Below are 57671 nucleotides of genomic sequence, written 5' to 3' on the forward strand. Positions count from 1 at the left end.
CGCATCATTGGCGGCAGTTGTTCAAACCAATGGGCTTCAGCTTGGATTTTTATACTTTTGTGGCTCGACTTTTCAATCCAACGCGGCGTGATGGTAAGCTCATTAAAGGCGCGCTGCGTGGTGTATTTTGCTTTAGAGCGGTAGTAGGTATTGACATGGCCAAAGTCAAGCCAGTTGTCGATACGAACCGTCGTCAGGCCTACGTGAGCATGGTATAAATTCATACCGCCGTTGAAGTCCCAATGAGCTTGAATAAGGGCTTTAATTAACACTTTTGGCTGACTGCACTTAAAGTAGCCACTGACTACATTGGCGCTATCTAGTTCGCTACGAATTTGGTTGGTTTTGAGTAATTCAGTTTCATCGTGGGTGACCACTGCCCAGTTGTAACTATTTTCCACTTCACTGATGGCAACAATATCTTCACCTGATGGCAGCTCTGGGATCAGGGTGTCACCAAACAGAATCGATAACGGTTCATCTAAGTTGTGGCCGACCAAGTTAAGGGCTGATATTAAAGAGGCGCCCAAAGAAATATCATCGGGGATAGCTAAAATTGTGACGTTGCGTTGGCGTAACCAGTTGCGGTCAAAGTCACTAATGGCATAGCTTTCTGGTACGGTGAGAAAAACCCGCTTACCCGTTGGCGCGCTGTTAACTTGATGCTGAAACAGGCGCTTATTACCTAGCGGTAAAAATGCAGGCGGAATAGTACCAAACTCAGATTCAAGCTCTTGGCTGATATAAGCCGCCGACATAATTAGGAACATGCTTTTTCCTTGGCTAATAGTGCTTCGATTTCAGCAAAGCTCATAGACGCGAATTCAGACGGACGTACCGAACGGTCGTCAATGTAAAAGCCTTCATGACCACACCAAGGCTTGCCTACGACCACTTCATCATAAGGCACCTCATGTTTGTCTAACCACGCGGTGATGATAGGCAAGGTATGAATATTGATTAAGCCAACATTGCCTTGATGGGTGCGCATATTACGTGCAGTGTGAATACAAATGCTAAATCCTTGTTCTTTATAGCTGCGTAATTGTTTGATCACGTCTAAGTTAGGTGAAACATTGGGGTAGTCATTGGTGTCACCTAAGGTGATGGTGCCATCTAAATCTACAACGAGTTTTTTCATTATTTATCCTTTAATACCAAGACAGCGGCCAAGGTTTTATCCGATGAGGCCTTTGGAAATAGTTAGCCTAACAAACGCTGGAAAAAATCGATATGGCGCTGCACTGTTTGTTTGGCATTGAATTCATTATCTAATTTTGTTTTTGCGGCTTGGCTGAATGCGGCAATTTGGGCTCTGTCATTGGCTAGCTTATTCATCGCTTGACCAAAAGCTATGGCGTTTTTGGTAGGGACGACATAACCGGTTTTAGCATCATCCACTAACTCTGGTGAGCCGCCTGTGGTAGTTACCACAGACGTGGTGCCATTTGCCATCGCTTCAATAATGGTGCGCGGTAGGCCCTCACCACTAATGGAAGGCTGTACTTGAAAATCGGCCATGGCCATAATGGAAGGGACATCCTGACGATGACCCACTAAGTGGATCCGCTCGGCCATTGGGCTGGCTGCAATTTCATCTAAATGTGGCTCAAAGCCGCTGCCAACTAATAGCAAATGAAAATCGGGATTGTTCACTTGTTGGCAGGCTTGGATCAGCACCGAAATACCTTTGCTCGGTCGTACATGAGCTGCGCACACCGCAATAACGTGTTGATCGGTCAAACCAAACTCACTGCGCGGGGTTGGTTCAACCTGATACCATGCTAATTGGTGGCCTTTATATATGGTGACCACATTATCTTTTATTCCCCAAACACGTTGGCGCACATCTTGGCGCACTGCGTCAGACACACAAACAATACCATCAACTCTCGGATTTAAATGAGTAAGGTAGGCGCTAGGATCATGGCGATATAGCCCTCCCGTTGTACCGCGATAGGTTACAACCTTTACCATAAGTCCGATACTGGCCAAAATCGCGTTGGGAATAGTCTTAGAATTAAAGGCATAAAAAATATCGTAATCACCCGCTAGTAGCTCTTTACGCATCGCTTTAATGGTTTTAATACATATTTTTTTATTGGGATAGCAATCCAGTGTTTTAACGCCACAATCGTTAAAGCGCTGGTTATAGTCCGCACTGCCTTGCGTCAATACCGTAACGGTATGGCCTTGTTTGACCATTTCAATAAACATTTCAGCTTCAGGGCGAACACTATTCCAAGCGTGTAAATATGAGCTAGCGACGAGGATTTTCATGGTTGTCCTGTTAATTGAGAGTTATTTTGTTTTAACTGAATGCTGAGGCCCAGTAAAGTGGCTGTGATAAAGGAGTAAAAAACCATACCCGAGTTATGGCCAAGAAAAACTTGAGTCAAACCATAACCTATAAACATAATACTTGCAGCAATACCCGCTTGATTGACGGCAGTGAGCTCGGGGTTAGATGTGCCTTTATTTTTCATAAAGATTAAAATGGGGGCCACTAACATGGCAATGAGAACTATAAGGCCGAACAGTCCGCGCAGCGATAGTGCTTCAAGGTATTCATTGTGCGCGTGAAAGACTATGGCCTCAGGATTAAGTTGTAATGTTCCGGCTTCGATTTGTTGTTTACGCTCTTCTATCCGTTGCGCTTTACTCAGCCCCAATATTGGATATTGTTTAATAGTAATAGCTGCACTTTTCCACAGCTCAAATCGAATGCCAATTGAAGTATTTTTATCGCCATTGGTGTATTGCGAAATATTATTTATCGCCTCATTTAGCCTTAAATGTTCCCGGACAGCGTCATTAGATGCTGCGCTGCCAATCAATAAAATGAGTAAAACACCGGCGCTTACCAAGGTTTTAAGTGAGAACTTAGTGTTGGCCAAAACTAAATAAATGACGGCCACAGGCAGTAAAATCCAACCGCCACGGGAGCCAGATAAAAAACTAGCCAACATGCCTAAAAGGGTTCCAAGTACGCCCAATAATAGCCATGCTGTCTGCTTGGTTTTATAAAAGTACAAAGTGAAGCAAAGGGAAATAATGCCGAATGTCATCGCCATATTACCGCTCTGTATCGGCATGTAGCCTTTGTGCCACCAAGTAACCCCCTCGGGACCCCAGCGTTCAAATGCCCTTGGCATCAATTGTATTTGAGTTTGATATAGTGCGATAACCCCGGCAATAATTGAGCCAATCATAAAGCTGATAATTAGCCATTTTAGCTTTGGTGGGTAACAAATTAGCAGTAATAACACGGGCAGAGCCATGATAATGCGGCTCGTTTGGTCAATATAACTCGCCGATTCACCGTGTATAAGCATGGCCAGCACAAACACCAAAAAATAACTACTAAACACCAAGCTGATGAGTCTGACTTGAGGGGTGCTCAAGGTGATTATTGTTTCTTTTAGCAACAATATAGCACACAGGAACAATGGGGCCGCTGCATAGTTATAGCCTTTACCAAAGCTTAAGCAAATGATGGGAAACAGACAGGTTAATATGGTGACTAGCAAGTGAGTTTTTGACTTCATTAATTTCATCTTATTGATTATATGGATTTTCGCCATCATTTGGCCGAGTTTTTAACAGACGCAAAATCCACATATATTGCTCGGGATGTTCATTAACATAGTTTTCAATGCAAGCGTTCATCATGCGAGCATCTTGCTCTTCACTGTCGTTAGGAAAGGGGGTTAAGGCGGGTAAAATATCAAGCTCATACTGACCCGCATTTAAATTGTACATTGCAAATACCGGGATGATTTTCGCTTTAGTTAGCTTAGATAGCTTGCCTAAGCCTTTAATGGTGGCTTTTTGCGTGGCAAAAAAGTCCACAAATACACTGTTTTCTGCTCCGAGATCTTCATCGGGGAGATATAGGCCTAGGTAACCTTTTTTGATGGATTGTAAAAAAGGTTTTATACCAGCGCTGCGCTCATAAATTCGACCTCCATATTGAATGCGCTGACGGTGAATTAGCCAGTCAGAAACTTCATTTTTTTGCTTTTTAGCAATCGTGGTCGCGGGGGTGCCACGTGATGCCAGCAACATGCCTGGTACATCGAGCGCCCAAGTATGGGGGACCAGTAGAATCACATTTTCTTTTTTATCAGTATGGCGCGTTAAATTGTCTAGGCCTTTAATGACTGTGCTTTGCTCTAACCATTTTTTACTGCGTAAACTAATCGCCGGATAGCCCAATAAATAGCACCCTCCCGTGATAAAGCTCTTTAGTAAAATCGCTTCACGCTCAGTGTGGCTTTTATCAGGAAAGCACATCTTTAAGTTTACGCGCGCACGTTTATTGGCTTTGCTGTTTAGCTTCATCGCCAGCTTGGCGATGGGCGTGACGATAGCCTTGCGCGCGAAGTGAGGTAAAAAGCTAATTAAACTAATCAGTAAAACATAAGCCCAAGTTCCCCAGTACTTTGGCTTTAAAAAGCCGATATGAAACTGCGGGTTGTACGCTTTTGGATCGAATTCGGTCTGCATCTTATTTATTTATTAATTATCGAGAGGTATTCGGCTACGCCTTCGGCAACGGTTTTAAATGTTAAATCAAAGCCAGTCGCGCGAAGCTTAGTGAGGTCTGCTTGGGTGAAGTTCTGATAACGGCCAACAAGATGGTCTGGAAAATCAATATATTCAATTTCGCCTTTACCATGATGTCTTATCACGGCTTCCGCTACTGCTTTAAAGGGTTCGGCTTTTCCTGTCCCTAAGTTGAAGATGCCAGAGTGTTGTGGGTTATTCATAAACCAGAGGTTAGCCGCTGCGACATCGCCAACATAAAGGAAGTCACGAGTTTGACCTCCGTCAGCATAACCTTGGGTGCCTTTAAACAGTTTTGGGTTTTCACCGGCTTTGACTTGGTTATTTAAGTGGAATGCCACGCTGGCCATGCTGCCTTTGTGTTGCTCGCGTGGGCCGTAAACATTGAAGTAACGAAAACCAACTATCTGCGAGTTGGCCTCTGGCAAAATTTGGCGGACATATTGATCAAATTGAAATTTTGAATAACCGTATACATTCAATGGCGCTTCGTATTGACGCTCTTCGATAAAGGTTTCGCCATTGCCATAGGTGGCAGCTGATGAAGCATATAAAAAAGGTATTTTTCGATCTAAACAATAATGCAGTAAGTCTTTCGAATAAGCGTAATTATTGTCCATCATCATTTTGCCATCCCACTCAGTCGTGGATGAACATGCACCTTGATGAAATATGGCTTCAATAGGCCCTAACTGTTCGCCGGAGACAATTAAAGAGATAAATTCATCTTTGTCCATATAATCAGCGATTTCTAAATCAACTAAATTCACAAACTTAGTGCCATCGGTGAGATCGTCCACTGCTAAGATGTCATGATATCCAGCTAAATTCAGTGCTTTAATTATGTTACTGCCGATAAAGCCAGCGCCGCCTGTGACAATAATCATCAGTACCTACCTATCTATATGAAACGAAAGATGTGTTTAAAGGTAAATTCTATCACTGTTAAGGGCAAATCCGAACTGTGTTTTATGTCTGGCACGAACGGCTGTTTTCGTTAGTGATGTAAGTTTGTCTGTAGGCGTAAGGGAATTTTGAGATAAGCCACTGGCCTCGCACCATTAATAATATTAACCGCGCTGTTAATGGCTGTGGTTATCATCACCTCGGGTTGTTGCACTAAGGTCGCATCATAGATGTTTTGCTCGATACTACTGAGGCCTACCTGAGTGCCATCAAAGCCGATAATGGCAATGCTTCTAGGTGTTGGTAGCGCAGCCGCGGCGCCTAGTGCCATTTCATCGTTATGAGCAAATATGCCACTGATATGGCGATGTTGCGCTAACATTTCAGAGGTGAGTATTTGTGCTTGTAATTGGCTAAAACCAGCGTTGGCTTTGATACTAGTGGGGAGCTGGTAAGCTTGTAGTACATCGGCAAAGCCTTGGCTACGATCTTGGGTGACGGATATATCGCTGGGACCAGTTAGCTCTAATAGGCTGCCTTGCTGTTTGGTCATAGCAAGTAAAAACTCCGCCGCCATTTTGCCACCCATATAGTTATCAGAACTAATATGCTGAGTCACTTTACCGCCATTAACATTGCGATCTAAGCTGATCACCGGCCAATTGGCTTGATTGGCATATTGGATTGTTTTTACCGAGCCACTGGCTTTGCTGGGGACAATAATTAGTACTTGGGCACCTTGCTGCTGTGCCGCAACGGCTTGTTCAAACTCACTATTACTGTTGCCGTCATTGTAGATTAATACCAGTTGGTAACCTCGCGATTGGCAATATTCTTTGGCACTGTTAGCCATAGTTTGAAAATAGGGGTTATTTAAATCAGGTAAAGATAAAGCGAGTTTGATTGGACTAGGCGAGCACGCAGTAAGACATAGCATACCGAGTATTAGTGAAACAAATTTCTGCCACATACCAGCCCCATTGATAGTTTTATTGATTAAAAATCCCAAGTTCTGCAAATATATCATCTGCATACAGGGCTGTATTTAACTTTGTACACTAATTATGGCAGTAGGTTTTGACGCTGATTAAAAATTTATCTCTGGTTATTTATTTGGCTCAAGTGCTTTGTTAATGAAATGTAAAGCGACTTATGCTGCTTTGGCTAGATTAACTGACTAAAATTGAGTGTTTTATTGACGCAAAATATCGATTTTAAAGATCTGATCCGCAACAAATTTTACGCAGTTGGATTTGTTCATCTAATATTCAAGGTGTTAAAAAGGTTAGGTTGAAGCGAATTGGTTACACTCAAGAGGCGTAACCAGTTTGTTACCAAATAATAATGAATTAAGAATTGATGGAGAAGGGTTGAATGAATAAGTGGACTAAAACCGCAGCAGGCGTCGCCGTTTCATTAGCATTACTGGGTTCTTCAGCCCTAGCCAATGCTGCTGACACAATTAAAATTGCCATGGCTGGCCCAGTAACCGGCCCTGTGGCGCAATACGGTGATATGCAGTTTACCGGTGGTAACGCCGCGATTGAAATGATTAACCAAGCGGGTGGCATTAACGGTAAGCAATTAGAAGCGGTAATTTATGATGATGCTTGTGATCCAAAGCAAGCGGTAGCGGTAGCCAACAAAATTGTCAATGATGGCGCCAAGTATGTCTTAGGACACCTTTGTTCTAGTGCGACACAGCCAGCATCGGATATTTATGAAGATGAAGGCATTTTGATCATTACCGCCGCTTCAACCAGTCCTGAAATCACTGGTCGAGGTTATGAACTGGTTTTCCGCACTATCGGCTTAGACAGTGACCAAGGGCCAACAGCCGCAAAATACATTGCTGAACAAGTGAAACCGAAAAAAGTAGCGGTGATCCATGATAAACAGCAATACGGTGAAGGGATCGCTTCGTCGGTAAAAATAGGACTTGAAGCGGCGAATATCCCGGTCGTGGCCTTTGAAGGTATTACTGCCGGCGACAAAGACTTCTCAGCCATCATCGCGAAACTGAAAAAACTGGACGTTGATTTTGTTTACTACGGTGGCTATCACCCTGAGCTAGGTTTGCTACTGCGTCAATCGAAAGAAAAAGGCTTAGACGCCATGTTCATGGGCCCTGAGGGGGTCGGTAATAAAGATATCTCATCTATTGCGGGTGAAGCATCTGAAGGTTTGTTAGTTACGCTACCGAAAAAGTACGACCTTGATCCGGCTAACAAAGCTGTCGTTGATCATATCGTTGCCAAAGGCGAGGATGCAACAGGCCCGTTTGTGTGGACTGGTTATGCTGCCATTCAAGCGATGGCGCAAGGCATGAAGGCAGGTAAAGAAGACCCATTTGAGTTAGCTGAATACCTACGTAACAACACTGCCAGCACCGTTATGGGCGATTTGCAGTGGGATAGTAAGGGTGACTTAAAAGGTTTTGAATTTGGTGTGTTCTCTTGGCATAAAGATGGCACATCAACGCAAAAGCAATAAGTTAAACTCCCAGCCGAGCCCCGCTCGGCTTTATCACTAAGCCAGTTAATTCTGGCTTAGTTTGTTAAGTTGAGGACATTATGTCTGAGCAGTTTTATTACTTTCTTCAACAGATTCTTAATGGTGTCACCATTGGCAGTACTTATGCACTGATCGCTATTGGCTATACGATGGTGTATGGCATTATCGGTATGATTAACTTTGCCCACGGCGAAGTGTATATGATAGGCAGCTACGCTGCTTTTTTTGTGCTTGCAGGCCTAGCTATGTTAGGTATCGATAGCTTAGCTTTATTGCTGATCGCTGCTTTTGCGTTGAGTATCATGATCACCAGTGCTTATGGTTGGAGCATTGAACGGGTTGCTTATCGGCCCTTACGCGGCGGAAACCGTTTGATCCCGCTTATCTCTGCTATTGGTATGTCAATATTTTTACAAAACTTTGTGCGTTTAGCGCAAGGTTCACGTGACATTGCTATGCCGAGTTTAATCACCGGTGGCTGGACTATCGGTCCAGCCGATGCCTTTAATGTCACCTTATCTTATATGCAGGTGGTAATCTTTGTCGTGACCTTCATTTCAATGACGGTGCTGACGGCTTTTATCTCGAAATCAAAAATGGGCCGTGCTTGTCGCGCGTGTGCTGAAGACATAGGTATGGCCAATCTATTGGGTATCAATACCAATAAAGTCATTTCCATTACGTTTGTTATCGGCGCTGCGCTTGCTGCGGTGGCGGGTGTATTACTAAGTATGTATTACGGTGTCATTAATCCTTATCTTGGCTTTATGGCGGGGCTAAAAGCGTTTACTGCTGCGGTATTGGGTGGTATCGGCAGCATCCCTGGAGCTGTTTTAGGTGGCCTCATTCTAGGGATCACCGAAGCGATTACGGCGGGCTACTTTAGCTCTGAATACAAAGATGTGGTGTCTTTTGGTCTGCTGTGTTTTGTATTGTTGTTTATGCCAACCGGCATTCTAGGTAAGCCGGAGGTTGAAAAAGTATGAGCAAATCCAGTTTTATTGATGCGCTTATCGCTTCGGTGGTAATGCTGATTTTAACCAGTTGGCTGTTAGGGTTACAACTTGATAACCAACCTGATGGCCTACGTATTATTTTAAACGATGCGGCGCATACTACTTGGGTGATTGTTGGCGTTGTGCTGGTGTTCTTTACCCAGCTGTTTAAAGCGCCAATTAGCCGTGTATTTAGCGGTATTAAAAGTAAAGGGCAGGACTCAGGGTTTAAATTACCTGCGCCTGAAGAGAAGCCAACGCTTTATCGCTTTTTAACCATCGCGGCATTGGCAGGCTTGTTGATTTGGCCTTTTGTTGCGTCGCGCGGTGCGGTTGATTTAGCCACCTTAACGCTGATTTACGTGATGCTGGGTTTAGGTTTAAACGTTGTGGTGGGCTTGGCGGGCTTACTTGATTTAGGTTACGTCGGCTTTTATGCCGTTGGCGCTTATACCTACGGTATATTAAATACTTATTTTGGCGTTGGCTTTTGGACGGCATTGCCTATTGCCGGATGCTTAGCGGCCTTATTTGGTTTCTTGCTCGGTTTCCCGGTGCTGCGGCTCAGGGGGGATTATCTTGCTATTGTCACCTTGGGCTTTGGTGAGATTATTCGCATCATGTTGAATAATATGACCGAAGTCACCGGCGGCCCGAATGGCATTAGCCAGATAGATAAACCAACCTTGTTTGGCTTGGAGTTTAACCGCCGAGCATCCAGTGATGAGGCAACCTTGTTTCATGATTTTTTTGGCCTAGACTACAGCTCAAATTATAAAGTGATCTTTGTTTATCTGGCAGCGGTGTTGCTGGTGGTATTAACGGTGTTTGTGATTAACCGTTTATTACGCATGCCCATTGGTCGTGCTTGGGAAGCCTTACGCGAAGATGAAATAGCCTGTCGTTCACTGGGCTTAAACCCAACCATTATTAAGCTATCAGCCTTTACTATTGGTGCGGCTTTCGCTGGCTTTGCGGGAAGTTTTTTTGCTGCTCGACAAGGTTTCATTAGCCCGGAATCTTTCACCTTTATTGAATCGGCCATCATTTTAGCCATTGTGGTGTTAGGTGGCATGGGCTCGCAAGTCGGGGTGATTTTAGCGGCGATCATCATGACTATCTTGCCGGAAATGGCGCGAGAATTTAATGAATACCGCATGCTGATGTTTGGTTTAATGATGGTGTTTATGATGATTTGGCGTCCACAAGGTTTATTACCCATGACTCGTCCAAAAATGGAGATGCGCAATGGATAATAAATTATTAGAGGTTTCAGGCCTAACCATGCGCTTTGGCGGCTTATTGGCGGTTAATAACGTTGCTTTAGAGGTTAATGACCAAGAAATTATTTCGGTTATTGGCCCCAATGGCGCCGGTAAAACCACGGTATTTAACTGTTTAACCGGGTTTTACCAGCCCACGGCAGGACAGGTAATTTATCGCGGTGAGCCGGTGCAGCAATTGCCGGGCCATGTTATTTCTCGCAAAGGCATGGTGCGCACTTTCCAGCATGTGCGCTTGTTTAAAGAAATGACCGTGGTAGAAAACCTATTGGTAGCGCAGCATCGTCATTTAAACACAAGTTTTTTAGCGGGTTTGTTTAAAACCAAAAGCTTTAAAAAAGCGGAAGCAGAGGGGATTGAGCGCGCCGCTAATTGGTTGGATCGCATTGGTTTAGCCGAATTTGCTAATCGCCAAGCAGGTAACCTCGCTTATGGTCAGCAGCGCCGCTTAGAAATTGCCCGCTGCATGATGACGCAGCCTAGCCTTCTGATGTTAGATGAGCCAGCAGCTGGGTTAAACCCAGCTGAAACAGACGAGTTAGATGAGCTGATTGTAGAATTGCGCGATCAACATAAGATCTCGATATTATTAATTGAGCATGACATGAAGTTAGTGATGGGAATTTCTGACCGTATTTATGTGGTGAACCAAGGTTGTCCACTTGCCAATGGGACGCCGAAAGAAATTCAATCCAACCCTGATGTGATCAAAGCTTATCTAGGGGAGTTTTAATGTTAGAGCTTAAAAATGTATCGGCCCATTATGGTCAGATCCAAGCCCTGCATGATGTGAATATCAGTGTAGGAGCGGGTGAAATTGTTAGTTTAATCGGTGCTAATGGAGCAGGTAAAACCACGCTATTGATGACGATCTGCGGCGATCCGAAAGCCAGCAATGGTGAGATCCTATTTGAAGGCGAGCCTATTCATCAGCAATCGACGTCGCAAATCATGCGCAAAGATATTGCTATTGTGCCGGAAGGGCGGCGTATTTTTGCTCGCTTAACAGTAGAAGAAAATCTGCATATGGGCGGCTTTTTTCTTGATGATAAAGCGGAATTTGCGCGTTTGGAGCAAGAGGTATACGAGCTGTTTCCACGTTTGTTAGAGCGTAAGCATCAACGTGCTGGCACTATGTCGGGCGGTGAGCAACAAATGCTGGCGATGGGGCGGGCGTTAATGAGTAAGCCTAGGCTGTTGTTTTTAGACGAGCCCTCGTTGGGCTTAGCCCCCATTATTATTCAGCAAATTTTCGATATTATTGAAAAATTGCGCGATAAAGGCATTACGGTATTTTTGGTTGAGCAAAATGCTAACCAAGCATTGCGTTTGTCTGATCGCGGCTATGTAATTGAAAACGGTCGCATTGTACTAGAAGATACTGGCGCCAACCTACTCACCAACGAGGAAGTGCGCAAAGCATACCTTGGTGGTTAATTTATATCCACTAAGAACAATCAATAGCCGTAGTAAACGATTTTCTACGGCTATTAACTCCATACCTTCAGCCCATGGAAACAGTGTGTTTTTTCGCAAAATCGCCGCAAGTACATCCGTGTAGGCTTGGCTTTTTCGTCCCTGAAAAAGACATTTTGCTAGCAAACACACCATTTCAGCATGGTCGCAATTCAGTAAACCGACTCGACTAATTACCAGCGGTATATACCCAATTAACCTGGAGATGCTTGATTTCAGCAAGAGTTTACAGGCGTTTAGGCAAGGCATTGATTGCAGGTAATGGCTTTCCCCTTATCAAAATCAATCACGCGGCATAAACGCCTGTAAAACTTGCCCCTTGGGAGCGCCACCGTGTATCCACTACGTTGTTACGCTAATTTAAAAGGTGCCTACATTCCTGCATTAGCGCGCCTAGTATTGGAAACACGGTGGCGCTCTGAAACATGCATCTTCAAGTTGATTGGGTATAAAGGCCGTGCAAGTATTCCAATCGGCCAACGCTATCTGCTAAACCGCCTGCGCGATTGGTTGCCAGCCATAAGGCTTTATATTGGGGTAATAACGGCGCTAAGTCCGCTGCTAATAACTGTTTACTGGCCGAATCAAATTCTTCAATGGCACGGGTGTTTTGCTGCAACATTTGCTTACCGAGCAATACGCCATGATGCAGTAATTTAGCGGTGAAAATAAGCTGCTCACGAATAGCCGTGGTCGCGCCCTGAGATAGCTCCTCTAAGCAAGGCGTTATCTGATCTTGAGCTCGGTCGAAACCTGCATCGGTTAAATTTTCTGAGCGGCGCAGGTGACGGCGAAATTTTTGATCAAACAATAGCGGGCCAAGAAAGCACGCATTAGGTGTATCAATGCCCAAATCTAAATAGATATCTTGCAAGCGCAGCGCCCAGAATGCGGCTTGTTCGTCACCTTGGCAAACAAAATGATTGAGCCAGAATGTTATATCGGCTTGCTCATTTTGCTCTATATTCCAAGCCAAACCCGCGCCGTATATGTAGCCAGCATAGGGGAAAATATCTTGCTGGGCATGGCCCATATCGCCCCATTCTGATATTTGATAACCCGTTGCGCCAAATCGTAAGCCAGATTTTGCCGCGCGTAGCATATGAGTTTTGGCATTTTGCCAGCGGCCGGAAACAGAGGCAAAGCAACAAGTTGAAACCACAACGTGGAAAGGTAATCCGGTTTTAGCGAGCTGTTGATGCTCCTCATCATAAGGATGATCAGCCTCATAGCCCCAGTTAAGTAAGGTCAAGTTGCTCGGTAATTGCGCCAAAATATCGGGATATTGAAACAGCATGTCACTGAAGATTTGCGTGTGTAGCCCTTTGGCTCTGGTCAACTTGAGGATCTTATTAAGATAGTCAACGTACACTTGCCCTTTACTGGTCGCCTCACAGGCGGCTTTACTGGCACTGACGCCTAAGTCCATGGTTTCATCAAAGTTAATATTGATGGTTTGACTGGTAAAGTTCGGCACCAGTTCATCAATTAGGCCGCTAACAAAGTTAACCGACTCATCACTAACGGGATTAAGGCCAAAAGAAAAAGGACGAAAATCACCGCGTTGATCATAAAAGCCAGTGGTTTGCTCGGCTAAATGTTTATATTCAGGGTGGGCGAGCCAGCGCTCCATATGACCAAAGGTGGCGACATTAATGATTAACTCTATGCCTTTGCTTTGACAGTACTGGTCTACTTGCTGGATTTCATCCGCTGTCATGGGGGATTTGTCTGCCCACACGGTTTGATGTTGCGACCAAGCGAAAGTGTGTTCGGTATACAGTTGCAGCTGATTGATGCGTAATTCAGACCAGAGATCAATCAGTGAAAATAAATGCGTTAACGACGGGATTTTATCGCGGCTAATATCTAACAAAATACCGCGCTCAGGGTAGTCTGGCGCATCAATAATCTGACCGCAAGGTAAGTCGCTATCATGTTGGCAAAGCTGCTTTAAGACATAGAGCGCATAGAGCCGCCCTTGAGTACAGCCATAACGCACTTTTACTTGGGTAGGTGAAATAGAAATTTCAAACTGTTGTGGCGATAGGGCGACATTTAATGTTTCCTCTACCCAACTCGGGAATAAACTGCTGCAGTTGAGCGCTTGCTCAGGCCATTGGCTAGGTAGCGCAAATACCCCTGCCTGAGGTTGCCAATATTTAGGTTGTGGAAAAACAGCTAACGACATGCCTACCTCTATTCTTTTAGGATTTATCTGGTGTTGAGCATACCTAATTATGTTTTAAACTATCAAGTTAATGTTATTAAGTTTGATAGTTTAAAACATTAATGCTGTCGGATTAGTTGACAGGTACCAAACAAGGTTAATAAAAGGTTGTTTTTTGACCACTGTATTAACCTAAATATGCATTGAAAGCAGCTGGAGTATTTATCTTTGCTTCGTTAGCCCTTAATAAATCAGGTGATTATACTGGGTGATAGTGTTAATTGATATTTGTGTTTTCTTTGTTAAGTATTTGTAAAATAAGTGACTTCTTTTACTTTTTGATAAGATGGTGCTAGTCTGGATTTGTTCTACCTGAACAAATAATGAGCACAACATGATACGGCACTCGTCAGTATGTTCCCGTTAGAGGCACAACTGAATCAATATTGATAATACGCAATACAACTGGGTTAGCTTAGGTTTACAACATTTGTTGACAACGATTGTTCATAACGATTGTTCATAACAATTGTTTACGATCTAATTATTTTGGTTGTTAGTCGTGCCATGTATCAACAAGCAAAGGGAAATAATGATGGCTAAAAGTTATTTTAGAAGCTCGGGCGCCTCGGCATCCGTCGGTGGATATAGCGCGCCTAGTTTATCGGGCACAGGAAAGCCACAAGACATTGCAGCATTAAACACGCCGCCAAGCGGTTCATTTATGAAAACGAAAGTCGGGCTAACTCATTCTATTGTTGGCATTAATAATGGCAGTGTCGTTAAGCGTCACAAGCCACAATTTGATATTGAACCCGCCCCCGCAGGTAGCTTTTTAAAGCCTTACAAAAAGTATTGTAAAGAGCCTGAGTCTATTTAGCTTGCTTGAAGTAATAGCAAGCCTGAATCAACGACCATGTAAGCAGCAAATAAGGTCAGTACTAAAGCCGTGCTGACCGTTATTAGCTTTTGCTGTTGCTCTAAATACCGCACAACCTTTGGTTGGCCAATAACACAAGCAATCAGCAAATACCAAAGAAAGTCGACGCCGGCGACAGTAGCAAAAATAATAATCTGACTAGTCAGGCCGTTCTCGGCACTGACAAATTGGCTAAATAAGGCAATAAAAAATAGCGCTATTTTAGGGCTTAACAAAGCCATCATAAAGCCGTCTGACCAAGGTGACGGGCTTGGTTGTTGTACTATTCCCGCTTCAATCTTAGTGGTCTGTTTCACGCTGCACCATGTTTTCCAGCCTAGATAAAGCAAAAATAAGCCACCGGCTAGTTTGACTAAGTTAAATAAATTAGGGGTGTTGATCATCAGCAAGGCGACTCCTGAGATGCTCAGCAGTGCCCAAATACCCACCCCTAGCGCATGGCTAAAGGCGGTTTTAATACCAGTATTGCGGCCAAAAGAAAGGGTGTTACGCATTACCAAGGCGAGGCTTGGACCGGGGCTTGCGGCACCTAAGCAGCAAATAAGAAACAAAGTAAACCAAAGCTCTAAAGGCATAGTGAAACCTCATATAAAAACGCCAGTATCGTTAATATTGATACTGGCGGCAAGTATGAAACTACATGGCGGGCCGTCAAGTGGTTTGGTAAAGCAGTTTTAATCGCGACATTTTAGTTTTTGTTTGCTCAACCAAGCGGTTATAGTCGGTAACCAGTTGTCTAAAATCACCCTTAAAGCTGTGTTGTTCGATGCTAAGCACGCCACCGTTCTCGGCTTGTTTACGCAATGCAGTATGAAAGCGGTTAAGTGGGCGGTGAAATAAGTGATGTTGGCTAATAAAGTGCGCAAAGGCCATTAACACTGAAATAGCGATTAGGATATACAGGGTATATTGCGTATTCACAAAAGCGTTCGATTTTACACCAAATAAGCTATGCTCAATGGATTTTACATTCAGTGCAACTTGGTTAGTGCGCGTGAGTAGCTCATCTTTTAACACTTGCGTTTGCGCCAGTTGTTGTTGGGTGTAATCAATCTCTTTTGGATAGCGCTTAATTAAATTATTAAGGTTATCGGTGATGGTAACAATTTGATCCTGAGCGATGTCATTTTCGTCAGTGCCAAAAAAATCATCGCTGTTATTAACGGTATCCATAAGGCCTAATGGGCTTAACCCTTGTGTTTGCTTTACCTGTGTTTTAAGTTGCGATAACTGAAAAGCAATGCTGCTTTGAGTCTTCTCATTACGGCCATCAAGGTATTGGCTGCGTAATAAGCTTAATACATGGGCCGATTGCGCCATTTCTGCCGCTAGCATTTGATATTGCATTGCTACGCCGGGATTGATATCCATGGCATTTTCGCCGTATTCAGCGAGCAGCTTGACGTTGTCAGCCAATTCACGCTCGGCATTTTCAAGCACCGCTTGGGCGTTATTACCTAACTTGCCGGCTGCGCGATATTTTTGGCTGAGATCGAGTCGCAGCAACGCCACTTGATAGATAATACTGGCGGTTTTATCATTATTGATTTGGCGTAAGGAGTTTTCTAACACTTCAAGTTGCGCTTCAGCTTTTGCTAAAATAGTGGCGTCGCCAGTGTTAAGGTAATCAATCACGGTTTGCTTAATATCAATGGCAATTTTGGCTTTGATCTCTTGATAGCGCTGAACATCACTTTGCTGCGCTTCTAAGTTATTGGCTCCTTTGATAAAAGTTAATACCAACAACCCAGCAATCAAGCATTGGCCTACTAAAGAGCCTAATAATAATTTTGGTAGCTTCATGTGGTTACTTCCTTGTGGTTTAAGTTACTGCGCGCATGGTAAGCATCAAGTATGACAACTTTGTGATCTAAAACATTATTTCCTCATGCCATAGTATGAGTTGAGTGCTTATTGCAAGCGATTTCTAGCATGTGTAGTTTTCGCTTCAAATAAGCAATTATGCTACTCTCTGCGAAAATTTTCGTGATCTAGTTGGAGTGCGCCGTGAGCGAAGTTGAACAGTTATTAGAGCCGATCCATCAGTTTTTACACAGCACCACTCCGGATGCTTGGGTAGAAGAAGCGGTAAAAGCTGAAAACCTAAAAGTACTATTAGTCGACCACTTAATGTGTGAACTAAAAGCAGGGCAGTCGGCGATGTTCTTGATTCGTAAATATGCGGTGACACCTGAAAGTGCTCAGACTTTATTAGACTGGTTTAGCCCTTATGAAGATTTTGCGTATCGTAAAAAAGGGGACTTAGCCAGCTTGAAGGGCAAGAGCAACATATCTAAAAGTATTATGGCGAAAAGTGACTCCCCTTATAGCCAAGATTTGATCGATAAAATGGTGCTACTGATAAAAGAAGAGTTACATCACTTTTACCAAGTGCTAGAAATCATGGATGCGCGCGGCATTCCTTACGAAAATATTCGCGCTGGTCGTTACGCTAAAGGCTTACTTAAACAAGTACGCACTTACGAGCCACAGGCCTTGGTGGATAAGCTGATTATTGGCGCTTACATTGAAGCTCGCTCTTGTGAGCGCTTTGCTAAGCTTGCGCCACACCTTGATGACGATATGAATAAATTTTATATCTCACTCCTGCGCTCTGAAGCGCGCCACTATCAAGATTACTTAACCTTGGCGCAGCAAATTTCACCAGATGACATTAGCGAGCGGGTTGCCTTAATAGGTCAAGCGGAAGCGGAGCTGATTACTAGCCCAGATACCGATTTTAAATTTCACAGCGGCGTGCCTAGTGTTGCTTAATAAATGTAGGAGCAGCATTTATGCTGCGATATTTAAGAGCATTCGCGGTATAAATACCGCTCCTACTAACAGAGTTCTATAACGGTGCATCTCACTGTAGTGTGCCCGATGCTGTTTAATACTCGTAGGAGCAGAGCTTGCTCTGCGAATATCACATATTCCCTGAGCAAGCTCTGCTCCTACAAAAAAAACACGAATCAACAAGTTCAACATACAAGGAGCAGCATTTATGCTGCGATATTTAAGAGCATTCGCGGTATAAATACCGCTCCTACGGGGGGACGATTATGCAAATGAATCCACGCCAAGATGAGGCGGTTAAATATATCTCTGGCCCTTGTTTAGTATTAGCCGGTGCGGGCAGTGGCAAAACACGGGTGATCACCAATAAAATTGCTTATCTCGTACAGCAGTGTAACTACAATCCAAAGACCATTGCAGCCGTCACCTTTACTAATAAAGCTGCGCGTGAAATGAAAGAGCGAGTGGCGCAAACCTTAGGCAAAAAAGCCGCTAAAGGTGTGATGGTGTCGACCTTTCATACCCTCGGCTTAGATATTATTCGTAAAGAACACAAGGTGATTGGTATTAAGCCGGGTTTTTCGTTGTTTGACGATCAAGACTCACTTGCGCTACTTAAAGAGCTGACCGAGAAAGAGCTGAAAGAAGACAAAGACTTGCTGTCGCAATTGGTTACGCAAATATCTAACTGGAAAAACGATCTGATCTTACCGCCGCAAGCGATCAAATTAGCCCGCGGCGCTGAGCAAATTATTTTCGCCCAAGCTTATGAAAAATATCAGCGTCATTTAACGGCCTATAACGCGTTGGATTTTGATGACTTGATCTTAATGCCAACCATGTTGCTTAAGTTTAAAGAAGAAGTGCGGTTACGCTGGCAGCAAAAAATTCAATACCTGCTGGTGGATGAGTATCAAGATACCAATACCAGCCAATATGAATTGGTTAAATTACTGGTAGGTGAGCGCGCGCGCTTTACCGTGGTGGGTGACGATGACCAATCAATTTATTCATGGCGCGGGGCAAGGCCGCAAAACTTGGTGCTGCTGAAAACCGATTACCCCAATTTGCGTTTGATTAAATTAGAGCAGAATTACCGCTCGACCCAGCGAATTCTCAAATCAGCCAATATCTTGATCGCCAATAATCCTCACGAATATGAAAAGGCACTGTTTAGTGAGTTGCATTACGGTGAGCCACTACGAGTGCTGTATGCCAAAGATGAAGAGCATGAGTCAGAGCGTGTGGTGGCGGAGTTAATGGGCCACAAATTTATGAACAACACCAACTTTAAAGACTATGCGGTGTTGTATCGGGGTAATCATCAAAGCCGCGTTTTAGAAAAAGCCATGATGACCAACCGCATCCCTTACAAAATAAGTGGTGGTACTTCGTTCTTCTCACGGGTAGAAATTAAAGACATGTTGGCTTACCTGCGCTTGTTAGCGAACCATGATGATGACAATGCCTTTTTGCGCATCGTAAATGTACCACGCCGAGAAATCGGCCCTGCCACGTTAGAGAAGCTAGGTAACTATGCCAACCTACGTAACATCAGCTTGTTTGCTGCTACCTTTGAATTAGGGCTAGAGCAGACCTTAACCGGGCGCGGCCTGCAGTCGGTGCGCAACTTTAGCCGCTGGTTAGTGGAGCTTAAAGATCAAGCCGAGCGTGGCAGTGCGGTGGATGCGGTACGTGATATGGTACGTACAATTCATTATGAAGATTGGCTTTACGAAACCAGCCCTAGCCCCAAAGCGGCGGAAATGCGCATGAAAAACGTATCCGAGCTATTTCGCTGGGTCACTGGTTGGTTAGAAGGCGATGACTTAGAAGAGCCGTTCACCTTGCCGCAAGTGGTTAACCGTTTGATGCTGCGCGACATGATGGAGCGCAACGAAGGCGAAGATGAAGCTGATCAAGTGCAACTGATGACGTTACATGCTTCAAAAGGCTTAGAATTCCCGTTTGTGTTTATGATAGGCATGGAAGAAGGCTTCTTGCCCCATCAAACCAGCATTGATGAAGATAATATCGAAGAAGAGCGCCGCCTCGCTTATGTTGGTATTACCCGCGCCCAGCAAGAGCTCACCTTTACCCTATGCCGTGAGCGCCGCCAATACGGTGAATCATTGCGCCCAGAGCCCAGTCGTTTCCTGCATGAGCTACCACAAGATGATGTGGTATGGGAAAAAACCGGCCAACAAACGCAAACCAAAGAGCAAAAACAAGAGAAAGGGCAAAAAGGAATCGCGAATTTAAGAGCGTTATTCAACAAATCGTAGGCGAGGAATTTATTCCGCGATGGAATGTGCGTTTTGTCGCGGAATGCTGTCATGCTTTAGTCGTTATTCAAACCTGCTTTATAGCGCCATGCTAGTAAAAACACTGGAATATATGCAACTAAGGTAATGAATAGCCCCCATGTAGGGTTGTCCATCGCAAGCCAAGCCAGCGGTAAAAACCAAACTAAATTTATACCCGCTAAACATAATGTCACTCTCAAATGACTGTGCCAGCGGCGTGAGAGTATTTGGTATAAGTGACTGCGATGTGGTGCTGTCCATTGTTGCTTATCAAGTATGCGACGAACTAGGGTATAGCTAGCATCGCTGACAAAATAGCCCATAAGAATAAGCCATACCCAAAGGTTTAGCGTCGACGTTACGCTAGTTAATACGGCCATCATGCTGATGAGTAGACCTAACCCTCCGCTGCAGGCATCGCCCATAAAAATACGGGCTGGAGGCCAATTCCAAGCGAGAAATCCCAAAATGCAAGGGATCAGCAATCCTAACCAAACTATATTAGCAACATCATGATTTAGAAAAAGTAATAAGCAGGCACTGCTCAATACAGTTACTCCTTGAAGGCTGGCAAAACCGTCAATTCCGTCCATAAAGTTATACAAGTTGATAAACCAAACGAGCGCAATGGCAAGTAACGGAGCTAATAGCCAACTAGGTAGTATGATATTCGCTATGTTTAAGACAGGTAAGTTAGGAAGCAAAATCAAGAACGTGCAAGTAGAGCCTAAATGCACTACCAAACGCCATTTTGCTGCTACGTGGCCAAGATCATCTAGAAAGCCGATAGCTGCGACGGCTAAAAGGGGTAAAGACAATGCAAAAAAATACACCACTGGTAATTGTTGAGTAAAACATAGCCAGATAAGAGAGCCGATAATACTTGCTACTACTGCAATCCCCCCCCCGCGAGGAGTTGGTGTTTGATGGGAGCTACGATGATTAGGGTCATCAATAATATTTTTATGCAGAGCATACTGACGCATTAGGCCAGTTAGAACCAAGCTGATAATAAAAACTAAGGTAATAGTTAGCACGATAGATCCTGTTTCATCTTTAAGAACGCAGCGTCGACAGTATAAGGAGGCTGCCAATCCAGTGTGTGCTGTGTATGTTGTATATCGATCGTTAGACTGCTAGTTAATCTTTCAATCATCCCGCTTCTGCCAAGCACCTTTGCACCAGCTACTAGCAACCACAAGGGAATAGGGACTAAACGAGCCGTTGTTCCAGATAATTCAGCATAATAGTTAATCAACGCTGGTGTGCTAATAGCTTGATTATCTGAAACCAAAAAAGTTTGTTTACTGGCCTTTGGGTGGTGGCTACATGTGATGATTAAATCGCACAAATTGTAAATGCTGACCATATCGCGTTGGTTATTAATTCTGCCAAGAGGAAGCGGTAAACCTTTGTACACAACTTTCATTAAAGTTGCTAAGTTACCTTTTGCGGCAGGGCCATAAATTAACGGTGGGCGAATAATTACCCAGTCCATGATTTTATCGTGACAAGCTTTGCTCAGTGCTTGTTCTGCTTCCCATTTAGACTGGCCGTAAGGGTCGGTTGGCACTGGCTGCATGGCGATAGAGAAAGGTTGATCATGAGTCTGCTCCCCCATGGCTTTAATAGAGCTAATATAGATAAAACGCTTTACCTGAGCCTTAACAGCCAATTGCGCTAAGCGTTGGGTGAAGTGACAGTTAACACGGCGAAAGTCAGCCAAAGGATTGCTACTGGTATCTTGCATCTGATGGGCTCGGCCCGCTAAATGAATAATACAATCTACATTATTGAGTAGTGCTGAAATTGATTGGTCAGAAGTTTGATCAGCTAGCTGATGCCAAGTAATTTTACTACTGTTGGGCAAATTGCCGCTTCCTGATGTATTACAGGCATAAATATGCTCAGCCTTTGGCAGAAGCAGAGGCAGTAAATGTTGGCCTACGTAACCAGAAGCACCAGTAACAAGAATATGCATAAAGCACCATGGAAAGGAAATAAAACAACAAAAAAACCTGCCTAAGCAGGTTTTTTAGTAATACGAGAATACGATTTATAGACCACTAATAATGAAGTCAACAGCAGCTTTGATTTCATCATCAGAACAGTCCATGCAAGTGCCTTTTGCAGGCATTGCATTAAAGCCATTGATGGCATGAGTGTAAAGTGTCTCGTTACCTTGTGCGATACGAGCTGACCATGCTGAAGCATCGCCTTTAACAGGAGCACCAGCGGCACCAGTAGCATGACAAGCCATACATTTAGTGTTGTAAATCGTTGCGCCATCACGTGGGCCTGCATCCGCTACCGCTTCAGTTGCTGGTGCCACATCCGGTAGTTCACCATCAAGGTAAACATCACCAACAGGCTTAATACGCTCGGCAATTGCTTCGTCAGACATATCGGCAGCAAAGGCCATGCTAGACAACAGCGCTAGCGAAGCCACTGCAATTTGACGTAATGTAAATAATTGTTGAAATTTGCTCACTGTTTGCTCCAATTGCATTGCCTTAGTAGGCTTATTGTAATTTCTTCCCAGAATTTTGCCAGATTATAACCGTTTAGCAACCAAGGATAAACATTTCTAAATTTAGTAAATTATGTATTAACCGCTCTGATTCACCTAGTCAGTCACCATTGGCTGCTTTAATCGGCCTGTTTTCTGTCTATTTAAGAGGGGCTTTTTCTGAGTTCAGTGTGGTTGGCCCAACCGGTATACAGTTTCGGACATCGTGTTTACCCCAGCGAATCGGGTTTGCAGTTTTATATAGCTTCTAATTTCGCCTTACGCTGAGCTAATATCGCTTCATCTTTCCCTGTATGCCGTTTATGTGGAGTCACAAACTGTAATTTATTGTGTTTGTACTCATAGCCCCCTCTGGCAGGATAGTTGTCACTACTTAAAATTTACCCAGTTGGGGGTTAAGGCTTGATTGTGCGTAACCTTTCACCAGCCCCTACTTGATCAAGCCGTGATCAGCTTAAACACATCCGGATACTCAAGCTTCTCTATCACTGTCGTCACGATGGTTTCAATCATATTCAAGGCATTGACCCCACGCTTTTTGCTAGTTTCGATCACCGATAATAAACGAGAGCGAAATTTATCGCCGCGATCTGAATTAGTCCCGTAGCAAATTTTCCGCATTATAACGCTGCCTCGCAGGCATCGCTCGGCTTCATTCTTTGTCAGCGGCGTGCCGCTGTATTGTAAAAATACCCATAAGCCTGTTTCATATTTTAAAATGTGCTGACATCTTCCTGCATAGCGACTAGCTGGGACCTGAGTCCCTTTTTGTAGTAATGCCTTGATAATTTTCCGCAATCGTTGCATTCGCCGTAACCACTGGGGCTCACTGATCTCATCTTCGGCGTTGTTCAAACCGATGCTGTGTTCTAAATATGCAACTAACCATTAGAACCAGTTTTGCGCCCAGTCTCGCAGTTAATCCGCCACCGGAATAATCGGCCATTTGTTGCAAGTTGCGTTTAACGTGAGCAAGGCAAAACTGATGCCTTGCGGGGTCTAACCAGTTGTAACTCGCACACTGATCCGTGACGATAACGGATATTTTTTGTTCTCCGAGTAAATGTTTCGCATTATCTTGACTGCGCGAGAATCGAACATTTTGAAACACGGCGTCATCACTCGCCATCAGCCATAACCAGCGTGTTGACTGATCATCATTGCGCGGATGCGTGGTTTCATCAGCATGAATAATCGATGATTTTTGGATGTGTGCTTTCAACGCCTGATGCACCGGTGTAAGCATAGAGCTGACGCGACCTTGAACTTCAGATAACGCACCAATCGAGAATGTGGTGCCATATTGATCTTGTAAAAGCTGCCTGATCTTATTCAAGCTTAAATGATATTGCCCCGCAAGAACCGCTATTTGGCTCATTAACCGCGGACCAATTTGTCCTGATGGAGTATCGCGGGGCAGTTGACCTTGACTCACGAGACTGCAGCAATCGCAGCGACCATGAAACAACTGATATTCCGTGATATCCAAGGTTTGCGGTGGCAACTCAAACACTTGATGACGACGTGAAGGAGTTGAGTTAACAACCACGTCACCACCACACTGACGGCAGTGCGGCTCAGGTAGGCAAGACACGATGTTGTCAGAAGGTTTAAGCTTGCTTAGTGGTCGTCGATGCCCTTTGTGTCCAGGTTGAGCGCCAGCCGAATGTCGGCTACGAGGCGCTTGAGCTTTTTTCGCTCAGCTTTTGCCTCCGGTGAATCTTTAGAAGGTGAGCTCGAAGAATTGCGTGAGCTGGTCGCAAGTTTGTCTTCGTAGTCGCGCAGCTTATCCCACAGCTCTTTGATGAGTGCGTTGGCATCATGGGTGTCCTCAACGTGAGACGCATCTTGGGTGAACATCGATTTCTTTTTCATGGCAGTGATGTTGACAGGCGGAAAGGATCCTTCAATAGCGAATGTGAAATCAGTCGATTCGGATCACATATTGTTTTTCAATGGGGGGCTGGTGAAAGGTTACTGTTGAGGGGTTAAGTTCATTGAGCGTAAGCGCATCATAAACCCCGCATTCTAATCACCTAGCACGAAGAATAAGATCAAGTCTCCAACCATGAGGAGATTTGAAATGAGAAAACGACGCACCAACCAAGAATGGCAAAACCTTATTGCGCAATCTGAATCAAGTTCAATATCTACACTCGCATTTTGCAAGCTCAATGAACTTAACCCCTCAACATTCTATGCCAAGCGTCAGCAATTCAATACAAAACTGATGTATCTCTAGGCTTTGTCCGAGCAGAAGTCGTCGAAAAGACGACGAAGTATCAAGCTCAGAGTGCAACGGCTAACATGATACTACTCGTCAATGATGTAGAGCTGCGCATTCCACAAGGCACGCCAGCGGCCTATCTCGCAGAGCTCATCGGTGCGCTATCATGAAACGCATGCTCAGCGCACCAGAGATTTATCTGCATCGTGAAAGTGTCGATTTTAGAAAGTCCATCAATGGCCTCGCGGCGATCATCGAAAGTGACACCGATTTCCCCTGGGAAGCGGTGCACTGTTCCTGTTCACCAACAAACAGCGCGACAAAATCAAAGTGTTGTACTGGGATAAAACAGGCTTTGCTCTTTGGTACAAGCGCCTTGAAAAAGCCAAGTATAAGTGGCCTACAAAAGAGAAAAATGAGGTGTTTACCCTGACTCAATTCGAGCTCGATAGACTCCTTTCTGGCTTCACGATTATCGGCCATAAACCCGTTAAAATAAACAATTTTACAATGACTTAATCGAAAATAAAGCCTTATTCACCAGGCGTTAATGGCATAATTTCAATATAATCAATGCCATGAAAAAGACGCCAACTATTAACCCAGAAAGCCAAGATGTTGCCGAGCTACAAGCGATGGTGAAAGCGCTGATGGCGTCGCAAAAACAGAAAGAATCTGAGTGGAAACAAGAGCGCCAGTCGCTACTTGAACAGCTCAAGCTGGCCTTCGACCGCCAGTTCGCTAAACGCTCGGAGGCGTTAAAGCCTTACAATGAATCTCAAGGTGACCTCTTCAACGAAGTGGAATGTGAAGCCGCTAAGGTTGAAGTGGTCACGACGACCACCACAACGAAGAAACGTGGTAAACGCAAGCCACTTCCAAAGACCTTGCCTCGTGAGGTTATCGAACTTGATTTAGACGACCATGAAAAGCAGTGCGCTTGCTGCCAACATAATCTGCATAAAATCGGTGAAGACCGCAGTGAGAAACTTGAGTTCTCACCAGCGGTGCTCAAAGTGCTGGAATATGTTCGTCCTAAATATGCTTGTCGTCAGTGCGAGCAAACTGAAGACAACAATCGCATCGTTCAAAAGCCAGCGCCGCAAAGCATTATCCCTAAAAGCTTCGCAACAGAAAGCTTGCTGGCCAATATCATCCTTGGCAAATATCAATACGCGATGCCACTGTATCGCCAAGAGTCGCTGTTCACTCAATCGGGTATCGAGCTATCACGAACCACCATGGCAAGGTGGGTTATCCAAGTCAGTGAGAAGTTCGCACCACTTTACGCGGCCTTGAAAGCGCACCTACTAGAGCAAGTGGTGATTCAAGCGGATGAAACACCGCTCAATGTGCTCAAGGAAGATAAACAATGTTACATGTGGCTTTACTGCTCGGGCGCAGATTCGCCAGATGCCGCACTCCCTAATGTAAAAAATATCGCCTTGTACGACTATCAAAACAGTCGCGCGAGGGCATGCCCTGTTGCCTTCTTGGGAGATTATAGTGGTTATCTGCAAACCGATGGCTATGGTGTCTATGATGGCCTTCATCTAGTCACCAATATTGGCTGCTTGGCGCATGCACGGCGTAAGTTCATGGATGCGAAGAAGCTTCAAGGTAAAGGTAAGACAGGCAAAGCGGATAAAGCGCTGGCCAAAATCCAGAAGCTCTATGGGATAGAATCCCGCTTAAAAGGTGAGTCTGCGGAAAAACGAAAAGCAGAGCTTCAACAGCATGCCAAGCCGATACTGGATGAGTTGTACGAGTGGATGGCAACTCAACAAGTGATGGAGTCTAGCCCGCTGGGTAAGGCGATAAAATACACGCTCGGCCAATGGCCAAAGCTCATCCGCTATATCGATGACGGCCATTTATCGATAGACAATAACCGCGCTGAACGCGCAATTAAACCGCTGGTCATTGGCAGAAAAAACTGGCTCTTCTCGACCAACCCTAACGGGGCTGAAGCGAGCGCGATGCTTTACAGCATCGTTGAAACCGCGAAAGCCAACGGACTCATCCTCTATGACTACATGGTCAAGTGTATGCAGGAGTTAGCGAAAGCGGAGCCAGATATCGATGCGCTCCTGCCTTGGAACTTCAAACATTAGCAACATCAGTCCGTGGGATCATGGGGCGTTTACTAAGAAATTGTATGGTTCACTCGAAGAACTGCAAAAGGATCTGGACGAGTGGATGAATTATTACAATAATGAACGCACACATCAGGGCAAAGTATGCTGTGGCAGAACGCCACTAGAAACATTACTTGATGGTAAAAAGGTTTGGGCAGAAAAGAATTTAGCTCAAATCTAAGCTGACAACGGCACCATTAAAAATGGGTAACTGTCAGATCAAGTCTGAGCTAGTACAACTAAGCGGACTAAGATAGAGGGTTACAACGTGAAACAGAGCGACCCATTTGCTCACTGTTGATTTACCGACCCCATCGACTTAGCGGCTTCTTCTTGTGTGCACCTTGATCTAAAACCAGTTCAGTGGTCTCTAATTTGATCGCTGCGCTAAAGGTTACTCGTTTTTTGTTCGTCATTTTACCACCCAGTTCTATGCTCATAGCATATCATTTGTTTCTTAATGGATGGCCAAATTAATTATGCCACTACACTTGAATAGGTGTCGGCTTCGCGACACCTATTCTTATCTGTTCAATGTAGTAGGTCGAGTGAATCAAAGATCTGTAGAAGGGTCGTAAGATTCCACAGCTTGAAGTCTAGAACTCCCGGTATAGCCACCAAATGTAAAAACCTTATTGTCATATAAGACAGTAGGAAACCAATACTTCGTGTCACTCATCGGATGGCGGGTAGACCATCCACCACTTACTAAATCATATGATTCAACGAGATCCAAAGCACCACCAGAATTTCGCCCACCAAATACAAATAGCTCTTGGCCAATTACGGAACAACTTAGCGCCTCCCTTGAACTAGTTAAGCCTAGGGAAGTTGACCAGGAATCACTCATCGGATCATATACTTGAACCGATGACGTGGCACCACTTCCTGCATCACCTCCAAGAACATATATTTTTTGATCTAATACGCAAGCATCATTATTCGCTAATAGTGTCGGGGCCGATTGACCATCTGACCAACTATCTGTTTTTGGATTATAAATCTCTACATAATTTTTATAGCTCCATGCTACGCCGTTTCGCCAAGGTCCATCATCGACAGTTCCTTGACCTCCAATTACGTAGATCAAATCATCTACTACCGCACTGCTAAATACATATCTATAAGTTGGTCGAGGCTCTTTGGTTTGCCAGCTATCATTAGCGGGGTCATATACAAATGTATCATTGATAAACCCGCCTGCACCATAACCTGATACGATATAAATCTTATCGCCAATGGTATGAGCGTTTAAATTGTGTAGCCCTTTTGGCATAGAAGCTTTAGCTGACCAGCTGTCAGTTAAAGGGTCATAAGCATACACCGATTTCATATCAGATCCTGTGCCGCCAAAATAGTATAGAATACCGTTGTACTGTGCAGCTGCACCTCCTCGAGTTTCTAATGGAAGACTAGCTAATGGTACCCAAGGAGTAGATTTAACCGTAATACTAAAAGGAGCAAGAATTACCTCTTCAATACCATCAGAAGCGCTGATTTCTATATTTGAATATATACCAGCATTTTCATTTGTAGGTATACCACTAATTTCACCTGTCAGTGATGAAAAATTAAGCCAGCCGGGCTTGTTGACTATAGAAAATTCTAATCCATCACCATCGATATCATTTGTTACCGGAACAAAACTGTACTCGGCGAAAGCATCAATTTGGCTTGAAGGTATTCCAGATATAACGGGGACATCATTATCAGATAGAACACTAATGGTTATAGTTACTGAATCGCTAAAAATATCTCCTTGTGATAGATACAGTTGAACGCTGTCGATACCATTAAAATTTTCGTTCGGTTTATACGTTACATTAGGAAACTCACCTATTAAAACTCCGCTGCTAGGTTGACGAGTTATAACGTACTTAATCAGGTCACCTTTAGGATTATTTGATTTCAAAGTAAAAGATATATCTGTGTCCTCATCAGTTTGAAGTTCTATGTTACCAACAACAAAATTTTCCTGGTAAGGCGCACTATCCTCTTCGTCCAAAATATTGTCATTATCATCATCCAGATCATATTCATTTGCTACCCCATCAAGATCAGAATCAAGAAACAGATTAATATTGGATGGTGTAGAAGAGCTATTTGCCAGCCGTGCAAATTCATTAAGGTGCATCTGTACTCTAATAGGATCAATGTCGGCCATAGCTAGTTTTATGCTTTCAAAAACAGTAGTGTCCTCTACATTGCCATCAGCGAAGTCATTGGCAAGTTCATTTAATACCAGTGTAAGCTCTGCATCTGGGCTTGTGGAATTACCGCTAGCTAGATTCAACGAGTATTGATAAAACAAGGAAGAAATTAGTGTGAGATACGCGTTGCCAACGTCGCCTGCAGTCGTATCGTAAAGACCTAAAGATGCGAACGAATCTATTGCTGGGCTAGGAACGATTTCATCCAATAAAGTTAACATCTCATCTTCGGCAGTCGAAATTGCCTCGGCCGCAGGACTACCGAAAGAGATAAGCTCTATTACTCTGTTGCTTGTTAGATGGGTTAGTATATTTACATGTGCTCGCTGCTGTCCTTCGGAAGAAACGACATATACTGATCGGAGGTTCAGCGTGCCGGCGGAAAGCTCTCCAGTTATTTCATTTCGATAATATCCATTAGCCTTTATTTGAACTAACGTATCTTTCTCATAAGAGAATGAAAAATCGCCTAAATCGTTTGTGGTTTGAGTAGTCAGAGTTGAATCGACTGGTTGCCCTAGATTATTCAGCTTTCCAATTGTTACATTAGTCCCAATGATGAAAGGTCCCTTTTCAACTGCACCATTTACAATAACTGAATTCGGTTCGGAATTACTCTCTCCACCACCACCTCCACCGCAACCAACGAGTAAGAGAAGAGCTATTCCAACAACGGGTTGATATTTTATTTGACTCAATACAGGCATAATTTCATCATCCTTAACATTACTTCTTAGTTTCGCAAATTATATATGAACTAGACATCCCGAGCATTTAACGCCCACTTCTAACGAATCCACACAAAATATCTTTCACTATCATAGATATAGGAACGCACCTCGTTTAGTGATCTAATTAATTTCGCCAAAAACAAACCAGATTACAACGAGATGCGTGAACTTAATATCATACACCAACAGCTACAAAATCAATGCCCTTTCATTCACAAAAAACGACTTCAATCCCTCATCGATTTTACCCAAGCATTGCTCCAAGGTGACCGCCTCACCCTTACTCAACTAGGCTGCTCAATGACGGGTAAGACATCCGCTAAGCATGCCATTAAGCGTGTTGATAGGTTGCTTGGCAATGATCGCGGGTGCATCGCTATTTATCGTTGGCATGCGCAGCTAACTTGCAGCCTCAACCCCTTTCCGTTTGTCCTTATCGACTGAACAGCTGCGAATGATGACATTACGCGCATCCATTGCCGTCAATGGTCGCAGTGTTGTTTTGTATGAACGTACCTTTGAATTCAAGCATTACAACTCTCCTCGCAGCCATCAACGTTTCTTGGATGAATTAAAACAAGTGATGCCACCCAGCTGCACGCCCATTCTGATCACCGATGCTGGTTACCGAAATACCTGGTTTCGCCAAGTTGAAGCACTTGGTTGGTATTGGCTTGGCCGTTTACGCGGTAAGGTAGGTGTGAAGCTAGCTAAGCAAGGCTGGCTATCGAATAAAAGCTTTTTCACCAAAGCGAATACACAGCCTCTGCACCTCGGACCTGCTGTCATCGCAAAGAAGAGTCCTCTTGCAGTAACCTTTCACCAGCCCCTACTTGATTAAGCCGTGATTAGCTTAAACACATCCGGATACTCACGCTTCTCTATCACTGCCGTCACTATGGTTTCAATCATATTCAAGGCATTGACCCCACGCTTTTTGCTAGTTTCGATCACCGATAATAAACGAGAGCGAAATTTATCGCCGCGATCTGAATTAGTCCCGTAGCAAATTTTCCGCATGATAACGCTGCCTCGCAGGCATCGCTCGGCTTCATTATTTGTCAGCGGCGTGCCGCTGTATTGTAAAAATACCCATAAGCCTGTTTCATATTTTAAAATGTGCTGACATCTTCCTGCATAGCGACTAGCTGGGACCTGAGTCCCTTTTTGTAGTAATGCCTTGATAATTTTCCGCAATCGTTGCATTCGCCGTAACCACTGGGACTCACTGATCTCATCTTGTTCAAACCGATGCTGTGTTCTAAATATGCAACTAACCATTAGAACCGACATTCCGCAGCCAATTTAGGAATAAAATGATTCGTACATCTCGCCAAGTCGTTGCAGTAGCCGTCGTTGGTAATCTTGCATCCCTGTAATAAATCGCTGCTCGCCAAACTCCAGCATGTCTATGCCCTCGAATTTCAAAAACACCCAGCGCGCTGTCGGCTTTGAGGTCGTTTTGTTATTGACCATGCTAGGGAAGAATTCGTCGGTATGCTTTAGTTCTTCGCGGATTTTATGCTCCAGTCCGGCGTACACCATTAAGCTTATTATCATTATCATGAGCAAGGCTTCAATTCGTTGCGGCTTCTTTAAAAAGATGGACGAGGTTAAAAATTCGGGACTTTTTAAGAATCGAAAACCGCGTTCAACCTTTTGCTGCGATTTGTAGTGAGTCAATAATGCCGCCATGTCGAGGTCGCGACTGTCAGTGTCATTGGTGGCGAGGATGAACATGCCCACCTTGAGTTTGGCGAGTTTTACTTTGGTTAAATCGGTGAATACGGTGGCATTAATTTGGTAGCTATAGCCCGTTGGTTTCTCGCCTTTCTTCGGCCGCCCGCGGTGGGTATAGATAGGCGCTTTGCTAATGCTGGTTTGTTCAAAACCAAGCAACTCAGACTGCTTTTTGAATTCATCAACGGCCAGATTGGCATCTTCCTCACAAGCAAATGGCTTACTCATCAATTTATTCAATTGCTTAAGCTCTTTGGTTAGGTCCTTCTCGAGATTTTTGTAGAAGGTGATTTCTTCTCGTTTCGTGGCTTGTTCGCTGTTAATGAGCAACCACTTTTGCTGCACATCGCCATAATTTGACGCAATCCAATGGCCGGAGTAGCCCTTGTCAATCGGCTCTAATTGCGTTGGGTCGAGTGCCAATAACGCCTTTTTGGCAGTCTTGATGGTCATCGGAACACGCGTAATGAATTTTTGCTTCTGCTCATCAAGAGACTGAATACTGTCTTGGGTGTAAAGCGCGGCATCAGCAATAAAGTAACGACTGTTTTGCGCCGCTTTTAGGCAGTGAATATGGTGTTTGGTGACCTCGGCAAAGGCTTTGGCGTCATTGGTATTACCGCTGAGCGCCTGCATGTAAACGGGCAATCCTGCTTGGTTTTCACAGATAAGCTCAAGCACCACTTGGTTTAAATCGGGGCGATGGTCACGGCTATAACCTTGGACTAATTTAATGGTATTAATGTCATCTGAGGCGGCTTGAGCATAGTCACCATCTACATGGAAGCTGGTGATATCAAGGTGCACCGAATCGGTTTGTAGCCCTAATTTCTCGACCACATGCTCGGCAATCGCTTGATACATGACAGACACATCGGCTTCAAACAGCGTATCCAAGGTCCGCCCGAGCACATCATCAGTTAAATGCTCGGCTTGTATGTCTTTCGCGTAAGCGTGCAGTTAAGCGGTGAGGCCTTATTCAGCCTCACTTAATTGAATGCTCCAGGGCATTAAGTCACTTAAATCATCTTCTGGTGATCGTGTCGGCAGTAATCGGAACAACTCTTTGAAGTAGTAATAGGGGTTGATGTCATTAGCCCGACAAGTCATGACTAAACTGTATAAATTGGCGCTGGCATGAGCCCCGCCCACCGACGTTGAGAACAACCAATTTTTTCGTCCCGTTGTAAATGGCCTAATATCGCGCTCGGTCACATTACTGTCGATGCTCAATTCACCATCTTCTAGATAGGTCAGTAGTTTTGGCCATTGATTCAGTGCGTAGCCAATGGCCTTGCCTAATTGTCCTTTCGGCAATGTTTTTTCACTGGTGTCCTGCAGCCATTGATGGAAGCACTCTAAGATAGGTCTCGCTTCAATCTCTCGTAATTGTTGCCTTTCTTGAGCACTTAACAATTTGGCTTTATGCTCAATCCGATATAGCTTAGCGATAAAACTCATGGCTTTATCGGCCTTGCCCGATTTCTGATTAGCTTGTGCTATTTTTGCATCATTAAATTTACGTCTCACGTGCGCCATGCAACCCGCTTGTGTGACCTTGTCTAAGCGGTTGTAGCCTGAGTAACCGTCGCTCAGCAAATAACCTTGGTAATCCCCTAAAAAGTCAATGGCACAGGCGCTGGCACGGCTTGGCTGGTACTCATAAATCACCACTGGCTGCGCAGCAAATTCGCCACTGCGATATACCCACATATACGATTTACGTTCGGCGCTTCGATCTTCTTCGCGCAGCACTTGTACCGTTGTTTCATCGGCGCAGATAACGGGCTCAGCAAGCAGCTTGGCCTTCATCGTTGCAATAACCACATCGACTTTTTTACCTAATTGCACGCACCAGTTCGCGAGTGTGCTGCGGCTGATGGCTAAGTCTGAGCGCGTTAAGATCTCTGCCTGTCGATACAGTGGCAAGGCATCAACGTATTTTGCGGTAACCACCGCGGCAAACGCTTCTGGGCTACCGATACTTTGTGGGATCATGCTGGGCGGCTTCGGCGCGGTGATGATCTTGTTGCTGGTATGTGTCTTTTCACACTGGCGACAGGTGTATTTAGTACGCTCATGGCGGATCACACTCACTTTTTGCGGGATGATCTTAAGTTGCTCACTGACCTCAACGCCACATTCATGTAACTCACCATGACAACATTCGCAATGCGGTGCATTGAGTGTGTGCTGTTGCACTTCTCGTTCAAACTCGGCTGGCAGTGGTTTACGGCCTTTTTGCTGATGATGTGGTGTTATTTTTGGCAAGGCATTTTGCTGCTCAGATTCATTAAAGGTACCCTTGGCCACTTTTTCACTCTGCGCAGAGAAGCGTTTGGACTGGCTGAGATTAAGCTGCTCGACCAACAATTGCAGCTTAGTTTTTAGCTCCGTCATTTCCTCCGCTTGCGCGTGAAGCTGTTTATCTTTTTGCAGATTTTCTTCCTGCAGCTTGAGCAACATGGCTTTCAGTTGGTTGATGTCATCGGGAAGCTCGGTCATGCCAGTCTATTCAAGGGTTAATGTTGCCCCGATGATGACAGCTAAAATAGATCCTTCAAGCGCCATGAGCGGATCAACATCCTGGTTCACATTTCTAAGCCAAATAAAGGTTGGTGAGCGCGAGGATGCTCCAATTGCAATCCTGATAAAAGCCATTGCAGCTGCTGTTTAGTGATATAAATATGGCCTGCCGTATTGGGTGCAGGCCATTTGAAACGACCTTTTTCCAAGCGACGGTAGTAAAGCCAAAACCCGTTGCTGTCCCAAAACAGAATTTTAAGTTTGTCACGCTGGCGGTTGCAGAAGATGTACCAAGCGTCATTGAACGGGTCCATCTCAAGGGAATCCGCCACGATATGCGCCAAGCCATCAATGGATTTACGCATATCGGTTACCCCAGCCACCAGATAAATGCGCGTTGCTGGGGCTAACATTGCAGCGCTTTTAACCAAGTTTGGAGCTGACCGAGTGGCAACGCAGCTGGCAGCTCAATGCGAAGCCCATTTGGAAAATGAACATTTACACTAGCAGCCTGAGTGGGAGCCGCTCCCTGAAGCAGGATGGGATGCAAAGTAGTAGCGGGTTTATCGCTGAATTTTTTACGCCAATAATAAAAAGTGTGCTCAGCAATCTGATGTTGCTGACAAAAAGCGGCAACCGAGATGCCGCTATTAGCGTGTTGTGAAATGATGTCAGCCCAATGCTGACGTTTATTGGATTGAGTCATAATTACCTCCAAAATGAGTGAGGGAACTATGCCGAGAATAGGGTTATTTTAGAATGTGGGGTTAATTAGTCGCTTACTCTTTCGCCAACAACTTGGCAACGGGCTTGGTTTGAAAAAAGTCAGAAAACATATGCAAGGTACGGCTATGGAAGCCTAACCCGTTAAGCACCATCGCCAGCACGGCATCACCATGAGAAACATGATGGTCCGAGAGTTTGGGGATGGCTCGATCGATAAAACGAGGTAACCCAATTTCGTGACAAAAAGCAGCAATTAACCCGAGGTGATCGAGGCGTTTAATGACAGGCTGAGGGGCAGACATAGTGAGCGACCGTTAAATAGCAGTAATAGATCAAAATAGGGGATCGCGGTCAATAGGGTGTTTGCAAAATTGCGCAGAAATGATCGTGCGATCACACTATTTTAAATCTGGAATTAGCTGCGGAATGACGGGTAAACGCGATATCCGCAACTGTACGCCAGTTGGGCCGACAACACTGAACCCGGAAAAAGAGCCAATTAAACAGATAGAAAAACAGGCCGCTTAAAGCTGCTAATAGTGACAACTAACTAAAAACGCCGATAGTTACGGAAAGACCATGACATCCCATTTATTTGCCTGAAAAGCATTCATGTATTGTCCCCGCTCACCCTTGCCTTGAACAATATTGAAGTGGGGCTGCTAGACATGGGGGGTATTCAATTTGTTAAATCATTGTCATACATTCTTTTTGTCTTCTTCAATACTATCTCTTGTGAAAATAAATCTTCAACTAGCTTTCGCCCATTTTTTCCAAAAGAAACTCTCATAGGGTAGCTTAATAATAATTTTTTAATCGCTTTAGCCAATGCTTCACTATCGTCTATGGGTATAGTAAAACCGTTATGATCATTAATTACTATATCTCTACACCCACTAATTTCAGTTGTTATAAGGGGCCTCCCGCATGAGGCTGACTCAATTAAAATTCTAGGGACCCCTTCGCCGTATTTTGTTGGAAGGCAAACAATGTCACAAGCATAAATATAAGGTTTTACGTCTTCGACGGATCCAAGCCAGTTTATCTTCTTTTCTTCATGCCACTTCAAGATGGTCTCAAGGCTTATTGCATTATCACTATCGTGATCCAAAATTCCTGCTACATCTATAGTTATATTTAATCCCTTTAATTTTTCAACTGCTGATATGATATTCTCTAAACCTTTGTCATATAGCATTCTAGCTGCAAATAGAATTTTGAAAGAAGATGTAACTTCTTCTCTAAATAAAGGTTTGGAGTACTCATATTCATCGGTATCTACTCCTGCTCCATTTATCAAATAACGCCGAGATGTTGTTGCTATGTTATATTTTGAAAATGTTTCTAAGTCATCATTGTTTTCAAAGGTTATTTTGTTATTGTTATTCTTTGAAATTAGACTGTAAAGTTTTATTGTTATTAGTTTTGCTGTTCTAGACTTTAATTTTTTATTGCTAAATACTCTGCCTAAGCCTGTAATGCTCATTACCTGGTTTGTTTTTGATTTTTTGCAAATTAAACCAGAAAGTAAATTTGGCTTAACAGTGATGGAATGTACATAGTCAGGTTTTACTTGTTCTATTAGTGTTTTTATTTGGAATAAAGTAAGTATGTTTTTTATAGGGTTGAGAGTTTTTCTTTCTAACTTTATTGGGTGTACTATGAATCCCATACCCTCTAAGTTGGAAGTTAACTCAGGGTTCGTTATTTGAAATGAAATGTGAACTTCATCGAATAATTCTTTTGCAGCTAATGATCTATTTAGCCAATGTAAATTAAAGTACCAATCTACATTGGCTATAAATAGTATTCTTTTTCGTTTTTTCATTATTAGAAGTACTCAAGCTTATATGCAATGGCATCATAGTTGTCTTTTATTACTTGATAGCCGTTAAGATTGAGTTTTTTAGTTAATTCAGTAAATTGTTCAATTGTCATAATGTTATGAGATAGTGAATGTTCAAATCTTATTATTTTAGGTTTAAATTTATCCAAATCAAGGGTTATGAGTATATTGTAATCGTAGCCTTCTGTATCAATTTGCAAAAAGTCAAAATTTTCAAAATTGTTTTTTTTCACCAAACTTTCAAAATCAATACAATTCACAAGCTCTTTGATAATGGTGTCACTAGGGGTGTCTGAAAGTTCATGATGTTTAGGATTAAATGATGCGATACCGTTGACCCATTCAGGGAGTTCTTTAGCTTTATCGGGTGCAACACGATATATATACATCTCTTTTTCAGTTTCGTGAATTGCTAAGTTTTTAAGTATAACATTTGGGAACTTGCTATAATTTTTCTCTAGTTTTTGAAATAGATCATATAATGGCTCAACAAGTAATGCAGAACTTAGTTCTGGATACTTTGAAACAAGTGGGAATACTGTATCGTTATATGAGACGCCGTCATTTGCGCCTATTTGAACGATTTTTATGCTACCTTCTTTTTCTATTATTTTTTTTGTGAAATAACTAATGCTTGATATTTCATCATCGGTAGGGTCGAGAATGCTTTGTATATGACTATTTAAGTCTCCGATACTTTTTTCAATATTAACCCCTCTCTCATTGATAGAGTTTATTGTTTCTAAAGTCTTTTTATCTATTTCATCAAAGAGTTGTGTTTTTATTGACTCAAGGCTTTCACGGGTGTCTATTTTTATATTATTTAGCTGCTCCTGCATCTCATCAATTTTTTTGTTCTCTTTCTCTAATCTAACTCTTGATGCTAGTTTTTCTTTGATATTTAATATTTTTTTTAACAGCATTTTTCATACTCTCTCATAATTGTTTCGGTCTCACCTATCATTTTTATTTTTCCTCCTTCTAGCCACGCTGTTTTGTTACATATTCGTCTAATAACGGCGTTGTCATGTGAAGCTAAAACGATAACTTTAGCCCGATCCTTAAGTTCATTGAAACGCTTTTCTGCTTTTTGTATGAAGCTAGCATCTCCGGTACCGATGACTTCATCTAAAAGTAAAACATCAGGATCAACTGCTGTTGATATCGCAAATGCAAGACGAATTCTCATCCCCATTGAGTAAGTCCTGATTGGTAGGTTTAAGTAATCCTCGAGTTCAGTAAATTCTGCTATTTCTAGTCTTTTTGAGTCAATTTCAGCAGGTGTCATTCCTAGAAGAAGCCCCCTAAGTTTTATATTCTGATATCCAGTTGAATCATCGTCCATACCAAGAGCTATATCAAGTAAAGGTACAATCTTACCTTTTCTTGTTATTGAGCCTTTAGAAGGCTCATAAATACCTGAGATCAGTTTTAGTAATGTACTTTTACCTGCACCATTATTACCAATTAATCCAAGTTTATCACCATGTTCAAGTGATAATGAAACTGAATCAAGAGATTTTATCGTTACATGTTTTCCATTACTATCACTTGAAATAATACCTCTTTTACCTAGTTTCATTATTTCAGATTTTATAGAACGGTTCTGCGCATCGAAAATTGGGAATTCGACACTAGCGTTATTTATTTTTATATAATTCATGCTTAGATCCAATATGCAATTTTTTTGTAGCTTATTTTATAAATGTATATGGTGAATATAGTCCCAAAAACCAATAAAGTTAAAGCGTTATAGTAAGAGTATAAATCTGCTTTCTGGCCTATAAGTGGAGATCTAATAATGTCAATAAACCATGCAAAAGGGTTGAAGGCTAATAACAGTTTGTATTTGGAAAGCATTGTGCCACTAAATAATATTGGAGTTATGTAGAATATTATTTGCATAAAGCTGGCCACAATTTGAGGGAAGTCCCTAAATCTGAGTGATGTTATAGCGCATAATAAGCATATCCAAAAAAGATTTAATAATACAATAATAAATCCAAGTAAAAAAATAGGGATACTACTAATAGTTAAAGTGTCATAATAAATTACAACTGCGATTACTATTATAAAATTGTGTATTAGCATAACAAAGTTACGCCAAACAGTTTGCATTATGAATATAAATTTATTAGTAGGTAATTGCCCTATGTAGGGTGATGATGAAATAAAAGCTTGGCACCCTTCTGTTATTACCCCATTCATAAAAACCCAGAATACAAGACCTATTGCTAGTAAGGGTAGATACTCTTCTAATTTTACTCCGAATAATTCGCCGTAAATGTAACCAAGTGCAATGATCAATAACCCCATGCTGATGGTTATCCAAAATGGTCCAATGCTTGAACGTTTATATCTTTGTCTGAGTTCTAGCCATCCAAGTACGGACCACAAATGCCAGGATTTTATAGATGGTAAAATATCCTCTTTAATAACTTTTATCATTTTTTTTCCAGTATATTTTTAATTAAATTTTCTTTTTCAATCAGGACTTTTTTGTTGTATTTTTCTACGAATATTTCAAGCTCTGAGATGATTAAATCATAGTTTTCAATTGTATCTCTTATTCTCTTATTTATAGCTGTTGGATTGTCTACTTCATTTACAACGAGGTGTTTTTCTAGGAAATCATTACCTTTGTATATATTACCTGCTGGACCTACTAAACATGGGGTACCAACAGAACAAGATTCAAGGGCTATCATTGGCGAGCATTCAGTATTTGTTATATATAAAACTAAATCCATATCGTTTAGAAGAGAAACGAATTTTTCATTACTCATGCTAGAATCAACTATGTTTAGATCTATTTTTTCGGCAATTAGACTAAAGCTATCTCTTACATTCAGATTTGTATGAATGACGCTGTTTTTTACGCCAATTGTAGACATAAGTTGTACAAATGGATTCTTGTACCAACTAAATAAAGCTGCAAAAACGCCTATATTAACTTTTCTATTAATGTTTCTTTTTTTGATTAAATTTTTGTTTGGGATTATATTTTTTATAGGGAAAGAGGGGATTCCCATTTTTTCTATCGTTTCGCAAAGATCTGGCTTGAAAGATATTACACCGTTTAACTCATTTTTTTTAATCAATTCTGCCCATTTTTCAAATGTATGATAATGAGATATATCAACCCATTGAGCTGGTGAGCCGTGCCAAGCAAGATAAATATTAATATCCTTCCGTTTCTCTTTCACTTTTCTTACTAATGTTCTGTGAAGTTCAACTCCACCACTAATTATGATAGCTTTTAATTCTCTGCTTTCTGTAATTAGTTGTACAATTCTATCTAAGAATTGATGGTCCGTAACTTCTGGATATTCTCTAGAAAAGAGTGGAAATGCAATAGCACTCTCAGGGAATATACTCCTAGTTGAATTTGCTACTCCGTGCCATCTTGGGGAATATAATGTAATATATTCTTTCCCTATTATTGCTTTTTCATATCTGCTAGTGAATAATTTATATTCAATGTCATCACTGTTCGATAATGATTTTTGATAATATGTTCTTACAAATCTTGATTGCTTGAGTATATCAATTATTTCTAACTTTTTTCCTAATCGATAACTGTGTGAAATGACACTGTTCTGCAATGCTTTAATTTTAGTTTTTTTTGTCTTGAACAAGTTGCTTCTTAAGTTTTTATTACTCTCTTTTATGCTGTTTTCTATAAATTCTTGCCATTTATTTACTGTGTTGAATGAGTTTAAAAAGTTTTCCTCATAAGTTTTTAAATTTATATTTTTTATTTTGTTTAGTTTTTCGGTATTGGTTAATAGTGATAACAGTGCGTTATAAAATGATTCACTTGTCCTCGGTAAGACATACTCTAATTGCTCTTCTGGTAATATCTCCCGTACAATTCCAACATCAGTAGAAATAATTGCACAGCCTCTTGAGATGCCTTCTAAGAGGGGGAGAGGCGTCCCTTCTTCTACTGAAGAAATTAACAAAATATCTATGTTCTCTAAGTGGCTGAGAATTTCATCTCTAGGTGTGTTTTTCTCTGCTTTATCAAATATTTTTACAGTAAAAGGAATTTCTTTTTCTCTTAGTTTTTCTATTGCAGGAGTTATGATTTCTTTCAAACCCTTATAATCTTTATAGCCTAGGTGTTCACCCCATTTACTATTTCCTATCCAGCCGATACTAGGGATTTTACTTTCAGTTAGGTTTAGTTTAGATGGCTTTGGAAGTTCTGGATTATCAAAAATTACAGAATGTGGTGCTGGATAAAAAGGTAATTTATTATAAATTTTTTCTATTTTTGAAGATGATACAAAATAGTTATCAATAATATTAAAAAGTTCAACTCTTGCCTCTATTTCATCCGATAGTTCAGTGTACAAATGGTCAGGGACATGAGTTGTCAACGCACAATTTTCAAAAGTATCCATATACTTCTTCGGATGTTGTTTTAAATAGGCTATTACTTCGTTTAGATAGTCTCTCCAAAAAAAATGAATTAAGTCTGGTTTAGCTCGTAGTTTGGATACGGCTAAGATGAAATCATGATATGATTCGATTTTTTGTGTGTATATGATTTCGACATTATATTCAGATTTCCTTAATCCTGACGCAATATTATTTGCTATAGTTCCAAAAGCCCAATTAGGAGCATCAACAACAAAAAGTATATTTTTTTTATTCAATTTTTTATTCCTGAAGTAATTCTTTATACAACTTTAACCAACGACTAGATATTTTTTCGATTGAAAATTCCTTAATTGAATTTTCTCGTACATCTGTTATCTCATTTTTACGTTCATTTTCATCTTTTTTCATCAAGTACATTATTGAAGAAGCCAAATCCAAAGGGTTATTTTTTTTTGCAATTAATTTATTATTATAACCTTTTAGAATAAAGTTGGTGCCTTCATGATCAGTTGTTACTATAGGAAGCTCCATATATAGAGCTTCAACTAATGTTATTCCGAAGCCTTCATATAGCGAGCTACATATATATGCATCAGCAATGTTATAAAAATACACTGCATCTATACTTGCTTTTATTTTTATTTTTTCAGTCAAGCCTCGCTCAATTATTTCTTTCTCTAACTTCTCTTTTTCTGTACCCGTTCCAACTATTGTTAGTTTGAAGTCTACTTTATTATTTACTAATTCAAATGCTTTTATCAAAGTTGAAAAATCTTTTTCCTTCGATAGTCTTCCTATTGAAACCCAGTGAAAGGTAGAGTTATTCTTTATTTTATTTTCTCTAGTAAATTTAGTTTTACAGATTCCATTCGGAACAATTAACATTTTGTCTATTGGTGACATTTTATTTTTAATAAAATAATCGCATGCTTTCGGACTGACATTTGTGTTTAAATTTGACAAAAAACTAGTCATTCGATAAAGAAGTTCTCTTATTTTTCCACCCTCATATATACTATGAGCAGAAGAAATAACTTTTAGGTTGCGATTGACTAATTTCGCTAGCCTACAAAGTATATATGCGTGAAACATGTGTCCGTGCAAGATGTGTATCTTGTTTTCCCTACAAAACCTTAATAGTTTGAATAATGCCATTGGTGTTTGACAGTAACTATCCATGTCTAAAGTATGAAGGTTAAATTTTTCCTCTAGTAGTAAGCTGTAAATACTACCACCTTTTATCAGAGATATAACTGATACTGAAAGACCTTGAGATTTAAATTTTTTAACCAATTCATAAACTTGTGTTTCAGCTCCTCCAATATCTAAGGCTGTAATTACTATTGCAACATTTAAATTGTTATAGTTCATGCACTTCAACCTCTCCATTCTGAGTGATTTGTTTTGTGTATCCGATTGAAGTTTTTAGTAACATTTTAAATATGGTAGTGTCGTCGTAATCAGAGCAGGCGATATCAAGTGGCTCTATTATTTCTAGTAACTCATTCCAGTGAAGAAACTCTTCATCAGCTTTCATGATGGATGCGTGCTCAGTAGGCTGTGAATCTTTACCCACTAATAATTCCTCATATAGTTTTTCACCTGGACGCAGCCCCGTTATCTGGATTTCTATATCACCAAATGGGTCATCGTCTGTTTTTACAGTTAGGCCGCTTAATTTAATCATGCGAGTAGCTAAGTCAATAATGCGTACAGGCATACCCATGTTTAATACGAATACTTCACCACCTTCAGCCATCGCGCCAGCTTGTATGACTAGCTGCGCTGCTTCTGGGATGGTCATAAAATAACGAATAATGTCAGGGTGGGTGACGGTTACAGGGCCGCCTTGTTTTATTTGTTCCCTGAATAAAGGCACTACTGATCCCGATGAGCCAAGAACATTGCCAAACCTCACCATACAAAAAATAGTGCTAGGGCTGCGTGAGGCCATGGCTTGAAGGATGAGCTCTGCCATGCGCTTTGATGCACCCATTACATTGGTTGGTCTAACTGCTTTGTCGGTTGAGATTAGAACAAAGTTTTTAACGCCGACGCTCACTGCTGCCTCGGCACAACGCCATGTACCAAACACGTTGTTTCTTACACCTTCTACCACGTTATCTTCAACAAGAGGCACGTGCTTGTAAGCCGCAGCATGATAGACGGTATCGGTTTGATACTTCTTCATGACTATCATTAATCTTTTTTGCCGTTGAACTGAGCCCAACACGGCGTGTAGTTTGGTATCTAGCCCATTCACCGCTATGTATTTGGAAATCTCTTGTTCAATTTTGTACAGACTGTATTCGTTGAGTTCAAAGAGCACCAGTTTCGCTGGCCGTTGGGTAATGATTTGTCGGCATAGCTCAGAACCAATTGAGCCTCCCGCTCCTGTAACCATTACACTTTGGTCTGTAATGCAGCGACTGAGTAAACATTGGCTAGGGGGGACCGGAGTCCGGCCTAATAAGTCCTCGATATCGATACTTTGAATGTCATTTATATTAGCTTTGCCATTGGTGATATCTTCTATACTGGGCATAGATAAAACTTCAGCTGAGCATGACTCTAGTCTCTGTATCAGCTTTGTCCGTTCTAATCTTGGGGTTTTACCTAATGCAAGTAATACTTTAACAGCGCAGTGTGTCGCTATCAGATTCTCTAATTGGCTATGAGGAAAGACCCTTAAGCCATGTATTGTTATGCCATGTTTTTTTACATCGTCATCGATAAATGCGGCGGGTCGGTAGTCAGTGCCGCGAAATAAAGCATGGGCTAGTTGGTAGCCTGCGTTGCCCGCGCCATAAATAATAACAGCAGGTTTGTAGCGCTGTAAGCGTTGGTGAACGACGCTTCTTAAAATAAGTCTTGGGCTGCCAAGGATGATGAGTGCTACCAAGGCGTAAATGACCGGTACCGAACGTGGGATAAAACTTTGAAAATAATAGCTACTTGCTGCGAGTACGATTGCCGATGTAGTAATTCCTGCAACCAGAGTGGTAATGGCATTAACTGTCATATAACGCAAAATGGCGCGATATAGCCCAAGCCTTATGAAGCAAAAAATAGAAACGGCCACGGTTACTAGTGTTGATGCGAGCTCTGGTACGCCTGGTGAAAAAGTCAGCTCAGCAGAATCTAATCGTAAGAAAAGTGCAAACAGGATAGAAGCAATGATACCAATCGCATCATATGCTATTGTGGCTAAACGTTTGATTTTTCTTGGTATGTTTAAATTGTAAAAAGGCATCGATAATTCCGATCTTATTTCAGTTGGAAATTATAACACACGTTGCTAAATGATGAGTAGCAGCATGGGAATACCGAGTCTTGGTAACGGAATATATTTGATTTAAGAGTTATATATAATGCAACTTTTTCTTGTTCAGCTGACAGTGTGACCGTGCAAATGTAAGCAAACGGTGGATGAGATAGAGGTAATTATAATGGTCGTTTTTACTTAGATAGTTTGGGATGGGGACAATAAAAAATTGTTAAGAGGTGCTATGTAGAACATGAACACGAGTTATTCATCTTCTGTAAAAAAATGTAAATAAATGTTGTTAGATTTTGGCTCATTGACTAGAATATTTTCTGGTCACAAAAATATAAAAATCGATTGTGTATGTTTGTAATATACAGTTTTACCTAATTTGTTGTTTTCTTAGGATTAGTCATGTTGACTTTAAGCATCAAGCTTACATTGGTTTTCTTTTTCACGCTTCTGGCCTTGCAGTTCTTTAAGCCGATTGCAGAGCGAGTTGGACTAGTCGACAACCCCTGCGCTCGCAAACAACATACTGGTTTTATCCCATTGATCGGTGGTATCAGCGTCTTTACTGGCATTATTTTCGCTTCAATCGTTTTCGGTTGGATTAGTTCGTCAGTCACGCCATTAATGACTTACATCTTTTGTATCTCAATCCTCGTTGTATTAGGCGCGGTTGATGATGCTAAAGACTTATCTGTTAAAATTCGTTTAGTTATACAAACACTGATTACATTTATCATGATTATGGGAAGTGACCTCTTTATCCATAATCTTGGTGAAATGCCTTTTATCGGCGAACTTAATATTGGGTGGTTAGGCTATTTCTTAACTGTATTTGCTGTTATCGGCGCAATCAATGCATTCAATATGGTGGATGGCATTGATGGGTTGTGTGGCTGCCTGTCTCTTATGACGTTGATGCCGATGGCCATTGCTTTTAGCTGGAGTGGTCAGACCGTACCTATGCTAATTTGTTTGGTAATCTGCTCAGCAATTTTACCTTTCCTTGTCGTTAATTTGAAACTGTTCTTCGTGAAACAAAAAGTGTTCATGGGCGACGCTGGCAGTATGATGATTGGTTTCAGTGTTGTGTTCTTGTTGCTCTCTGGCTCACAAGTTGCTCCACAGGATACATCGTTTAGTGCTGCGGCGGCATTGTGGTTTATCGCTATACCCTTAATGGATATGGCCGCAATCATGATTAGACGAGTCCGCAAAGGGCAGTCCCCTTTTCAAGCAGATAGAAACCATTTACACCACATCTTTTTACACGCAGGCTTTACTTCAAGACAGTCGCTTCTAATTATTACAGCCGTTCAGGCTTGCTTGAGCGTCATTGGTTTATTGGGTATTTACTTCAGCATTCCGAGCTATATTTTGATGGCTGGTTTTGTCACCATTTTCTTTTGTTATTCTTATGCGATTCAGCATGTTTGGCGAATTACCAAATATCTAAGAGCAAGAAGAATCAATAAAGTCAGATTGCTTAAAGAAAATCACGCATAGGTAGAACGGTTTTCTGTATGAGTAATGATGTTTCCTCAAAGTGGTACTTGTTATATTGCAAGTCTAAAGAAGAAGCTAAAGCAAGCTTGCATTTAGCTAATCAAGGTATCGAGAGCTTTTATCCAACGATCCATATTGAAAAGTGTGTTCGAGGCAAAAAAAAGCTCGTTGTCGAAACCCTGTTTCCCTCTTATTTATTCGTCAAAATAGATCCTCTACGAGCTAATTTTAATGCGATACGCTCCACTCGGGGAGTCAATGACTTTGTTAAGTTTGGCGGTAACTACGCTAGTGTCTCTGCTGATTTAGTTGAATACTTGTCTACCTCAGTAGAGCAACACCAACATGCACAACGAGTGCTATGCCAGTTACCAAAGTCAGGTGACAAAGTAAGAGTCGAGTCAGGCCCGTTTGCTGGCTTAGAAGCAATTTATCAATCAGATGATGGTTTAGAGCGCAGCGTTCTACTCATAAAGTTAATTAACCAGTGGCAAAAAATAAGCTTGCCCAATACGCAGTGTACGGTTGCTGCCTAGCAAGATAAATGTAAAATACTCACCATCGTAGTTGTCACAAAAATGCCATTGTTATTTGTTTTAATGACTTTGGTGTGACAATCTGCCGATGAAATAGCGATAGCTAACAATTATTAGATCATTACAGCACTGAGGGAGCTGAAACCCTGGGGCGGTAGCGTGTTTTAAATTTATTTTTAGTACCTTAAGTTGTACTTTTACAGGATGTTTTTAGGTTTATGTCGAGACTCTTTGTCTTCATTAAAAAGCTGTGCCTTTCGTTATTGCTTATTGGCCCCTCTGCTTTATTCGCCTCTCCTTGGATTGAAGCTGATGACGCTTACTTGCGTGCTGATCTGCAATTATTATCAGATGCTGGCCTTATCTCTACCCCTTTACAAACCTTTCCTCTGCCTTGGCATGCGGTTGCGCGTGACTTAAAAAAGGCCTCTTTAGATAATTTACCAAACAACGTATTAAGCGCTTATCGACATGTTCAGTATGCATTAGAAACAGCTCAGCTTGAGCGTGGCAATAAACAGATTAAATTAACTGCAGCTAACTCCGAATCGCCAAGTAGTTATGGTCAAAATAACGCCCAAGAATGGCAAGTAGAAGGCGCTTATAGCACCACTCATAAACGAACGGCGGCTAGGTTAAACATAAACTATGGCCAGCCGCACGGGGAAGACTCTGATATTAATTTTGATGGCTCTTTTGCTGCTTACACTACTGGTAATGTTGATATCACGGTGGGGGCGCTACACAAGTGGTGGGGCGCAAGTTGGCAATCAAACCTTGCTCAGCCATTTGCTTCTCGTCCTGCCCCCCTTGCTTATATCGCTTATGCGGGCAACGACTTATCTGAACTCGATGCAGTTTACCTTGAAGGTGGGGTTAGCTATGTCAACGATCTTTCGCCATACCAAAAAAAGTGGGCGAGTCGGATTAACGTGACAGTTGCCAAGCCACTCAGCTTAGGTGCTAGCTACATTCGCTATCAAGGCAAAACCGATAAAAAATCACAGCAGTGGCTGTGGTATGACGTGCTTGATTTAACAGAAGAGAGCAACAATCAATTTATTGTTGAAGGCCGAATTAGCTTACCCACTTTTAATGGTTGGAATGGTGGTGTTTACTCTCAGCACTTGATCAGTGATGGCGTTGGCCAGCAGGGCGCAAATATTTCAGGGATAGATTTACAAAATCAAGTGCTGGACGCTCAACTGAGGCTTGTGCTTGAGAATCGCTACAACCCATTGTCTGATAACAGTCAGCTAAATAGCCATTTAAGTGGCTTGAAAGAAATAGCATCAGGGCAACTATATCAACTGCACTCCTTATCCAACCAGCTCTCTGTTGGTGGTTATGTTCAGTTAAGCAATAACCACCAATTTAATCTTTTTTATCATCTTGAAAGTTACAACAAACAACATAATCGACTCAGTGGTGAATATCAGCTACCACTGCTAAGCGGCTTATTTAGCATTCAACTCTCTATGAGTGATGCAGACTGGCAACAAGATAACCTGCAACTAGCAACGAGCTGGGACTACAGGTTTTAATCGACCATGCGGAAATGGAAATACATGGCTAACACGAAAAAATCTAAACTAATCGCATTATTTGTCTCAAGTGTTGCTTTTGCAACAACAGCAATGGCGGCTTCACCCACGCCTTCACAAATCGCGCAATTTCAAGCCTTGCCTAAGTCGCAACAAGAAGCACTTGCAAGCCAGTATGGAATTGACACCTCTACATTGCAAAGCCAAGGCACTACGCAACAAGAGGCGAAAATAGCGCCAACCATCGGCAAGCGCCAAGCCACCGCTAGAGTTGCAAGAAAACTTGAGTTATTTGGTTATGATTTATTCGCCGGTGAGCCCAGTAGCATGGCGCCTATCGGTGATATTCCCGCTCCAGCTGACTACATGATGGGGCCGGGCGACGAACTGAATATTGAAATATTTGGTAAAGACAATAACAGTTACAGCTTTATCGTAAAGCGTGACGGCAGTATCGACTTACCAAGACTTGGCCCTGTGATGATTGCTGGGCAAACTTATTCGCAAGTGCAAGAGAGCTTAACGGCCTTCATCAAAAGCAAAATTATAGGGGTCGAAGTTACCATTAGTTTAGGTAAATTCCGTACCATGCAAGTATTCGTGTTAGGCGATGCTTACAAGCCTGGAACTTATGTACTTAGTTCACTGGCAACAGTGACCCAAGCATTGCGTGCAGCGGGCGGTATCGATACCTTAGGTTCGCTTCGAAAAATTCAAATAAAGCGTAATGGTTCGCTGCTGCGTCAAATTGATTTATATGATCTGTTGTTAAACGGTAATACCAGCGACGACATCAGGTTGCGAGATGGGGATACTATTTTCATTCCGCCACGAGGCGCAACGATTGTGGTCGACGGCGAAGTACGTCGCCGTGCAATTTATGAACTGAAAGGTAAAACGCCGATCATGAACGTGATTCGAGCGGCGGGTGGCTTTACCGAGCGCGCATTTAGTCAGCACATTAGTGTAGCCAGAGCGACGGACTCAGGTACTGACGTATTCAATATTGACGTGACAACGCAGGCAGGGCGTAATTTTAAAGTAGGTGGCGGTGATAGTATCAAGGTAACCCGTGTGCCAGGCGAATTCAATAACGCCATCGGCTTACTGGGGGCGGTAGAGCGCCCTGGTGCTTACAACTGGAAAAATGGCTTACGTTTAAGTGATTTAGTGGGCAATAGTAAGCAGGATCTTACTCCTGCTACGTATTATGACTATGGGGTGATTGTTCGAGAAATTAACACTCAAGGTGAAATTCAAGTTCTGCAGTTTAACCTGGCTAACGCGATAGCCGCGCCGGGTACAGCAGCTGACCCAGTATTGCAAAAGCGCGACCAAGTGATCATCCTCAATAAAGACTTGGGGCGCAGTTTAGAGCTATCTACGCAAACAGTTGGTGCAACAGAAAGTCGTTTAGAAGCAATGCGTCGTCAAACGGTGACACAACGCGAGAGCTTAGTAACCAAGAATGAACAAACAGAAGATGCAGAAGCAAGCGCGCGTCTTAGTAATGTTGCAAACACCTCTCTAGGAGGTATTAGCGATGCAGACATGGCCAGTGGCGAACAATCTGGCAAGCTTGAAATTGATAGCTTAAATAACAAAACGAGTCTTGAGCGCAGTGCACAAGATGTACGTAACATGTTGCTAGAGCCGGTAATTGCGCAGCTAAAAGCACAGGCGGGCATCAACAAGCCGGTGCAAATAATTGAAATTCGCGGCGCAGTTAAATTTCCAGGCGTTTATCCTTTGGCGAGAGGACAAAGCCTAAAAGACTTAATCATCGCTGCCGGTGGCTTAAAAGAATCCGCTCATTTAGGTCGAGCAGAAATGAGTCGAATTATTGAGCAGGGCGGACGCAGTAATATCGTGCACCGCGATATAGACCTGAATAAAGTTTTTAATGGCTCATCATCGCAGCAAATCAAGCTAGTTAGTAAAGACCGTATTAATATTTTTGCCAAACCAGAATGGCGTGAAGACTTAAGTATTGAATTGGGCGGTGAAGTGCTCTTCCCAGGTCGATATACCTTCAAACGTGGTGAAACCTTACTTGAGCTTATTGAGCGTGCGGGCGGCTTAACCGAATATGCTTACCCCCAAGGGGCGGTATTCTCGCGCGAAAGTTTACGCGAGCAAGAAGCGCAAAAACTGCGTTACTTACATGAACAATTGCGCCAAGAGGTTTCAACCCTAGCGTTTCGCCGTCAATCTTCAAGTAATCCGCTGCAGCAAGCCTCGCCAGCAACCGATGCCATGGGCGTGGTTGATAAACTTGGCATTGCAAGGCCGGTAGGCCGTATGGTAATTAACTTAGACCAAGTGATTGAAGGCAATAAACAACAAAACATCTTGCTAGAAAACGGTGACAAAATATATGTGCCACCATTGCGTAACATCGTCACGGTGATGGGACACATACAAATGCCGACGTCGTTGATTTTTGACAGCAATTTGTCCGTTCAAGATTACATCAATGCCACCGGTGGTCCGAAAAAACAAGCAGATACCGATCGTATCTATGTAATTCGCGCTAATGGCTCGGTCATGCTGCCGGATAGCAGCTATTGGTTTAAGCGCGGTGAAGATAAGCTAATGCCGGGTGACACTATAGTGGTACCTATGGATACAGATTATGTAGATGGCTTGAGCGTCCTAACATCAGCTACGCAAATTCTATACCAAATCGGTGTAGCTTGGGCGGCGATTAAATAAACAACTAGCTTATTCATTACTAATTGGCTTAGCAGCTTTATATAGCTGTTAAGCCTAAACTTATATTTAAGAATTATGACTCAAGAAATTAAACAGCAACCTATATACATTAGCCCTGAATATTTTCAGCAACAAAATAACGAGCTAGATGATGAAATAGATCTACGGGAGCTATTTGGCGCTTTATGGAAAGGTAAATGGCTAATCATTTTTTGTACTTTTATTTTTGCTGTTGGTGCAGTCATCTTTGCAATCAATCAACCTAATTATTACAAAGCACAAGCATTGTTAGCGCCAAGTTCGGGAGAGGGTAGCTCTGGCGGCTTAGGGCAGTTGGGCGGTCTTGCTGCTTTAGCTGGAGTTAATATTGGTGGTGGCAAAAGTGATAAAACACAATTGGCTATGGCTGTATTAAAATCTCGAGAGTTTCAAACACGGTTTATCAATAAATATGATGTGAAAATCCCTTTGTTTGCAGGACTAAAATGGAGTAAAGATAGTGGCGATCTAGCTTTGGATCCTGAAGTGTACGACCCCATTAAAAACGAATGGACTCGCGAGGTACAACCAGGGGAATCTGTTATCCCAACAGATTGGGAGTCTTATAAAGAATTTAATCCTGTTGTGTCAGTATCACAAGATCAAGATAATGGGCTAGTAACTGTATCTGTTGAGTTTTTATCGCCAACGCTAGCGCAAAAGTGGGTGGCATTATTAATTAAAGATTTAAACCAAGTAATGAAAGAGAAAGAGTTATTAGAAAGTGAAAAGAATATTAATTATCTGCAAGAGCAACTAGGTCAAACTACCATCGCTGATATGCAAAGCGTATTCTATCAACTTATTGAAGATCAGATTAAAAATCGTATGCTGGCCGAAGTTCAAGATGAATTTGTTTTTAAGGTCGTTGACCCAGCAGTTGTACCTGAAGAAAAGAGCAAGCCGAAAAGAGCACTGATTTGTGTGTTGGGGACGCTATTAGGCGGTATGTTAGGATGTGCGATTATACTGGTACGCTTTGCGTTTAGGAAACAAGATACCCAGACAATAAATAGATGAAAAAGTGTGGGTGTGTGATTTTTGGTATTTTATTTAAAATATTAAACTGAATTTTTGTAGACATAGAATTAGGAACTTAAGTGTATGAGCAATATCTTGCCTCTAATCGGACGCGATAAAGCGTTGTTTGTATCTGACATTACTGCTCATGAAGAAGAGTTAAAGCGCATCGTATCTAGTTCAAGGTTTCTTGTTTTAGGTGGAGCCGGTTCCATAGGTCAAGCGGTAACTAAAGAGATATTTAAACGCAATCCGAAAAAGCTTCATGTTGTTGATATTAGTGAAAACAACATGGTTGAACTGGTCCGTGATATTCGTAGTTCATTTGGCTACATAAATGGTGACTTCCAGACTTTTGCATTAGACATAGGTTCTGTTGAGTATGATGCGTTTATTAAAGCCGATGGGCAATATGACTACGTTTTAAACTTGTCTGCTTTAAAGCATGTTCGCAGCGAGAAAGACCCTTTTACCTTGATGCGTATGATCGATGTGAATGTATTCAATACAGACAAAACAATTCAGCAGTCGATTGATACTGGCGTGAAAAAGTATTTTTGTGTATCGACAGATAAGGCCGCTAATCCGGTCAACATGATGGGCGCATCTAAGCGAATTATGGAAATGTTCTTAATGCGTAAAAGTGAACAGATTTCGATTTCTACCGCCCGCTTTGCAAACGTTGCTTTTTCGGATGGCTCTTTACTTCATGGCTTTAATCAACGCTTACAAAAGAATCAACCGATTGTTGCCCCCAATGATATAAAACGTTATTTCGTTACCCCTCAAGAGTCTGGTGAGTTGTGTTTGATGTCATGTATTTTTGGTGAAAACCGAGATATCTTTTTTCCTAAATTAAGTGAAGCGCTACACCTCATTTCTTTTGCAGATATAGCAGTGAAATATCTAGAGCAAAGAGGATTAGAGCCTTATTTGTGTCAAAATGAAGATGAGGCGCGTGAATTATCATGCTCTTTACCTGCGCAAGGTAAATGGCCTTGTTTATTCACATCAAGCGATACCACAGGCGAAAAAGACTTTGAAGAGTTCTTTACTGAGAAAGAAACATTAGACATGGCGCGTTTTAACAATTTGGGCATCATTAAAAATGATCCACTTTATGAACAATCGCTTCTTGAGTTGTTTGAAGAAAAGATAGGCCAAATGAAATCAGAACGTGCTTGGTCTAAAGAAGAAATTGTTAATCTCTTCTTTAAGATGATCCCCGATTTTGGCCATAAAGAAACGGGCAAATATCTTGACAGCAAAATGTAGTCATTTTTTATTTTCCGCTATTTTTTAGTCCCGTTTATCGGTTTCAGTTTAAAGTGAGAGTCAAACTATGAGCCAAGCATCTATTGTTGAGTTTGTGCGTGAATTATACCAAACCAATGATTTCATTCCGCTGCATGCCCCCAAATTTGATGGTAACGAACAGAAGTATGTCTTAGAAACAATACAGAGTACGTTTGTTTCGAGTGTTGGTAAGTTTGTCGATGAGTTTGAAAAAAAAATTGAAAGTTATACAGGAAGTGCGAAAGCGGTTGCCACTGTAAATGGGACAGCAGCCTTACACGCTTCACTTTATATGGCTGGCGTTCAGCATGGTGATTTTGTTATAACCCAGGCGTTAACGTTTGTTGCAACATGCAATGCCTTATATCACATGGGGGCGGAGCCTATTTTCGTTGACGTTTCCCCTATAAGTTTGGGCTTATGTCCAAAGGCCGTTGACGAATTTCTAACACAGCATGCAATTGTGACAGATACGGGTTGCATGCATAAGCAAACCAAGCGGCCTATCCGCGCAGTTGTGCCCATGCATACATTTGGTCATCCTGTTGAACTAGATGAGTTAATAGCTGTTTGTCGGAAATGGAATCTGACCTTAGTTGAAGATGCGGCGGAAAGCTTAGGCTCATTTTATAAAGGTAAGCATACCGGTACCTTAGGAGATTTTGGTGCCGTCAGTTTTAACGGTAACAAAATCATTACCACAGGTGGCGGTGGGATGGTTTTATGCAAGACGGCCGAGCTTGGCGCTCATACTAAGCATGTAACGACCACAGCAAAAGTACCCCATCCTTATGAGTTTTATCACGATGAAGCAGGCTTTAATTACCGAATGCCAAACTTAAATGCGGCCTTGGGTTGTGCACAAATGGAAGTATTAGAGCAATATCTAATTGAAAAGCGTGAGCTTGCGAGCCGCTACCAAGATTTTTTTGCAAAGGGTGATTTTAAATTTGTCGTTGAGCCTGAGTATGCCATGTCAAATTACTGGCTAAATGCGGTTATTTGCCCATCTGCACAAGCTAGAGATACCCTGCTAAAGCAAACTAATGAATCAGGTGTGATGACTCGTCCTATTTGGCAATTAATGCATCGATTGCCCATGTTCAAAAATGCCCCTCGTGGTGAGTTAACGCAATCAGAACACATTGAAATGCATTTGATTAACTTACCTAGTAGTCCAATTTCAATTTAATTAAGTTGATAGAATTAGGAATAGCAAGTTTAGTATTATGACTAGAAAAATTGCGGTTTTCACGGGCACAAGAGCAGAGTACGGACTTCTTTTTTGGCTGCTAAAAGACATTCAAAATGATCCAGAGCTTTGTTTGCAGCTTCTTGTATCTGGAATGCATTTATCGCCTGAATTTGGTGAGACCTATAAGCAAATAGAGCAAGATGGCTTCAATATTGACGAAAAGATAGAAATTTTATTATCGTCTGATTCTGCCGTGGGTACAGCTAAAAGCATGGGATTGGGCGTGTTAGGTTTTTCAGATGCACTCGCGCGATTACAACCCAATGTACTGGTCATTTTAGGCGACCGTTTTGAGGCGCTAGCAGCGGCTCAAACGGCAATGATCATGCGGATTCCAATTCTTCACTTACATGGTGGGGAGATCACGGAAGGGGCTTATGATGACGCTATTCGTCATGCAATAACTAAGTTGAGCTACCTTCATGGAACATCAACTGAAGAGTATCGTCAGCGAGTTATACAGCTTGGTGAATCACCAGATAGAGTGAAAAATGTAGGTGCAATAGGTTTAGACCACCTAAAGCGTGCAACTTTTATGACAGTTGATGAATTATCTGGGTCTCTTAACTTCAAAATAGATAAGCCATACTTTCTTGTTACCTACCATCCCGTCACACTAGGTGATGAAGTGCCTGTTGCTAGTTTTCAAGCGCTGCTTGATGCCCTGGATGAGTATCCCGACTACCAAGTGATCCTTACCTATCCGAACGCGGATGATGGTGGTCGTCGAATTATTCCTATTTTGGAAGAATACGCGCGGAAAAATTCTACACGTGTTTTTGCTATACCCTCTTTAGGCCAGGTTCGCTACCTCAGCGCGGTTACTCATGCTGCAGTCGTTATTGGTAATTCATCTAGTGGCATCATTGAGGTGCCAGCCTTTGATGTGCCAACTGTAAACATAGGTTCAAGACAAAAGGGTCGTTTGGCTGCAAAAAGCGTGTTGAATGCAGAGCCTAATCAAGGTGCTATTTCGGCGGCAATCAGCGTCGCAATCTCTCGTGTTTATAAGCATGAAGATGAAAAAGTACATAATCCATATGGCCAAGGTGACACAAGTAGCCAAGTGATTGATATGATCAAGTCGCTTGAGTTCAAACCAAGTAAAGCCTTTTACGATATAAACTTTAACGACGTTAAGTGAGAGAATAATGACTCTAATTATTGCTGAAGCTGGTGTTAATCATAATGGCGATGAAAAATTAGCTTTTGAATTAGTAGACGCGGCATATCAAGCAGGCGCAGATATCGTTAAATTTCAAACTTTTAAAGCAAAAAATCTAGTAACAGCAGATGCAAAGCAAGCAGAATATCAAGTTGCTAATACTCAAAAGCAAGAGTCACAACTGGCTATGTTGAGCCGTTTAGAGCTTTCATATGACGCGCATCATCAACTAGTAAAGCACTGCGAATCTCTGGGCATTGAATTTTTATCCACTGCATTTGATTCAGAAAGCTTAGATTTTCTAGTCAACGATTTGGGCTTAACTCGCCTTAAAATACCTTCTGGTGAAATAACTAATGCCCCTCTTGTACTTGAGCATGCAAAAACAGGCTGTGATTTGATAGTGTCTACTGGTATGGCAACGTTATCAGAAATTGAAGCTGTATTAGGAGTGATAGCATTTGGCTATATCGCAGATAAAACAGCTACACCGAGTGAATTAGCATTTCAACAAGCCTATGCTTCTGAAGCCGGCCAACAAGCACTAAAGCAAAAAGTAACTGTTTTACATTGTACTACAGAATATCCTGCGCCGATGGCTGAGATAAATCTTAAAGCCATGGATACACTTGAGCGCGCGTTTGAGCTTCCTGCTGGTTATTCCGATCATAGTGAGGGAATTACCATTCCTATTGCTGCTGTTGCGCGAGGTGCGGTGCTGATTGAAAAGCACTTTACTCTTGATAAAAATATGGATGGCCCAGATCATAAAGCGTCACTCGAGCCACAAGAGCTTGCCGCAATGGTGAAAGCTATTCGCCAAGTAGAAGTTGCTTTGGGAGTTGGAGTTAAAAGCCCTACTGTTTCAGAGGTAAAAAATAAAGCTGTCGCACGTAAGAGCTTGGTTGCCGCAGAAGACATTAAACATGGTGAAAAGTTTACAAAAGAAAATTTAACTATTAAGCGCCCAGGTTCAGGTGTTTCTCCCTACCGTTACTGGGAACTTTTGGACAAAAAAGCCTCTCATGCTTATCAATCAGGTGATTTAATTGTTGAGTAGTCACAATTTAAAACCACTTATTATCATTGGTGGTGGCGGTCATGCGAGTGTGTTGGTTGATATTTTGCGTTCACAGGATCGAGAAATATTGGCAGTTGTTTCTCCTGATGACATTGCTCATCGGAGTGTTTTTATTGGTATTAAGCACCTAAAAAATGACGACGACCTTTTAGCTTATACGCCAAATGAAGTGGTATTAGTCAATGGTATTGGCATGATGCCGAGAAGCAAAATCAAGCGAAAAATCAATGAGAAATTCTTATCACTTGGTTATCGGTTTGAAACAGTTATAGCAGATAGTGCGATTATTTCTGAGTATGCAAGCCTTGGAGAAGGTGTACAGGTCTTACCTGGTGCAATTATTCAAGCAGGAGCTGTAATTGGTGAATATGCAATTATTAACAGCGGTGCGATTATTGAGCACGATACACAGATTGGCTGTTATAACCACATTGCACCAGGCTCTGTTATATGTGGTCAATGTGTCACAAAAGAAGATGTATTTGTGGGCGCAGGAGCGACCGTTATTCAAAGTGTAAACATTGCTGAGCAAGCGTTTGTTGCAGCAGGTGCAACCTTAACAACAAATATGCCTGCTAGCAGCATCTGTTATCCCTCTCGAGCACAAATAACTCAAGGTGATTTATGAGCCACAGTTGGAAAAAAATATTGATTAGCCCTGAAAGCTCGATAATTCAGGCTCTGAAAATAATAGATAATGAAGCGCTTAGAGTGGCTCTAGTTGTTGATGAAAATCAACGTTTAGCGGGTGTGGTAACAGATGGTGATATCAGACGCGGTATCTTAAATGGCCTAACACTAGATACTGCTGTATCTGAAATAATGAACACTTCGCCAATTACTGCTTGCGTCAACACTCCGAAGAAAGAATTGATAAAATTAATGGAAACTCGGAGTATTCTATCAATTCCTTTAGTTGAGAATGGTGCTGTTGTTGGATTAGAGACCCTGCATCATTTATTCGAACAGCCTACCTATGATAACCCAGTATTTATTATGGCTGGAGGGTTTGGTACTAGATTGCGCCCGCTAACAGATAACTGCCCTAAGCCAATGCTCAAAATAGGTGATAAGCCGATACTTGAAACGCTTATCCGCAGTTTTATCAGTGCTGGATTTAATAACTTTTATATCTCTACCCATTACATGCCTGAGCAAATTAAAGCACATTTTGGTGATGGTAAAGAGTTAGGTATTAATATTACTTATGTCCATGAAGAAT

General features: G+C 42.2%; 52 protein-coding genes and 4 pseudogenes (2 of these 56 cut by a window edge). 25 read left to right on the forward strand and 31 right to left on the reverse strand.

Going from position 1 to position 57671, the window contains the following annotated elements; translation table 11 throughout:
- The 7 genes from K6Y31_RS04195 to K6Y31_RS04225 form a co-directional block, all read right to left on the reverse strand.
- Window positions 1-770, reverse strand: partial view of a capsular biosynthesis protein gene (locus K6Y31_RS04195; protein ID WP_233051592.1) — the beginning only. The gene continues 823 nt to the left of window position 1, outside the view; 770 of the gene's 1593 nt are visible here — the first part of the coding sequence; the start codon lies at window positions 768-770; the stop codon falls past the left edge of the window.
- Window positions 761-1141, reverse strand: coding sequence for an HAD family hydrolase (locus K6Y31_RS04200; RefSeq protein WP_233051593.1), 381 nt, complete (start codon window positions 1139-1141; stop codon window positions 761-763). The genes K6Y31_RS04195 and K6Y31_RS04200 overlap by 10 nt, the downstream gene beginning before the upstream one ends.
- Window positions 1142-1203: 62 nt before the next feature.
- Entirely contained in the window at window positions 1204-2280 is a 1077-nt protein-coding gene (locus tag K6Y31_RS04205; protein WP_233051594.1) for a glycosyltransferase family 4 protein, read from the reverse strand.
- The gene (locus tag K6Y31_RS04210; RefSeq protein WP_233051595.1) at window positions 2277-3548 is read right to left on the reverse strand and encodes an O-antigen ligase family protein; all 1272 of its coding nucleotides are present in this window, start codon (window positions 3546-3548) and stop codon (window positions 2277-2279) included. Before K6Y31_RS04210 ends, K6Y31_RS04205 begins: the two co-directional genes overlap by 4 nt.
- Before the next feature lie 10 nt (window positions 3549-3558).
- Window positions 3559-4509: a lauroyl-Kdo(2)-lipid IV(A) myristoyltransferase gene (gene lpxM, locus K6Y31_RS04215; RefSeq protein ID WP_233051596.1), complete on the reverse strand. Its 951-nt coding sequence runs from the start codon at window positions 4507-4509 to the stop codon at window positions 3559-3561.
- Window positions 4510-4514: 5 nt separating this feature from the next.
- On the reverse strand, window positions 4515-5456 hold the full coding sequence (rfaD, locus tag K6Y31_RS04220; protein WP_233051597.1) for an ADP-glyceromanno-heptose 6-epimerase: 942 nt from the start codon (window positions 5454-5456) through the stop codon (window positions 4515-4517).
- Window positions 5457-5566: 110 nt separating this feature from the next.
- Window positions 5567-6445, reverse strand: coding sequence for a substrate-binding domain-containing protein (locus tag K6Y31_RS04225; RefSeq protein ID WP_233051598.1), 879 nt, complete (start codon window positions 6443-6445; stop codon window positions 5567-5569).
- Between the two features lie 404 nt (window positions 6446-6849).
- Between K6Y31_RS04225 and K6Y31_RS04230 the strand changes: the two genes are divergently transcribed.
- The 5 genes from K6Y31_RS04230 (at window position 6850) to K6Y31_RS04250 (ending at window position 11704) form a co-directional block, all read left to right on the forward strand.
- The gene (locus K6Y31_RS04230) at window positions 6850-7968 is read left to right on the forward strand and encodes a branched-chain amino acid ABC transporter substrate-binding protein (RefSeq protein ID WP_233051599.1); all 1119 of its coding nucleotides are present in this window, start codon (window positions 6850-6852) and stop codon (window positions 7966-7968) included.
- An 80-nt stretch (window positions 7969-8048) separates the two neighbouring features.
- Window positions 8049-8975 (forward strand): high-affinity branched-chain amino acid ABC transporter permease LivH, encoded by a 927-nt coding sequence (gene livH / locus K6Y31_RS04235; protein WP_233051600.1) that lies wholly within the window; start codon window positions 8049-8051, stop codon window positions 8973-8975.
- Window positions 8972-10240 (forward strand): high-affinity branched-chain amino acid ABC transporter permease LivM, encoded by a 1269-nt coding sequence (locus K6Y31_RS04240; RefSeq protein WP_233051601.1) that lies wholly within the window; start codon window positions 8972-8974, stop codon window positions 10238-10240. Before livH ends, K6Y31_RS04240 begins: the two co-directional genes overlap by 4 nt.
- The gene (gene livG, locus K6Y31_RS04245; RefSeq protein WP_233051602.1) at window positions 10233-11000 is read left to right on the forward strand and encodes a high-affinity branched-chain amino acid ABC transporter ATP-binding protein LivG; all 768 of its coding nucleotides are present in this window, start codon (window positions 10233-10235) and stop codon (window positions 10998-11000) included. Before K6Y31_RS04240 ends, livG begins: the two co-directional genes overlap by 8 nt.
- Entirely contained in the window at window positions 11000-11704 is a 705-nt protein-coding gene (locus K6Y31_RS04250; RefSeq protein WP_233051603.1) for an ABC transporter ATP-binding protein, read from the forward strand. Before livG ends, K6Y31_RS04250 begins: the two co-directional genes overlap by 1 nt.
- 472 nt (window positions 11705-12176) lie before the next feature.
- On the opposite strand, the gene K6Y31_RS04255 is transcribed toward K6Y31_RS04250, so the two are convergent.
- The gene (locus K6Y31_RS04255) at window positions 12177-13934 is read right to left on the reverse strand and encodes a family 20 glycosylhydrolase (RefSeq protein ID WP_233051604.1); all 1758 of its coding nucleotides are present in this window, start codon (window positions 13932-13934) and stop codon (window positions 12177-12179) included.
- Window positions 13935-14505: 571 nt separating this feature from the next.
- On the opposite strand from K6Y31_RS04255, the gene K6Y31_RS04260 reads away from it, so the two are divergent.
- Complete coding sequence (locus K6Y31_RS04260; RefSeq protein WP_233051605.1) at window positions 14506-14793, forward strand: hypothetical protein; 288 nt, start codon at window positions 14506-14508, stop codon at window positions 14791-14793.
- Here K6Y31_RS04260 and K6Y31_RS04265 read toward each other — a convergent pair.
- Complete coding sequence (locus K6Y31_RS04265) at window positions 14790-15428, reverse strand: LysE family translocator (protein WP_233051606.1); 639 nt, start codon at window positions 15426-15428, stop codon at window positions 14790-14792. The two genes, K6Y31_RS04260 and K6Y31_RS04265, sit on opposite strands and share 4 nt — an antisense overlap.
- Window positions 15429-15504: 76 nt before the next feature.
- On the reverse strand, window positions 15505-16656 hold the full coding sequence (locus K6Y31_RS04270) for a hypothetical protein (RefSeq protein ID WP_233051607.1): 1152 nt from the start codon (window positions 16654-16656) through the stop codon (window positions 15505-15507).
- A 204-nt stretch (window positions 16657-16860) separates the two neighbouring features.
- Here K6Y31_RS04270 and miaE point away from each other — a divergent pair, with 204 nt between their 5' ends.
- Both miaE and rep read left to right on the forward strand, forming a co-directional pair.
- A complete protein-coding gene (gene miaE, locus K6Y31_RS04275; RefSeq protein WP_233051608.1) occupies window positions 16861-17628 on the forward strand; it encodes a tRNA isopentenyl-2-thiomethyl-A-37 hydroxylase MiaE in 768 nt (255 codons plus the stop codon).
- Window positions 17629-17915: 287 nt separating this feature from the next.
- Window positions 17916-19934 (forward strand): DNA helicase Rep, encoded by a 2019-nt coding sequence (rep, locus tag K6Y31_RS04280; RefSeq protein WP_233051609.1) that lies wholly within the window; start codon window positions 17916-17918, stop codon window positions 19932-19934.
- A 56-nt stretch (window positions 19935-19990) separates the two neighbouring features.
- Here rep and K6Y31_RS04285 read toward each other — a convergent pair whose 3' ends face one another.
- The 6 genes from K6Y31_RS04285 to K6Y31_RS22285 all read right to left on the reverse strand — a co-directional run bounded on the left by K6Y31_RS04285 (window position 19991) and on the right by K6Y31_RS22285 (window position 24360).
- Window positions 19991-20992 (reverse strand): MraY family glycosyltransferase, encoded by a 1002-nt coding sequence (locus tag K6Y31_RS04285; RefSeq protein ID WP_233051610.1) that lies wholly within the window; start codon window positions 20990-20992, stop codon window positions 19991-19993.
- Window positions 20986-21936, reverse strand: coding sequence for an NAD-dependent epimerase/dehydratase family protein (locus K6Y31_RS04290; protein ID WP_233051611.1), 951 nt, complete (start codon window positions 21934-21936; stop codon window positions 20986-20988). The genes K6Y31_RS04285 and K6Y31_RS04290 overlap by 7 nt, the downstream gene beginning before the upstream one ends.
- Before the next feature lie 75 nt (window positions 21937-22011).
- Complete coding sequence (locus K6Y31_RS04295; RefSeq protein WP_233051683.1) at window positions 22012-22377, reverse strand: c-type cytochrome; 366 nt, start codon at window positions 22375-22377, stop codon at window positions 22012-22014.
- 546 nt (window positions 22378-22923) lie between these two features.
- Window positions 22924-23340, reverse strand: a complete 417-nt coding sequence (locus K6Y31_RS22275) for an IS66 family transposase (RefSeq protein ID WP_282560147.1) — start codon at window positions 23338-23340, stop codon at window positions 22924-22926.
- On the reverse strand, window positions 23321-24079 hold the full coding sequence (gene tnpC / locus K6Y31_RS22280) for an IS66 family transposase (RefSeq protein WP_345790234.1): 759 nt from the start codon (window positions 24077-24079) through the stop codon (window positions 23321-23323). The genes K6Y31_RS22275 and tnpC (K6Y31_RS22280) overlap by 20 nt, the downstream gene beginning before the upstream one ends.
- A 26-nt stretch (window positions 24080-24105) precedes the next feature.
- Window positions 24106-24360 (reverse strand): DUF6444 domain-containing protein, encoded by a 255-nt coding sequence (locus tag K6Y31_RS22285; protein WP_282560148.1) that lies wholly within the window; start codon window positions 24358-24360, stop codon window positions 24106-24108.
- A 208-nt stretch (window positions 24361-24568) separates the two neighbouring features.
- On the opposite strand from K6Y31_RS22285, the gene tnpA (K6Y31_RS04305) reads away from it, so the two are divergent.
- From tnpA (K6Y31_RS04305) to K6Y31_RS04315, 4 genes and pseudogenes are all read left to right on the forward strand, one after another.
- Window positions 24569-24727 (forward strand): IS66 family insertion sequence element accessory protein TnpA, encoded by a 159-nt coding sequence (tnpA, locus tag K6Y31_RS04305; protein ID WP_233051612.1) that lies wholly within the window; start codon window positions 24569-24571, stop codon window positions 24725-24727.
- Between the two features lie 276 nt (window positions 24728-25003).
- Entirely contained in the window at window positions 25004-25231 is a 228-nt protein-coding gene (tnpB, locus tag K6Y31_RS22495) for an IS66 family insertion sequence element accessory protein TnpB (protein WP_427901893.1), read from the forward strand.
- 59 nt (window positions 25232-25290) lie between these two features.
- Window positions 25291-26826 (forward strand): IS66 family transposase, encoded by a 1536-nt coding sequence (gene tnpC / locus K6Y31_RS04310; protein WP_233051613.1) that lies wholly within the window; start codon window positions 25291-25293, stop codon window positions 26824-26826.
- A gap of 28 nt (window positions 26827-26854) precedes the next feature.
- Window positions 26855-27031, forward strand: a pseudogene (locus K6Y31_RS04315) (IS3 family transposase); the annotation flags it as partial.
- Window positions 27032-27152: 121 nt separating this feature from the next.
- On the opposite strand, the gene K6Y31_RS04320 reads toward K6Y31_RS04315, so the two are convergent.
- Both K6Y31_RS04320 and K6Y31_RS04325 read right to left on the reverse strand, forming a co-directional pair.
- On the reverse strand, window positions 27153-27290 hold the full coding sequence (locus tag K6Y31_RS04320) for a hypothetical protein (RefSeq protein ID WP_233051614.1): 138 nt from the start codon (window positions 27288-27290) through the stop codon (window positions 27153-27155).
- A 113-nt stretch (window positions 27291-27403) separates the two neighbouring features.
- Window positions 27404-29767: a Kelch repeat-containing protein gene (locus tag K6Y31_RS04325; protein ID WP_233051615.1), complete on the reverse strand. Its 2364-nt coding sequence runs from the start codon at window positions 29765-29767 to the stop codon at window positions 27404-27406.
- Between the two features lie 183 nt (window positions 29768-29950).
- Here K6Y31_RS04325 and K6Y31_RS04330 point away from each other — a divergent pair, with 183 nt between their 5' ends.
- Both K6Y31_RS04330 and K6Y31_RS04335 read left to right on the forward strand, forming a co-directional pair.
- Window positions 29951-30235, forward strand: coding sequence for a hypothetical protein (locus K6Y31_RS04330; protein WP_233051616.1), 285 nt, complete (start codon window positions 29951-29953; stop codon window positions 30233-30235).
- 10 nt (window positions 30236-30245) lie between these two features.
- Window positions 30246-30632 (forward strand): transposase, encoded by a 387-nt coding sequence (locus K6Y31_RS04335; protein ID WP_233051617.1) that lies wholly within the window; start codon window positions 30246-30248, stop codon window positions 30630-30632.
- On the opposite strand, the pseudogene K6Y31_RS04340 reads toward K6Y31_RS04335, so the two are convergent.
- The 13 genes and pseudogenes from K6Y31_RS04340 to K6Y31_RS04400 all read right to left on the reverse strand — a co-directional run.
- Window positions 30629-31078: pseudogene (locus K6Y31_RS04340) on the reverse strand (IS66 family transposase); the annotation flags it as partial. The gene K6Y31_RS04335 and the pseudogene K6Y31_RS04340 sit on opposite strands and share 4 nt — an antisense overlap.
- A gap of 18 nt (window positions 31079-31096) precedes the next feature.
- Window positions 31097-32479: pseudogene (locus K6Y31_RS04345) on the reverse strand (IS1634 family transposase); the annotation flags it as partial.
- A gap of 27 nt (window positions 32480-32506) precedes the next feature.
- Entirely contained in the window at window positions 32507-34036 is a 1530-nt protein-coding gene (gene tnpC, locus K6Y31_RS04350; RefSeq protein WP_233051618.1) for an IS66 family transposase, read from the reverse strand.
- Window positions 34037-34122: 86 nt separating this feature from the next.
- Entirely contained in the window at window positions 34123-34470 is a 348-nt protein-coding gene (tnpB, locus tag K6Y31_RS04355) for an IS66 family insertion sequence element accessory protein TnpB (RefSeq protein WP_233051619.1), read from the reverse strand.
- Window positions 34464-34763 carry an IS66 family insertion sequence element accessory protein TnpA gene (tnpA, locus tag K6Y31_RS04360; RefSeq protein WP_233051620.1) on the reverse strand — a complete coding sequence of 100 codons (300 nt, stop codon included), beginning with the start codon at window positions 34761-34763 and terminating at the stop codon, window positions 34464-34466. Before tnpA (K6Y31_RS04360) ends, tnpB (K6Y31_RS04355) begins: the two co-directional genes overlap by 7 nt.
- Before the next feature lie 76 nt (window positions 34764-34839).
- Window positions 34840-35085 (reverse strand): annotated as a pseudogene (locus tag K6Y31_RS04365) (DUF4277 domain-containing protein); the annotation flags it as partial.
- 377 nt (window positions 35086-35462) lie between these two features.
- Window positions 35463-36611 carry a glycosyltransferase family 4 protein gene (locus K6Y31_RS04370; RefSeq protein WP_233051621.1) on the reverse strand — a complete coding sequence of 383 codons (1149 nt, stop codon included), beginning with the start codon at window positions 36609-36611 and terminating at the stop codon, window positions 35463-35465.
- 2 nt (window positions 36612-36613) lie between these two features.
- Window positions 36614-37552 carry an FkbM family methyltransferase gene (locus K6Y31_RS04375; RefSeq protein ID WP_233051622.1) on the reverse strand — a complete coding sequence of 313 codons (939 nt, stop codon included), beginning with the start codon at window positions 37550-37552 and terminating at the stop codon, window positions 36614-36616.
- Window positions 37543-38292, reverse strand: coding sequence for an ABC transporter ATP-binding protein (locus tag K6Y31_RS04380; RefSeq protein WP_233051623.1), 750 nt, complete (start codon window positions 38290-38292; stop codon window positions 37543-37545). The genes K6Y31_RS04375 and K6Y31_RS04380 overlap by 10 nt, the downstream gene beginning before the upstream one ends.
- A gap of 2 nt (window positions 38293-38294) precedes the next feature.
- Window positions 38295-39077, reverse strand: a complete 783-nt coding sequence (locus K6Y31_RS04385; RefSeq protein ID WP_233051624.1) for an ABC transporter permease — start codon at window positions 39075-39077, stop codon at window positions 38295-38297.
- Entirely contained in the window at window positions 39074-41293 is a 2220-nt protein-coding gene (locus K6Y31_RS04390) for a glycosyltransferase (RefSeq protein WP_233051625.1), read from the reverse strand. The genes K6Y31_RS04385 and K6Y31_RS04390 overlap by 4 nt, the downstream gene beginning before the upstream one ends.
- Before the next feature lie 4 nt (window positions 41294-41297).
- A complete protein-coding gene (locus K6Y31_RS04395) occupies window positions 41298-42389 on the reverse strand; it encodes a glycosyltransferase (protein WP_233051626.1) in 1092 nt (363 codons plus the stop codon).
- A complete protein-coding gene (locus K6Y31_RS04400) occupies window positions 42379-44271 on the reverse strand; it encodes a nucleoside-diphosphate sugar epimerase/dehydratase (RefSeq protein ID WP_233051627.1) in 1893 nt (630 codons plus the stop codon). The genes K6Y31_RS04395 and K6Y31_RS04400 overlap by 11 nt, the downstream gene beginning before the upstream one ends.
- Window positions 44272-44697: 426 nt before the next feature.
- On the opposite strand from K6Y31_RS04400, the gene wecA reads away from it, so the two are divergent.
- The 11 genes from wecA to K6Y31_RS04455 form a co-directional block, all read left to right on the forward strand.
- On the forward strand, window positions 44698-45798 hold the full coding sequence (wecA, locus tag K6Y31_RS04405) for a UDP-N-acetylglucosamine--undecaprenyl-phosphate N-acetylglucosaminephosphotransferase (RefSeq protein ID WP_233051628.1): 1101 nt from the start codon (window positions 44698-44700) through the stop codon (window positions 45796-45798).
- Between the two features lie 17 nt (window positions 45799-45815).
- Window positions 45816-46334 carry a transcription/translation regulatory transformer protein RfaH gene (gene rfaH, locus K6Y31_RS04410; protein ID WP_233051629.1) on the forward strand — a complete coding sequence of 173 codons (519 nt, stop codon included), beginning with the start codon at window positions 45816-45818 and terminating at the stop codon, window positions 46332-46334.
- Between the two features lie 218 nt (window positions 46335-46552).
- Window positions 46553-47878 (forward strand): capsule assembly Wzi family protein, encoded by a 1326-nt coding sequence (locus tag K6Y31_RS04415; RefSeq protein ID WP_233051630.1) that lies wholly within the window; start codon window positions 46553-46555, stop codon window positions 47876-47878.
- 24 nt (window positions 47879-47902) lie between these two features.
- Window positions 47903-50593, forward strand: coding sequence for an SLBB domain-containing protein (locus K6Y31_RS04420; protein WP_233051631.1), 2691 nt, complete (start codon window positions 47903-47905; stop codon window positions 50591-50593).
- 75 nt (window positions 50594-50668) lie between these two features.
- A complete protein-coding gene (locus K6Y31_RS04425; RefSeq protein ID WP_233051632.1) occupies window positions 50669-51652 on the forward strand; it encodes a Wzz/FepE/Etk N-terminal domain-containing protein in 984 nt (327 codons plus the stop codon).
- Between the two features lie 84 nt (window positions 51653-51736).
- A complete protein-coding gene (locus tag K6Y31_RS04430) occupies window positions 51737-52927 on the forward strand; it encodes a UDP-N-acetylglucosamine 4,6-dehydratase (RefSeq protein WP_233051633.1) in 1191 nt (396 codons plus the stop codon).
- A gap of 67 nt (window positions 52928-52994) precedes the next feature.
- Window positions 52995-54140 carry a LegC family aminotransferase gene (locus tag K6Y31_RS04435; RefSeq protein ID WP_233051634.1) on the forward strand — a complete coding sequence of 382 codons (1146 nt, stop codon included), beginning with the start codon at window positions 52995-52997 and terminating at the stop codon, window positions 54138-54140.
- A gap of 37 nt (window positions 54141-54177) precedes the next feature.
- The gene (gene neuC / locus K6Y31_RS04440; protein WP_233051635.1) at window positions 54178-55347 is read left to right on the forward strand and encodes a UDP-N-acetylglucosamine 2-epimerase; all 1170 of its coding nucleotides are present in this window, start codon (window positions 54178-54180) and stop codon (window positions 55345-55347) included.
- 7 nt (window positions 55348-55354) lie between these two features.
- Window positions 55355-56428: an N-acetylneuraminate synthase gene (gene neuB, locus K6Y31_RS04445; protein ID WP_233051636.1), complete on the forward strand. Its 1074-nt coding sequence runs from the start codon at window positions 55355-55357 to the stop codon at window positions 56426-56428.
- Window positions 56421-57077 carry an acetyltransferase gene (locus K6Y31_RS04450; RefSeq protein ID WP_233051637.1) on the forward strand — a complete coding sequence of 219 codons (657 nt, stop codon included), beginning with the start codon at window positions 56421-56423 and terminating at the stop codon, window positions 57075-57077. Before neuB ends, K6Y31_RS04450 begins: the two co-directional genes overlap by 8 nt.
- On the forward strand, window positions 57074-57671 hold the 5' portion of the coding sequence (locus tag K6Y31_RS04455) for a nucleotidyltransferase family protein (protein WP_233051638.1). It continues 461 nt past the right edge of the window; only the first 598 of its 1059 coding nucleotides appear in the window; it begins with the start codon at window positions 57074-57076; the stop codon falls past the right edge of the window. The genes K6Y31_RS04450 and K6Y31_RS04455 overlap by 4 nt, the downstream gene beginning before the upstream one ends.

The organism is Motilimonas cestriensis (assembly GCF_021295315.1).
In the GTDB taxonomy this organism is placed as follows: Bacteria; Pseudomonadota; Gammaproteobacteria; order Enterobacterales; family CBDFNC01; genus Motilimonas; species Motilimonas cestriensis.

Excerpts from the sequence above, each read along its gene's own strand:
- K6Y31_RS04200 (WP_233051593.1), bottom strand. The coding sequence starts at position 1,141 with ATGAAAAAACTCGTTGTAGATTTAGATGGCACCATCACCTTAGGTGAC.
- K6Y31_RS04205 (WP_233051594.1), bottom strand. The coding sequence starts at position 2,280 with ATGAAAATCCTCGTCGCTAGCTCATATTTACACGCTTGGAATAGTGTT.
- K6Y31_RS04210 (WP_233051595.1), bottom strand. The coding sequence starts at position 3,548 with ATGAAGTCAAAAACTCACTTGCTAGTCACCATATTAACCTGTCTGTTT.
- lpxM (WP_233051596.1), bottom strand. The coding sequence starts at position 4,509 with ATGCAGACCGAATTCGATCCAAAAGCGTACAACCCGCAGTTTCATATC.
- rfaD (WP_233051597.1), bottom strand. The coding sequence starts at position 5,456 with ATGATTATTGTCACAGGCGGCGCTGGCTTTATCGGCAGTAACATAATT.
- K6Y31_RS04225 (WP_233051598.1), bottom strand. The coding sequence starts at position 6,445 with ATGTGGCAGAAATTTGTTTCACTAATACTCGGTATGCTATGTCTTACT.
- K6Y31_RS04230 (WP_233051599.1), top strand. The coding sequence starts at position 6,850 with ATGAATAAGTGGACTAAAACCGCAGCAGGCGTCGCCGTTTCATTAGCA.
- livH (WP_233051600.1), top strand. The coding sequence starts at position 8,049 with ATGTCTGAGCAGTTTTATTACTTTCTTCAACAGATTCTTAATGGTGTC.
- K6Y31_RS04240 (WP_233051601.1), top strand. The coding sequence starts at position 8,972 with ATGAGCAAATCCAGTTTTATTGATGCGCTTATCGCTTCGGTGGTAATG.
- livG (WP_233051602.1), top strand. The coding sequence starts at position 10,233 with ATGGATAATAAATTATTAGAGGTTTCAGGCCTAACCATGCGCTTTGGC.
- K6Y31_RS04250 (WP_233051603.1), top strand. The coding sequence starts at position 11,000 with ATGTTAGAGCTTAAAAATGTATCGGCCCATTATGGTCAGATCCAAGCC.
- K6Y31_RS04255 (WP_233051604.1), bottom strand. The coding sequence starts at position 13,934 with ATGTCGTTAGCTGTTTTTCCACAACCTAAATATTGGCAACCTCAGGCA.
- K6Y31_RS04260 (WP_233051605.1), top strand. The coding sequence starts at position 14,506 with ATGATGGCTAAAAGTTATTTTAGAAGCTCGGGCGCCTCGGCATCCGTC.
- K6Y31_RS04265 (WP_233051606.1), bottom strand. The coding sequence starts at position 15,428 with ATGCCTTTAGAGCTTTGGTTTACTTTGTTTCTTATTTGCTGCTTAGGT.
- K6Y31_RS04270 (WP_233051607.1), bottom strand. The coding sequence starts at position 16,656 with ATGAAGCTACCAAAATTATTATTAGGCTCTTTAGTAGGCCAATGCTTG.
- rep (WP_233051609.1), top strand. The coding sequence starts at position 17,916 with ATGCAAATGAATCCACGCCAAGATGAGGCGGTTAAATATATCTCTGGC.
- K6Y31_RS04290 (WP_233051611.1), bottom strand. The coding sequence starts at position 21,936 with ATGCATATTCTTGTTACTGGTGCTTCTGGTTACGTAGGCCAACATTTA.
- K6Y31_RS04295 (WP_233051683.1), bottom strand. The coding sequence starts at position 22,377 with ATGGCCTTTGCTGCCGATATGTCTGACGAAGCAATTGCCGAGCGTATT.
- K6Y31_RS22285 (WP_282560148.1), bottom strand. The coding sequence starts at position 24,360 with ATGAAAAAGAAATCGATGTTCACCCAAGATGCGTCTCACGTTGAGGAC.
- tnpA (WP_233051612.1), top strand. The coding sequence starts at position 24,569 with ATGAGAAAACGACGCACCAACCAAGAATGGCAAAACCTTATTGCGCAA.
- tnpC (WP_233051613.1), top strand. The coding sequence starts at position 25,291 with ATGAAAAAGACGCCAACTATTAACCCAGAAAGCCAAGATGTTGCCGAG.
- K6Y31_RS04320 (WP_233051614.1), bottom strand. The coding sequence starts at position 27,290 with ATGAGCATAGAACTGGGTGGTAAAATGACGAACAAAAAACGAGTAACC.
- K6Y31_RS04325 (WP_233051615.1), bottom strand. The coding sequence starts at position 29,767 with ATGCCTGTATTGAGTCAAATAAAATATCAACCCGTTGTTGGAATAGCT.
- K6Y31_RS04330 (WP_233051616.1), top strand. The coding sequence starts at position 29,951 with ATGCGTGAACTTAATATCATACACCAACAGCTACAAAATCAATGCCCT.
- K6Y31_RS04335 (WP_233051617.1), top strand. The coding sequence starts at position 30,246 with ATGATGACATTACGCGCATCCATTGCCGTCAATGGTCGCAGTGTTGTT.
- tnpC (WP_233051618.1), bottom strand. The coding sequence starts at position 34,036 with ATGACCGAGCTTCCCGATGACATCAACCAACTGAAAGCCATGTTGCTC.
- tnpB (WP_233051619.1), bottom strand. The coding sequence starts at position 34,470 with ATGTTAGCCCCAGCAACGCGCATTTATCTGGTGGCTGGGGTAACCGAT.
- tnpA (WP_233051620.1), bottom strand. The coding sequence starts at position 34,763 with ATGACTCAATCCAATAAACGTCAGCATTGGGCTGACATCATTTCACAA.
- K6Y31_RS04370 (WP_233051621.1), bottom strand. The coding sequence starts at position 36,611 with ATGAAAAAACGAAAAAGAATACTATTTATAGCCAATGTAGATTGGTAC.
- K6Y31_RS04375 (WP_233051622.1), bottom strand. The coding sequence starts at position 37,552 with ATGCTGTTAAAAAAAATATTAAATATCAAAGAAAAACTAGCATCAAGA.
- K6Y31_RS04380 (WP_233051623.1), bottom strand. The coding sequence starts at position 38,292 with ATGAATTATATAAAAATAAATAACGCTAGTGTCGAATTCCCAATTTTC.
- K6Y31_RS04385 (WP_233051624.1), bottom strand. The coding sequence starts at position 39,077 with ATGATAAAAGTTATTAAAGAGGATATTTTACCATCTATAAAATCCTGG.
- K6Y31_RS04395 (WP_233051626.1), bottom strand. The coding sequence starts at position 42,389 with ATGAACTATAACAATTTAAATGTTGCAATAGTAATTACAGCCTTAGAT.
- K6Y31_RS04400 (WP_233051627.1), bottom strand. The coding sequence starts at position 44,271 with ATGCCTTTTTACAATTTAAACATACCAAGAAAAATCAAACGTTTAGCC.
- wecA (WP_233051628.1), top strand. The coding sequence starts at position 44,698 with ATGTTGACTTTAAGCATCAAGCTTACATTGGTTTTCTTTTTCACGCTT.
- rfaH (WP_233051629.1), top strand. The coding sequence starts at position 45,816 with ATGAGTAATGATGTTTCCTCAAAGTGGTACTTGTTATATTGCAAGTCT.
- K6Y31_RS04415 (WP_233051630.1), top strand. The coding sequence starts at position 46,553 with ATGTCGAGACTCTTTGTCTTCATTAAAAAGCTGTGCCTTTCGTTATTG.
- K6Y31_RS04420 (WP_233051631.1), top strand. The coding sequence starts at position 47,903 with ATGGCTAACACGAAAAAATCTAAACTAATCGCATTATTTGTCTCAAGT.
- K6Y31_RS04425 (WP_233051632.1), top strand. The coding sequence starts at position 50,669 with ATGACTCAAGAAATTAAACAGCAACCTATATACATTAGCCCTGAATAT.
- K6Y31_RS04430 (WP_233051633.1), top strand. The coding sequence starts at position 51,737 with ATGAGCAATATCTTGCCTCTAATCGGACGCGATAAAGCGTTGTTTGTA.
- K6Y31_RS04435 (WP_233051634.1), top strand. The coding sequence starts at position 52,995 with ATGAGCCAAGCATCTATTGTTGAGTTTGTGCGTGAATTATACCAAACC.
- neuC (WP_233051635.1), top strand. The coding sequence starts at position 54,178 with ATGACTAGAAAAATTGCGGTTTTCACGGGCACAAGAGCAGAGTACGGA.
- neuB (WP_233051636.1), top strand. The coding sequence starts at position 55,355 with ATGACTCTAATTATTGCTGAAGCTGGTGTTAATCATAATGGCGATGAA.